This is a genomic window from Brevibacterium sp. OS20, from assembly GCF_056837565.1.
In genome coordinates, this window is record NZ_CM166367.1 from 3,961,867 (window position 1) to 4,018,458 (window position 56,592).

Genomic DNA, 56,592 nt, shown 5'->3' on the forward strand with positions numbered 1-56,592 from the left:
CGGGCCGGATGGTCAGGTCCGGGAACTCGACGATGTCAACATCGACGAAGAGATCCTCTGGGACGTTCCCGCGGCCCTCACCGAGGCGGCTCAAGGCAGTTCGAGTGCGACGGAGAAGGATGACCGCCCCTTCTATGCGTGGATCGCCGGAGAGGCCGGACCGGTCAAGCGTCTGCGCCGCTACCTCGTCCAGGAAGTCGGGGTCGACCGCAAGCAGATCGCGTTCATGGGCTACTGGCGTCAGGGCAAGGCCGAGGGCTGAGCCCTCAGACCCAGCTCGACCGAGCCTTCAGACTCTGCCTGACTGAACTCTCAGACCTTGCCGGGCTGAGCCGGCGACGGTCGCAGAGCTCCGATGATCTGCGGCCCGATCGCGGCAGCCGCCCCGGCCAGGCAGAGCACACCGCCCACTGCGGCCAGCGGAGGCGGGACCTCTCCGAGAACGATCCAGGCCATCACGACGACGATCGCGGGGACGAGGAGACTCGAAGAGCTGAGCAGACCTGCCGGCAGATGCTTGAGCGCATATCCCCAGAGGTTGAAGGCGATAGCGGTCGGTACGACTCCCAGGTAGATGATCTGCAGCGTCATCTCGATGGGTGCCGTGGCCACCTCGTCGATGAGGCCGGGGGCGAAGACGAGACTGACGAGTGCGCCGATGAGGATTCCCATCCAGGTCACGGTCACCGAGTCCTCTCCGGACAGGAAGTGCTTCTGCAGTAGCACGCAGGCGGCGTAGAGCACTGCGGCGACGAGACTGAGGACGAGACCGCCGACGGTGAAGAAGCCGGTGAAGCTGGCTGCCGTGATCAGCCCGATTCCGAGCAGAGAGACGATGATGCCGATGAGCAGGCGCTTCGGCAGCCCTTCTCCGAAGACGAGGCCGGCGAAGACGGCGATGATCAGCGGTGCGATATTGACGATCATCGAGGCGGTTCCGGCATCGATCGACCGTTCCGCAGCGTTGAGGACGACGACGTAGGCAGAGAACCAGGCGACTCCCCACAGGACGAGAATCAGCCAGACGACCTTGCCGGAGGGGAATCGGGGGCGGCGGAAGAGCATCCACGCGGAGAGCACCACAGCCGCGGACGCGCCGCGCAGCAGCGCCATCGGACCAGGTGAGAAGAATTCGCCGGCATCGCGGATGACGACGAATGATGACGCCCAGAACGTCATGGTGAGCAGGGCAGCGATCCAGGGCAGGACGCGGGGCGCTGTCATCTGGTGAGGATTCGGACTCGCGACTCGAGGACTGAGGGCTGATCTGTTCATAGGAACGATTATTCGTCGCATGATCGTGAAAGAAAAGCGCACACTATTGCACAACTGTCCGTGATGTGCGTACGGTTCGACTGTGTACAACGTTGCCCACCTGAAGTCATTCAAATCGGTCGCACTCACCGGGTCCGTCCGGTCCGCCGCACAGCATCTCAGTCTCTCTCCGTCTGCGGTCAGCCATCACCTCAAAATTCTCGAACAGGAGACCGGTCTGACTCTGTTTCAGCGACAGGGACGCGGCCTGTGCCTGACCGACACTGGTTCGGCGATCATGTCCGACGTCGACTCCGTGCTCGAGAGCTCGGGGCGATTGGGCCAGCGCATCTCGGACCTGCATGAGAATCGGATCGGACGCCTGTCGATCGGGTACTTCGGCACGGCCGGCACCCAGTGGATGCCCGAACTCGTCTCCTACCTCGAGAACCGCCATCCCGATGTCGCCGTGCAGCTCAACCTGGCAGAGGGCCCCTGGAACGAATTCCACTCCGATGTCCAGGTCGTGATTTCAGATTCCGAGGATCCCGTGTTCCCATCGCAAGTGGAGAGCCACTTCCTCACCGAGGATCCGTATGTGGTCGCAGTGCCCGACGATCACCCCCTGGCCTCGCGTCCGGAGGTCAGCCTCGACGAGCTGGAGAATCATCCTTGGATCGACAACGACACCGGCGACGGTCCGTGCCGGACGATCCTGTTCGACGCCTGCGCACGTGCAGGGGTGGCGGTGCACTTCAAGCACGAGGCTCACAGCTTCGCCACTGCCCTGCACATGGTCAGTCGGGGCTTGGGTCTGACGATTCTCCCGCGGCTCGGTGTCGAACCCCTGCCTCCCGGGGTGGCCATCATCCGGCTGACAGCGCCCGAACCGATCCGCTTCATCCACGCGATCAGCGATCCGGGCCACCCGCAGCAGGAACTCATCGAGGATGCGGTCACAGCCCTGCGCGAGCTCGCCACCGGCTGACGATGGAAAGACCGCCGGCCTCCTGCTTCGCGGGCGCGCCGCCACGGCGCATGCGTGCACTAGCGACAGCCCGACTGCGCTCAGATCTCGGCGAGCATCTTGCCCGGGTTGAGGATGCCCAGCGGGTCGAGCGCGTTCTTCACGGCCAGCTGGATCCGTCGTGATCCTTCGTCGAGTTCGTTCGGCAGCCAAGCGCGCTTGAGGAACCCGACCCCGTGTTCGCCGGTGATCGTGCCGCCGAGTTCGAGGCCGACGCGCATGATCTCAGCGAACACCCCTTCGGCCTTCGCCGTCTCGGCCGCATCGCCGGAGTCGAAGAACACCGATGGGTGCATATTTCCGTCGCCGGCGTGCGCGACGAGGGCGATCTCCAGTCCGGATGATGACCGCAGCTCGGCCAGACGGTCACAGAATTCGGGCACGGCGGTGCGCGGCAGGCATACATCGTCGAGCAGCTGACCGCCGCCGTGAGCGTTGGCGAATTTCTCGTAGGCCGGCTGGATCATCCGCCGTGCCGTGATGAGAGCCGCGGAATCGCTCGGGTCGTCGGAGTAAGCGACGTCAAGGGCACCGCAGCGCTGGGCCACCTCGGTGAAGGTCGACATCGCGGCCTCCGCATCGGTCGGGTTGTCATCGACCTGCATGATGAGCATCGACCCGGCATCGCCGTCGAGGCCGAAGTCGCCGTAGTCGTTGAGCATGCGCAGGCTGGCCCCGTCGAGGAATTCGAACAGGCTCGGCACTCCGCCGCCGGCCATGAAGTCGGCGACGGTCTGCAGTCCGCTGCGCTCATCCGGGAAAGTCGCGATCGCGGTGAACGGCTCGGGCAGGGCGGGCACGAGGCGCAGCGTCGCTTCGACGACGATGCCCAGGGTGCCTTCGGAGCCGATGAAGAGATGGCGCATATCGAGTCCGGCCACGCCCTTGGCCGTCTGCGGGCCGAGCGTGGTGATGGTCCCGTCGGCGAGTACGACTTTGAGTGAGCGCACGTAGTCCCTGGTCACACCGTACTTCACGCAGCAGAGTCCGCCGGCATTCGTTGCGATGTTCCCACCGATCGATGACAGTGCCACCGATCCGGGGTCCGGCGGGTAGGACAGTCCGAACGGGGCGAGGTGGTCCTTGAGGTCCTGGTTGATGATGCCCGGTTGAACGGTGACGAGACGTTCGGCCTCGTTGACGGCCACCACGTCCTTCATCTTCGACACGTTGAGCAGGATCGCTCCCGGTGAGGCGTTCGCGCCTCCCGAGATCCCGGATCTCGCCCCCTGCGGGACGACCGGCACCCGATGTGCGCTGGCGAAGGCCATGACCTCTTGGATGTCTTCCGCCGAGGCGGCCCTGACCAGGGCGATCGCCCCCTCGCGCGGGCAGAACAGGGCCTCATCGCTCGAGTGAGCGTCGATGACATCCGGGTCAGTCGTCAGCGCACCCGGACTCAGCTTCGCTGTGAGGTCGTCGAGCGCCACCGGGTCGAGGGCGGGGAAGTCGGGTGCGGTGGACGTCGGGGTCGTCAATTCTGCTCCTCGGATCGGTCGGGCGAAGGCGGACGGCGGGCCGTTACTTCATCACGTCCAGGTTATCGGGAGCGGGTGCGGCCCGGAGGATGAGGGTGACGATGCCGGCGGCGACCATGGCCGCGCCGACGACCCACATGCCGGCATTCTGGGTTCCGGTGAGATCGGCCAGCCAACCGGTGATGTAGGGGGCGAAGAAGCCCGCGGAGTTGCCGAGCGAGTTGATGAGCGCGAGTCCCGCGGCGGCACCGGCACCGGCGAGGAAGGTCTGCGGCAGCGGCCAGAAGGTCGGCAGGGCGGCGCAGATCGCCATGCAGGTGATCGTCACGGCGATCATCGTGGTGAACGGTGAGGACAGGTAGAGGGCGATGGGGATCGCCACACCGCCGATGAACAGCGGGATGGCCACGTGCCACACACGCTCACCCGTGCGATCGCCGTGCCGGGACCAGAAGTACATGGCCAGGGCACCGAAGACATAGGGGATGGCCGTGATGAGGCCGATCTCGACGATCGAGTACTCGACGCCGAAGGACTCCTGGAAGCCGGCGATGATCGTCGGGAGGAAGAAGCTCATGGCGTAGAGGCCGTAGACCATGCCGAAGTAGACGAATGACAGGGCCCAGACGCGGGGCTGGAGCAGCGACCGGCGGACCGGGTAGTGGAAGGTCTCTTCCTTGCTCTTCTCCTCGGCGTCCATCGTCGACTGCAGCCAGTTGCGCTCTTCGGCGCTCAGCCACTTCGCGTCCCGCGGGCGGTCGGTGAGGTAGAAGATGCACATGATGCCCAGGAGAACGGCGGGCACGCCTTCGATGATGAACATGAAGCGCCAGCCGGCGAAGTTTTCGAAGATCGAGTTGCCGCTGGAGATCAGCCACGACGACAGGGGCGAACCCACGACGCTGGAGAGCGGGATGGCGAGCATGAACAGAGCCGTGGCCCGCGCGCGCATCGAGGTCGGGAACCAGTACGTGAGGTAGAGGATGATGCCCGGGAAGAATCCCGCCTCGGCGACGCCGAGGAGGAACCGCAGCACGTAGAGCCAGCCGTGGTTGGGCACGAATGCCATGGCCGCGGCGACGACGCCCCAGCTGATGAGGATGCGGGCGAGCCAGATGCGGGCGCCGAACTTGTGCAGAGCGAGGTTCGAGGGCACTTCGAGGATGAGGTAGCCGAAGAAGAAGATGCCTGCGGCGAACCCGAACTGGGTCGCGTTCATCGCGAGGTCTTCGTTCATTCCGCCCGGTCCGGCGATGCCGATGTTCGTCCGATCGAGGTAGTTGATGAAGTACATCGCGATGACGAACGGGATGAGACGGATGAGGACCTTGCGCAGGGTCCTCTTCTCCAGTGCCGAATCGGCGGGGGTCTGTCCGCTGGTCGGCGGGCTCACCTCGGATGACATGGGATCTCCTTCGATCAAGTCGGGCCACGGTGGTGGCGCGGGGATGCGCCGCGAACATGGTCGTCGGCGCATGATGGCAACACATTACGACAGCGCGGGCGGCTGACCTAGCGTTCGCAGCAAAAGTACCGGATACCGGGACGGGGACTTCAATCGGCTCGTTCAAGCCGGCGCCCGGATATCGAACCGTGTACGGTTCGATATCCGCGCTGCGCCTTGATCGACGTTTCGGTTGCCCCACTCGCCGTCGGGCAACCGGTCGGTACGATGAAGTCACTGAGGCGCGGATACCATTGCGAGGAGGGCGACATGCAGCCGATGACGGGACTCGAAGCCGAGACTCTGCGCGACTACTTCGGCAAGTTCGCCCGCCTCGAAGCGGCCGACACCTCCCCGATCTACGCCGCATGGGCCGAGGGAGTGGCCGCGGATGACGAGATCCTCTCGCGCCTGCTGGAACTGCCCCGACCGAAGCGCCAAGCCAATCTGCTCTTCGGCGCAGCCCGCCACCTCGGCGCTGGCGAAGGCTCCTATGCTGACCTGCGTACATGGCTGCTCGAGCATTGGGCGAAGGTCCGCGAGCTCATGCTCGCCCGGTCAACCCAGACGAATGAGGCGGGTCGCTGCGCGACTCTCCTTCCAGCACTCGCACGGGTTCCAGGACCGCTTGCGCTCATCGAGGTAGGCGCCTCAGCGGGGCTCTGCCTCTACCCTGACCGGTACAGTTACCGATTCACCGTAAACGAGGCGGCCGGGTCGTCCGGTTCAGATTCCGAGAAGTCGACGACGCTCGACCCTGCGGACGGTCCGATCCCGGTCGTGCTCGAATGCGAACTGACGAACACTGCCGTGCCGAACCGTCTCCCCGAGGTCGCGTGGCGGGCCGGAATCGATCTCAATCCTCTCGATATCACCGATGCTGACCAGCGGGAATGGCTGACTTCGCTGATCTGGCCGGAGCATGAGTCGAGACGGGAGCGCCTCCTCGCCGCTGCCTCGGTCGCGGCCGCCGATCCCCCGCACCTCGTCCGCGGCGACCTGCTCGACACCGTCGAAACCCTGCTTGCCGAGGTGCCAGCCGGGACCCAACCGGTCGTCTTCCACAGTGCGGTGCTGGCCTATGTCGACGCCGAGGCGCGTGCCCGCTTCGCTTCGCTCATGCAATCGCGCGACGACGTCGTGTGGATCAGCAATGAGGGCGCCGGCGTTCTGCCTGACACTCGCGCTCAGCTCGAGACACTCGGGATCGAGCCCGATGGGCGATTCGTGCTCAGCGTCGACGGCCAAGCTGTCGCTCTGACCGGACCGCACGGGCAGAACTATGTCGGCATCGCGGTGATCCCCTGATGCGCCGACCCGCTCGGAATCGGGGCCGTGCTCAAGCAGTCGACGCCCCCAGGAGGCTCGTTCAAGGCAGAGCGCAGACGTCGACCCGTGCGCCTTTCGAGGACTGAGTTGCGCCTTGATCGAGGCTGGGTCGAAGAGCGAAGCCTTGAACGAAGCGTCGACAGCGAGGCAGCGAGGCAGCGAGGCAGCGAACAGCGGCGGACAGTGCCCACCGAGGGAGACGTCTAAGAGCTTGCTGACGTCCACCCGAGCTTCGGGCCGATCTCAGTGGCAAGTTGGTGGAGGATGTGCTTCCAGTCATCGAGTTCGAACTCGAACGGAAGTTCGAAGAGATAGTCATCCGAAGCCTGGAAAGCCGGGTTGGACAGCAGGTAGTCGACGATCTCCTCGGTCGAGCCGAGCAGGTCCGGTGCAATGATCGTGTTCTTCCCGTGGACCTGCTTCGTCCGCGGAGTCCGCTCCTCTGCGTACTTCCGGTACTTGGCCGCCTGTACCGGACTCGCGTTATCGGTTGGAACGATCACGCGTGCCAGGCTCACTCGTCCATTCTCACCAGAGAGCGATTCGCGGTAAGTCTCGATCTGGTTGACCTGGTTGAGAGAGAAGTCCTCGATGCCGTCCTCTGCCGAGGTGATGTTGCTCATCAGCCAATTCAATCCAGCCTCGCCCGACCAGGTGGCCGAGCGCAGCGATCCCCCTCCATACCAGAGGCGATCGCTCAGTCCGGGCGCATGCGGTTCCACCCGTTCGGAATCGATGTCCCCGCCGAAGCCTTTGTACTCGGGCTTCTCCCGTACCGGGCCTCCCGCGAGGAGATCACGCAGACGCTCGATGCGCGCGTAGCTGTAGTCTTCGCCGCGCCATCCCTCACCATGGACGATGTCATTGACCTCCTCGGCGAATGCGGGCGGATGCACGCTCAATCCAGCCAGAACCCGGCCTCCGGAGAGGACGTCGGCAACGGCGAGATCCTCGGCCAGTCGAAACGGATTCTCATGACCGACGGGAATCACCGCACTGCCCAGCCCGATCCGCTGCGTGTGCTGGGCCAAAGCAGCGAAGTACACTGCCGGCGACGGCAGACCGGACTGCATGTGCCGAGTTCGGACCCATCCGCTGTCGAGCCCGAGCTCCTCGGCGAAGCGGAACAGTTCGATACCCTCGGCCAGGCCGCGACCAGGATCATCGCGATCGAAGGGAACGAGGTGGATGAACCCGAGATGGCCGACTCGGTCATTTGTCGACGTGCTCACGGTGCCTCTCTTCTGATGCCTTGAAGGCATCGTCCGACGATGGTTGAATACTTGACTTCTATCAGCTCCGCCTGAGAACTCGAGCCAGGCTCGTCACACTCGGCCCTCGAGGTGATCGCGGGGCGTCGTTCAAGCCGCAGCGCGGATGTCGAACTGTGCACCTTTCGACAAGTGCGCGCCGCCTTGAACGACGGAGCTTGGTTTCGAAAAGCGAGGGCCGCTATGAACGATGCGGCCGTGGTCGCCCGATGACTCCCAGATCGCGAAATCACGCCCAACCGACGACGAGGCGGGCCGCCTCGGCGGGGATCGTCGGATCGACCCCGGTGAGTTCGGCGAAGCGGCGCAGACGATTGGCCACAGTATTGCGATGGCAGAACAGCTGCGCGGCAGACGCACCGATGCTCCCCGAAGCGAGATAGACCTGCACCGCCTCGATGAGGCGCTCCCGCTCAACCGGACCACAGGCGGCCAGCGCGGACTCGACATCGGCGAGGATCGGATTGCCGGCGGCATTGAGCGACCGTGCGGCCAACCGCGCCCACCCGCTGCGCCATGTCATCGCAGTCGTCTCATCAGCGGCGATGACATCGGCGAGGTCACGTGCGGTCAGCGCCGACCGCCGCAGGGTGCCGATCCCTTCGGCGCGGACATACCCCACCCTGGCCTCGGCGATCTTGCCGGCGAGCGCCCCCAACGAATGACCGGTTCCGCCCCCGAATGGAGTGGAAGCATGTCCCGCACCACCTGGAACCTGCGTGAACGCAATGAGAACCTCGCCGAGGTGGTGCGTGAACATGGTCCCGCCCGCGCGGGCATGATCGGAGATGATCACCCGCAGCGCCCGGACGTCGTCCCCGGTGGCGGCGATGACGAGCAGCGGAGAGTCCACATCGAGACCGAGCCCGGTCGCGATCCTCGACAGGCGCTCCGCGGTGGGATCGGGATCATCGAAGAGGCTTGCGATGAGGCCCGCATGCACCGAATCCTCTTCCGCGCGCATCCGGGTGCGCTCGGCGGTATAGGCCTGTTGGACCTGAGAGACGTATTCGTCGACGGTGGATAAGACGATGCCGGTGTGCCGGATGACGAGTTCCGCATCCTCCTGATTCGCCACACGGGTGAGCACCTCCCAGAGCACATTGAAATCGTGGCGGATCGCGGTCATCAGCGCCTCGAGCGGAATTCCAGCCCGTGCCCGGGAGACCCCGACCTCCGTCGATACCGCCACGGGGCCGTCGAACCCACCGGCGCGCAGCCCCTCGATGAGGGTGGAGAAGGAGAGCCGACCGGTCCGCCGCAGCTCCGAGACCGGAATCGGTGCGGGATCGTAGCCGGAGACCGTGACGACGCGGATCATGAACCGATCGGTCAGCTCGTCGAGATCGAGAGCGTCGAGGAGCTCGAGCCAGCGACGTTCGTCTCCGGGCTCCGGACGGTCCCGAAGCTGTCGTGTGCCCGCAATTCCAACCTGTTCATCCATCACACGCTCCAGAATATGTGCATCTGCACAAGCACTGCTCGCTTTTCGGCGACAAATGTGCCTGGATCAGGACATGTGGCACTCTGTAAGGTCGATACCTGCCGGTCGATCGCAACGATCGGCCGATGCACCACCCGCACCCGGACTCGGCCGACCAGGCCCAGGTCCCCGGACTCGACGGAGAGAATCCATGAGCGAGCAGAACACCACGGCGTCCGCCGAGCTCAATGCCACAACGGAACTGAGCATCAAGGACGCGAACAAGGTCGCCGCCGGCGCCCTGATCGGCACCGCCCTCGAGTGGTACGACTTCTTCCTCTTCTCGGCAGCGGCCGCCCTGGTCTTCAACGTCCAGTACTTCACCAGCGAGAACGCCACGGCCGCCGCCATGGCCTCCTTCGCCACCTTCGGTGTCGGGCTGGCCGCTCGTCCCATCGGCGGTCTGATCTTCGGCCGCATGGGCGACAGGATCGGGCGCCGCAAGGTCCTGCTCATCACGATCATCGGCATCGGCGTCGTCACCGGACTCATCGGCCTCCTGCCCACCTATGCTGCGATCGGCTTCGCCGCCCCCGCCCTGCTCGTGCTCCTGCGCATCCTCCAGGGTCTCTTCGTCGGCGGCGAATGGTCGGGCGCGATGACGCTCGTCGTCGAGAACGCCCCGCTCCACCTGCGTGCCCGTTATGCAGCGATCCCGCAGATCGGCTCCCCGATCGGCACGATCCTGTCCTCCGGCGGCTTCTTCATCATGACCCTGGTGTTCTCACAGGACAGCTTCGACTCGTTCGGCTGGAGGATCCCATTCCTCGTGGCCCTGCCGCTGCTCGTCGTCGCCGTCTACCTCCGCTCCCGCCTCGAAGAGTCCCCGGTCTTCCGTCAGCTCGAAGAGTCCGGCGAGGTCGAGAAGAGCCCCATCCGCACCACCTTCCGTGACTCGTGGAAGCAGATCATCATCGGCATGGCCGCGGCTCTGCTCGGCGTCGGCGGCTTCTACCTCGTCACCGCATTCTGCGTCTGGTACGGCGTCAACGTCCTCGGCTACGACGATTCGCTCCTCCTGCTCGGCAGCATGGTCGCCGCCGCCGTCGAGATCGGAGCCCTGATCTGGGGCGGTGCCCTGGGCACGAAGTTCGGAGCCTCGAAGGTCATCCTCTGGGGTGGTGTCGCCTCGGCGGTGGTCGCCGTTCCTGCATTCTTCATGTTCGAGTCCGGCAATCCGGTCCTCGTCGTCATCGCCATGACCCTGGCCGTGTCCACTCTGTCCCTGCCCTACGCGGCATCGGGCACCGTGCTCACCGGACTGTTCCCCGCCACCACTCGCTACACGGGTGTGGGCATGGCGCAGAACGCCGCAGGCATGCTCTCCGGGTTCATCCCGCTGCTGGCCACGAGCTTCGTCGCCTCCGCCGGAGACCACTGGTGGCCGGCCGCCGCAATGCTCGTCTTCCTCTCCCTGTTCACGGCGTTCGCCGGCTTTGTCGCTCCTCGGATGAGCGTCGACCTCCCCGGCTTCAAACACTGAGAACCGCACAGCGCTGAGAACCCAGCGCAGCACCGGGCCGGGAGCCCCGGACCTCACACCGTTCGATCGTCGAAAGGACACCCACACCATGTCGCGTTCCGCCGGCCACCTCATCGTCGACACTCTGGAGAGCGCGGGCATCGAGCGCGTCTACGCGGTCCCCGGTGAGTCCTACCTCGACGTCCTCGACGGACTGTATGACGCGAAGATCGAGACCGTCGTGTGCCGGCAGGAGGGCGGTGCGGGGTTCATGGCGCTGGCCGAATCCCGGCTGACCGGCCGTCCCGGAATCGCCATGGTCACCCGCGGTCCAGGGGCGGCGAATGCGATGATCGCTGTCCACACCGCCTGGCAGGACGCAACCGCGCTCGTCCTGTTCGTCGGCCTCGTCCCCCTCAACGATCGCTCCCGCGAATCCTTCCAGGAGTTCAGCCTGCCCGAGTGGTTCTCCTCGACGGCGAAGCGCGTGCTCACCATCGATGATGAGGACCGTGCCGGTGAGATCACCGCCGATGCCCTGCGCATCGCCGCATCCGGTCGCCCCGGGCCCGTCGTCGTCGGCCTGCCCGAGGATGTCCTCGTCCGTCTCACCGAGGCCCCCACTCCGACCCTCCCCGAGGTGGCCCCACCGACCCCTGCCCCAGCCGTCATCGATGGCGTGGCTTCGCGGATCGCGGCGGCCGAGCGTCCCGCATTCGTGCTCGGCGGGGATGGGTGGCACAACGGCTGCGGAGCCGAGCTGGCCGGTCTGGCCGCCTCGGCGGGGGTGCCGATCTTCTGCGATTGGCGCGCCTACGATGCGATTCCGCATTCCTCGCCGGCGTGGGCGGGTTGGCTCGGCTACGGTCGCGCCGATGCTGTGGCGGCCGGTTTCGCCGAGGCGGACCTCGTCATCTTCGTCGGCTGCACCCGCTCCGACGTCGCCAGCGACGGGTACACGATCGGTTTCGACGCCGAGACCGTTCTCGTCTCCCTCGATATGGAGGCCACCCAGCACGCAGGCCGCATCGATGAGCACATCATCGCCTCCCCGAACTCCTTCACGCAGGCCCTGACCACGACCAATACTGGTGATGCTCGAGATGCGCGCCAGCTGCGCGGTGACCGGACGGATGAGTGGATGCAGGGACGCGCGGACGCGCAGTCCCGGTTCGCCGCTCACCGCCCCGACGCCGAGGCGGCACCGCAGAACGCGGGCCGTGCCGGGGTCGATCTCGGGGTGGCGTTCGGGATTCTCGATGACCGCCTCGGCGGGGAGGCGATCCTCACCTACGGGGCGGGCAATGCCACGATCTGGGGGCACAGGTTCATCCGGCATGAGCTCCCGTCCAGCCTCGTCGGAGCCCGCAACGGGGCGATGGGTCTCGCCGTTCCCGCCGCGGTGGCGGCATCAATGGCGTACCCGGAGCGGCGTGCGGTCGCGGTCTGCGGCGATGGGGACTTCCTCATGAACGGCCAGGAGATCGCCACGGCCTTCGCCCACGGCGGATCACCGCTCATCATCGTCGTCGACAACGGCGTGTACGGCACGATCGTGTCTCACCAGGAGAATCACTATCCGGGACGACCCTCGGGCACGCGCATGGTCAATCCGAACTTCGCAGCGTGGATGTCGGCATTCGATCTCAACAGCTCCGGGGCCACCTCGGCGAGCAAAGCGTCCATGAACGGCGACGGGGCCTCCGCATCCGGGCCGACCGGGCACGGGGAGCGCGTCGAAACGACCGAGGAATTCGGGCCGGCGCTCGACAGAGCCCTTGCCCACGACGGGCCCGCGCTCATCCATGTGCTCATCGATCCCGCGACTATGCCGCCGACCGCCGACGAAACCGCCTGATCCATCCTGGTTGCCCACCCGGCACTACCGACCTGACACCGGCACCGCCGGCGCCGCACCCCTCCACCCCGCAGTCGCGAACCACCCGCCCGCGACACCTCTCGAAAGGACCCGCTATGACCGTTTCGCCCTCTCTGATCAGCGCTGATCGCGAGGCCGAGTTCCTCGCCGATTGGGCCGTGCATTCGCGTTTCGGTGCCGTCGAGGGCACGAACGGGGTCGACCGGCAGGCGGCGAGCGCCGCCGATGGTCAGCAGCGGAAATGGTTCGCCGAGCTGCTCATCAAGCACGGTTTCAGCGTCCACCGGGATGCGATCGGCAATCAGTTCGGGCTCCTCGAGCTCGTGCCCGGGGCCCCGTATGTGCTGACTGGTTCGCATATGGATTCGCAGCCGACGGCCGGCCGTTTCGACGGTGCCTACGGGGTGATGGCCTCGGCGCATGCATGTTTCGCGATCGCCGATGAGATGCGAGCAGACCCGTCGAAGGCGAAATTCAACCTCGCCGTGGTCAACTGGTTCAACGAAGAGGGCTCCCGGTTCAAGCCGTCGATGATGGGATCCAATGTCTTCACCGGCAAGGCCGAACTCGAAGCGGCCCTGACCACGCGTGATGCTGCTGGAATCTCCGTCGCCGAGGCGCTCGATGAGTTGGGAGAACGCGGAGACTTCACGGCACCGAAGATCGCCTCCTATGCGGAGATCCACGTCCAGCAGGGCCGCAGCATGGAAGAGGACGGAGTGACGATCGGGCTGGTCAATGCCACCTGGGCGGCGCACAAGTACGAGTTCAAGGTCACCGGCGCACAGGCGCACAGCGGGTCGACGCTCATGGCCGATCGGCAGGATGCCCTGCTCGGTGCGGCACGTCTGGTCGTGGCCGCACGGGAACTCGTCGACGACTTCGAGCCCGGTGCCCTGCACACCGCGTGCGGTCAGCTCACCGTCTACCCGAATTCTCCGGTCGTCGTCGCCAGCGAAGTCAGCCTGCTGCTCGATCTGCGCTCCCCCAGCGCCGAGGTGATCGCCGCCGCCCATGAGAAGCTCATGGCCACGATCGCGCAGGTCAGCGCCGATGATCGCGTGGAGATCGAGATCGTCGCCGAGCACAGCTGGGATCAGAACCCGTACTCCGAAGACGGGGTCGAACTGGCACGCACCGCTGCCGAGGACTTGGGACTCACCTCGGCGAAGGTGATGACCGTGGCCGGGCACGATTCCACGAACATGAAGGACGAAGTGCCCACCGTCATGCTCTTCATTCCCAGCGTCGACGGGGTCTCGCACAGTCTGGCCGAGTTCACGAAGGACGAGGACCTCGTCTCGGGTCTCCATCACCTCACCGAGGTGGTTCGCCGGCTCGCCGCCGGCGCGCTGGCAGAGTGACCGCGAAGGAGGTCAGTCCTCCCAGGGATTGAGCAACCTGACTCCCGTATTCGCGAAGTCAGCGACGTTCCTCGTCACCAGGGTCAGAGAGTGTGCGAGTGCGGTCCCTGCGATCAGGCTGTCCATGTCGGGCATCGCGTCAGGGACGTGCAATTGCGATGCCTGCACAGCCACTTCGGCATCGACGGCAAGAATTCTTCTGTCGAAGACCTCAGAAACCTGTTCGTCGAACCACTGCCGAAGGACGGATCCAGCGCGTGCGTCCCGCCGCTCTTTCCGTCGGACTCCGACGTCGAGTTCGAGGACCGTAATGGCGCTGATGGCCAGATCGTCGATCCTCTGTGCGGCGATCCAGGAGCCGACGGGAGTCCGGTTGCCGCGGCGAGCGTCACTGATGATGTTGGTGTCGAGCAGATATCTCACAGTTCGGGCACCCGCAGCGATCGCTGAGACCGATGCGGCAGATCGAGGTCCGAATCATCGTCGTGGATGACGAGGGCATCTCCGACGAGGTCCGATCTGCCGCTGAGTTGATCGTACTCATCGGCAGTCAGAAGAACGTGCGCGCGACGACCATGTTCGGTGATGGTGACCGGTCCGTGTCTGGCCGCACGTTTGGCCGCCGATACGTCCCGGTTGAATTCCCGACTCGACATCGTGGTCATCATCCACCTCCCGGAATGTCACTACTGTAGGTACATTCTATCTCGGGGTTGTGGACGAATCCATAGCCAGATGCCGAGTGGACAGGACTCTCGGACCCGCGGTCATCAGTCGATGGAGTCGACGTCTTGGTTCTCGTCGACGAGCTTCTTCGCCAGCGGCTCCCACTTGTCGTAAGCGTCGGGGTATCCGGAGTGCTGCACTTCCTGTGCGGCGTCACCGGGTTCGATGCTCTCCCAGTTGTCGATCTGGGTCAGCCCCGGATTGTCGGTTCCGGAGTCGACGCCGTAGAAGGCTTTCGATGCGTACACGGTGTCGGTGACTTCGTCGACCGATCCCCAGTTCATCGAGGGACGCTGCTGGAAGGCACCGGCGGAGTCGCGGTCGCCTCCTTCGAGGTCGTTGAGGCTCGATTCCTGCAGCGCGGTCATCACGGCGATCGTCTGAGCCTCCTTCGACAGGTCCGCGCCCTTGCCGACGCCGATGATGGTGCGCGCGTTGTCGATCTGCTCCTCGCTCAGCTCATCGGGGTCGTCGATCCCTCCGGTCGAGCCGGCGTCGGACTGGGTTGCTTCACCCTCCTGGCTGACGCCTCCGGAGATCGGGTCGGCCGAGGCCGAGGTCGCCGTTGCCAGGGAGACTCCCCCGGCGAGAATGGCTGCGGACAGTGCAGTCACCGCAAGTGTGCGCGCACGTTTCATCTGTTCTCACTTTCTCTTGATCGGGTGCTCGACCCGGTCGGCGATTCCTGGTGCGCGGCACACGTGGTGGGTTCTGCGGCATCTGCCCTGTGGTCGGCACAGGAACACCAATGCAGAAGGTGCCGTGGAATCGCCCCACACAACACTGACGGACCGATTGGCCCTGTTCAATGCAGAGAGACTTCGAGATGACTTATTCTCGCCGCAACGAATCGTCACGGATCCGTGTGCATGCGATCAGAGTTCGCTGAACGCCGCGCGGTCACCAGCAGTGCTCCCACCCGCCCGTGACCGGGGTCTCGATCCGCTCGTCCGGCGGTTCGCAGGCGCGAGCCAGGGAAATTTCAGGCGCCGGCGGCGATCGATGGGGGTCGATCCTCGGCGATCCTGCACTTCGAGGTCGGCCCTGTTCCTCCGAGGCGGCCCTCCTCGTCACATGCATCGTCGCCGCGTCCCATGGGAGGGGCGCGGCGACGATGTGCGCTCAGGTGCGCGGAGTACGGTCGGCGGATCGGAGCCGCCGGATCGGCATCGGATCAGTGCCGGATCACGGGCAGTTCAGATCAGAGGCCGTTCAGGCGGTAGGGGACGAAGCTGTCGTCCTGGTCGTACGGGTAGGAGACTTCGTGGGCGACCGAGCCGAGCGAGCCGTTCTCCTCGAGGGCGTGGTAGGCGGTTTTATCGTCGTTGGCCCAGCCGTTGAAGATCACGACGTGGCCGTTGGCGCCTTCGGTGCCGGGGCCGCCCTTCATCAGGACGTCGCCGGGCTTCAGTTCGCCCTTGTCGATCTTGTGGGAGACATCGGGCAGGGTCACGGTGTTGAGGCTGTCGTCGAGTCCCCAGGCCATCGAGACGAATCCCGAGCAGTCCATGCGGTACTGCTTGCCCTGTGGATCCGGATGGGTGGTGTCCCAGTTGTAGGGCACCCCCTGGTCGACCCAGGTCTGGGCGCGGCTGATGATCTCATCGCGACGATCATCGGCCTGGGTGGATGTCTTCTGGCCGGACTCCGACTGCGCGGTCGTGGCCTTGCCGGAATCTCCCTGTGCTGCGTAGCTGTGTGCCGGGGCAGCGTCGGCCTGAGCGGGTGCGGTGGCCATCATGGTGCCGCCTGCGAGGAGACCTGCGGTGAGGACGGTGGTGGTGAGTGTGCGTGAAACCTTCATCATCTCTCCTGATCGTTCTCGGGTGTGCATGTGTGATTTCGGAATGTGCGGTTTCGGGTGGTGCGACTTCAGGTCAGCGGAACGGGTCTCAGCTGATCGGGGCAACATCCTGATTGCCGTTGACGAGCTCGGTCGCCAAGGGATCCCACTTGTCGTACTCGGCGGGGAAGGCGGAGCCCTGCACTGCCTGAGCTGCGGCTCCCGGAACCATCGTCTCCCATCCTTCGATCTGGATGAGGCCGAGGTTCGAGCCCTCGGGGTTGACGCCGTAGAACGACTTCGAGGCGTAGACCGGGTCGGTCACCTGAGCCAGAGTGCCCCAGCCCATGGACGGACGCTGCTGGAACAGTCCGGCGGAGTCGCGGTCTCCGCCGTCGAGGTTGTAGAGGCTCGATTCCTGCAGGGCCGTCATCACGGCGATCTTCTGTGCCTGCGTCGACAGGTCCGCGCCCTTGCCGACGGCGATGATCGTGCGCGCATTGTCGATCTGCTCCTGGGTGAGCTGAGTGGCGTCCTGAGCGCTCGGAACCTTGCCGCCGTCGAGTGCTTTGCTCGTGAACGGAGCGGCCTCCTTTGAGACTGCAGCCGGCTCTGCGGACGCGGCGGTCGCCATGGAGACACCGCCGGCGATGACAGCCGCGGAAAGGGCTGTCACTGCAATTCTGCGTACGAGTTTCATCGGTTTCCTGTTCTTTTGAGGGGCAGTTGCCGTGAGCGAGAACTCGAGACCAGCTGAGTGGGGAAGCGATCGGAAACCAGCATCGATCACGCAAGCGATCCTGTCGTTTCGCTCACGTCCTCCAGACTGTCCGATCCGATGAGAGGCCTCAACAAACTCCGTTTCAACATCACGTCACAGGGTTCTCAACACGAGCTCAACACCACGTGAACCAGGTCACTCGGACCTGAAGGCCTGCAGCGTCCGATCTCGCCCGACGACGAAGGAGGCACCCACTGCGATGACACTCGCTGCCGCAATCATGGCGCCGGTGCCGAGCAGTCCGACGATGAGACCGATGAGCGGATTGACGATGACCTGAGGGGCCTGTTGGACGACGATGAGCAGACTCTGAAATCTCGATACCTTGGACGCAGGTGCCAGCAGCACATAGACCGGGAAGACATGCGCAGTGAAGACCACGCCCCCGGCCCCGACGAGGGCGGTCGCTGCGAGACCCACTCGCCAGTCGGCCGACACAGCCAGCACGATGAGCCCCAGGGCCACGACGCACGGACCGATGACCATCGGAGTCCACACCCGATTCGCAATGCCGCGCCATGCGAACACGGCGCTCGTCAGCAGGCCCCCGGCGATCCATCCGGATTCGATGAGCCCCGCCTCGGCGGCGGTCCAGCCGCGCTCGCGGGCGGCAAGGGGAATGCCGAGGAGTACCGACGGGATCACGGCTCCGGCCATGAGGGACACACCGGTCAGCAGCGCCGGCACTCCCGGCGTCGCCCGCGCCGCTCGCACCCCGTCGACGATTCCGCGCACGCTGACCGGGTCGGGCAGGTGATCCCCTCGCCGAGGCGGTCGGATCGCAAGCAGGGCGATGAGCATGATCAGGCATCCGAGCACATCGAGCAGTGCCACCCCGGACAGGCTGATGATCCCGATGAGGATTCCGCCCAGCGGCGGGGCGATGGTGCGCGCCAGCGGTCCGGCCATGCCCGATCGGGCCATGGCTGTGCCCAATGATCTCTCGGGGACGAAGAGCCGTGGGAAGACTCCGACGGCGGGCCGATAGAACGCTGCCGCCGACCCGATGAGCACGGCGGCCGCCAGGAGCACCGGCGGAGCCGCCGACCAGACGGCAACGGCGAGTGCGATCCCCGAGCCGATGAGCACGAAGGCGAGTGTGCACGCGAGCATCACCCGACGCGGCCCGAATCTGTCGGCGACCGCGCCGCCGAGCAGCCCGAGCAGCACCGCAGGCAGGACGGTGAGCGTGAATACCCAGGCGGCGAGATGAGGGCCGTGGCCGGAGGCCACCCATGTCAGAGCGAACGCGAGGATCCCGGTGCCGAGTTCGGTGACGACCGAGGTGAGCACCCAGGCGTTGAATCCCTTCGGCAGCGGGACCCGGTCCCCGCCTGAGACTCCCATATCGACGGGGCTCAGGCTCTGCGGGGCATGACGAGCGCCAGGAAGTCGGGTTGGCTGGGAGCACGCCAGATGAGGGGGTCGTCCTCGTTGCCCCAGTCGCAGATCAGTTCGTCGCCGATTCCCGCGTCGACGATGGACTTCATGGAGCCGGCGGAGAGTTCGAATCTCGACGCGTCCCTCGGCAGCCGCACTCCGGATTCAGGGGACCGGCCTGTGGCTTCGTCGACGAGCCGCAGGATCTCTTGGCGTGAGAACCGGCTTCTGCCTCTGCGGCGCGCGGCGGCCGCCTCCACGGTGCGACCGATGTCGGGGAACCGGCGGTCGGACTGCGACAGGATCGTCGACTCTCCGTCGGAGTGCTCGATCGACACGCGCACCTGTTCGGGGTGGTCGACGGATCCTCCGGTGACAGCGATCGTGAGGGTCACCTCGCAGCTCGTGGTCGGGAGCGAAAGCAGAGCCGAGGCGGTGACGACCGTCGACGCACCCACCGACCCCGCCGGACCGTCCGCTGGCGACCGGTCATCGATCTCGGCGGGGATGTGCGTGCGCGCCATCAGCACGTAGCCGTCGGTCACGGCCAAGGTGAGGGCCTCGGGTTTGATCTCCACACTCAGGTGGTCGAAGGGCGAATCGGCGGGGTCCGTCCCCTTCGGCTGCGCCAGCTGGCGCACCGCGGCGGCGAGCACGGCGGAGTCGACCCGAGCGCGGCTGAGCGTCGTCGTCTCGGTCCGGGATCGGAGCACCGATCTCAAGTCGTCGACCAGCGCCGCGGCGGACTCGGCTCGTCCGACGGCCTCGGCGAGCCAGTCGTCGAGGATGGCCTCGGCGATCGCCGGTTCGCTGTCGAGGATGGTTCCGATCGTGCTCAGCCGAAAACCCGCGTCACGCAGACGTCGGATCCAGATCGCACGCTGCTGCTGGTCGAGCCCGTAGTACCGATAGCCGGTCCGGTCCTCGACATGTGCGGGCGACAGAAGGCCGCTGCTGTCGTACCCCCGCAGGGCGCTGGCGCTGAGTCCGACGGCACGAGCGAAGTCACTGATCGTCTGCAGCGACCGGCTCGTCGACTGCGGCACTCGTGCGGTGTCGGGTTCGCGGGTGGGGTCCATGGACCCATCATCGACTTTCACCCTGGCTGAAGGTCAAGAGCGCGGGAGATAGTCGTTGCGCAGCCACGTCGGACCCACCGGACAGTTCCTCAGTCCAGGCCCCTGTCCCCTGTGTACGCTGATCCCATGTCCGTACCGCTGCCGCCAGATGCCGCAACCGCCGTCAGGTCCTACCTGCGTCTTGCCGATCGGATCCTGCCAGGCGGCATCATCGCCTGCGCCGTCACCGGATCGATCGCCCTCGGCGCCTATCGTCCGGGCCGCAGCGACATCGACCTCGTCGCGGTCATCGCCGATGAGTGGCTGGACCGTCCGGATCTCATTCGGCGGCTGCGGCTGCTCCACCTCTCGCAGGTGCCCCGCCTAGTAGTAGGGGCGGCGCGCGGGCGAGGTGTGAGTGCGTGCTGCAATACCGTCTTCATCGCCGAGTCCGAGGTCAGTCGACCCGTCACCGAGATCCGTCCAATCGCCTCCCATACGGGTGAGATCTTCGATTCGCACGGCGCGTTCGACGTCAATCCGGTGATCTGGAAAGAGCTCGTCGACGGCGGCATCACGGTGCGGGGACGACCGATCGCTGCATGGGATCTCGATGCGCAGACGGAGGCGCTTCGACCATGGGTCCGCACGAACCTGCGCGAGTACTGGACTCCGTTGGCCGCACAGCTGCGCGACCGACCGCGGAGAACTCCACGCACGCTGTTCCATCGTCTCCTCACGTCCCCGCGGGGACTGAGCGCCGGCACGGTTGCGTGGTGCGTGCTCGGTCCCGCGCGCATGCATCGCACGCTCGCGACCGGTGAGATCATCGGCAAGGAGGCAGCGGGTCGCCACGGATTGGACGCATTTCCTCAGCATGCCCCCATCACCGAGGTGGCCCTGGCCAAGGTGCGCGGCGCGCGGATCCCGTCCGCACCGTCACGTGCACAGTGGCGGGCATTGACCGCCTCGGCGATGGAGGACATCATCGAGGACGCACTGGCTCTGGGCAACCCACGGATAAACTGATACGGTTCTCGTACTATATTCGGAACGATCAGACTCTTCGGGGTGGGGAACTCATGGACATCACGGTATTCGGGGCAAGCGGCCCCACCGGTCTGCTCGTCTGCAAACAGGCCCTGGACGCGGGGCACTCGGTGAGGGCGGTGAGCCGTCGGGCCGATCGCCTTCCGCTGCCCAGGCATGACGATCTCGAGCAGGTGTTGGCCGATCCCGGCACAGGCGTCGGCGTCGATGAGGCGCTCGACGGCGCGCACGCTGCACTGTCGGCTTTGGGAGCCGCGTACACCCGCAAACCGATCGACATCTACTCGACCGGGACCTCGAACATCGTTTCGGGTCTGCGGGAGCGCGCGGCCGGCCGGCGCCTCGTCGTGGTGAGCTCGGGCCTGACCTATCCGCCGCCGCGCACCAACATCTTCGGCGACCTGATCCTCTTCCCCCTGCTCCGCAACATCATCGGCCGCACCCTCTACGCCGACATGCGGTCGATGGAGGAATTCCTCCGCACCTGCGATGACATCGCCTGGACGGTGATGCGACCGGGCAGACTCATCAACCGCGACCAGGTCTCACAGTATCGACTCACGCCCGACTACCTCGACGGCGGTTTCACGTCCCGTGCCGACCTCGCCGCAGCCATGATCGCCGAGCTCGAGGAACCGCAGCACATCCACCGGGCAATGGCACCGGCAACCGATCGACGCGCAAAGTGAACGCCGACACGACCAGGCCCCAGAGCCTCAAGGATGCGATTCGCGAATTCCGGATCGAACTCGTCATCCTCAACGACCGAGTCGCACGCTCGGTCGGACTGCAGCCACGTGACCTCGACATCCTCGACGTCATCGACCGCGAAGGACCATGCACACCCTCGCAGGTCGCCGGACGGATCGGCTGGAGCAGAGCGACGATGACCGGGGTGCTCTCCCGGCTCGAGAAGGACGGGTGGATCGAGCGCGACACCAACCCCTCCGACGGGCGCTCGATGACCATCCGCTCGACCACACGGTTCGCCGAGCTCAATGCGGCCTATGCGAAAGCCGATAATGTGGTCGACGAGGATGAGCCGAGTCCGGAGATCGTGAGGTTCATCGCCGAGGCGGCTGCGCGCCTGCGGGCGGTGAACCGCTCGGGCTGAGCGTCCGGTGCTCAGCCGAGGCGGTTCCCCTTCCCTTATTTCGCGGTGAAGTGGAGCCGTTTATTCACGAACTCACCCATCCCGATCGGACCCATCTCACGACCGAAACCAGACCGCTTCACACCACCGAACGGCAACTCAGCCGCCTCAGCAGCAATCGTGTTCACATGCGTCATCCCCACCTCAAGACGAGCAGCCACACGATCAGCACGCCCCTCATCAGCAGAGAACACAGACCCACCCAAACCAAGAGCACAATCATTGGCCAACTCGAGAGCCTCCTCATCGCTGGAGACCTTGAAGACTGTGGCCACGGGGCCGAAGAGCTCCTCACCATACGACTCGGAATCCCGGGGCACATCAACGAGCACCGTCGGCGCATAATACGCCGCCGGGCCTTCTCCCAGCTCACCGCCGATGAGCACCCGAGCACCTTCGGACACGGCTTTCTTCACCTGCGCATCAACGGTCTCCGCGGCGGCACGACTCGACAACGGCACATACTCACCCTCACCCAGATTCATCGGATCCCCCGGAGTAAGTCCGGTACCCAATCGCACGAGTTCGGCTACGAAGTCGTCATAGATGTCGTCCATGACGATCAGGCGCTTATTCGAGTTGCAGACTTGTCCGGCGTTATACGTCCGAAACTCCCACGCCTCACGCGCCACCGCCGCAACATCGTCGGCGTCGAGAACAACCATCGGGTCGATGCCGCCGAGTTCGAGCACGGCCTTCTTCAGGTTCTGACCCGCCTGGGCACCGATGATCGCACCCGCCCGCTCCGACCCGGTCAACGACACACCCTGAACCCGAGGGTCAGCAATGAGCGCAGCGATCTGGTCATGGTTGGCAAAAAGGTGGGAGTACCCGCCGGCAGGGACACCGGCGGCGTGGAAGATCTCCTCGATCAACAGTGCCGACCGTCCACAGATATCGGCATGTTTGAGCATGATCGTATTGCCCAACACCAGATTCGGGGCAGCGAACCGGGCGACCTGGTAGTAAGGGAAGTTCCACGGCATCACACCCAACAGAGCACCGACCGGCAGAGATTCGATCCGCGCGGTACCGGGGATGGTCGACGGGATCTGATAATCCGTGACCAGACTGGGGCCGTGGACGCCGTAGTAGTCGATGATGTCGGCAGCGAACTCGACCTCGTCAACAGACTCGGCATACGACTTGCCCATCTCCACCGAGATCGTTCTGGCGAGTTCGTCCTTGCGTTCATGGAAGATCTCCGCAGCCCGACGCACAACCGACGCCCGCTCCTGAATATCGGTGTCCTTCCACATCAGGTACGTGGAGTGGGCAGCAGTCACTGTGGACTCGATCTCGGCATTCGTTGCCTCGGAAAAGGTCTCGACGACCTCGCCAGTGGCGGGATTCTGAACACGATAGTTCGACATGGTTGCTCCTTCGCAGTCTCGGGTCGGAATCGCATCTGCGCGACCGGAGACGGTCAATGGTGAGAATTTCTGGTGGGCGGTCAGTGCTGCGACCAGGGCAGCGCGCCCGGATATGGGGATTGTGAGGCGATGAATGGCGTCGCTGCGGCCCCATCACCGCAGTCAGTTATCACCCATACCATCGACGGAAGCGCCCGAATCGGCGCGAACGATCATTCCGACTTGATCGTAATACAGGTCACGGAGTTTCGCCGAGGCGGCCGCCCACCGACCCGGCGAGCGGTTCGTCGTCGTGGCCGTCCGTCCGATAGTGCCACGAGGGTCCTCAGCGCACGACTTCGCGGTGTGTGGTGTCGAGTCGGCGCGTCCAGCCCCGGCCGTCGAGGTGTTCGAGCAGGGGGATGACGACGCGTCGGGTCGTCCCCAGCGCCTGCCTCGCCTGGCTTGTGGTGAAGGGCTGGTCGAGACCGGCGAGGATCCGCATCGCCTGCGCGGGGGTGCGCGGAGACACGATGATTCCGTCGCCGAGGCGCAGGATCCGTCCCGCCTTCGCGGCGACCGCGAGCTCCCGCGCTCCGAGGCCGAGTTCTCGCAGGTCATCGGCTTCCGGTGCCGCGAACGGGTCGGCTGCGAGCAAGCGTTCGATCTCGGCGATACCGGCTTCGGCGGCACCGAGTCCCGCGGCATGCCCGGGCGGGCAGACCATTCCGTCGACGGCTTCGAGCCCGGCGCGGGAGATGATCTGGTTGAGCAGTGCGCGAATCGCGCCGCCGGAGCCTTCGGGCAGAGGCAGAGCCGGTTGGATTTTCGCCTTCGCCGGGGAGTCGCGTTTCGATTCGGCGCCGCGTCTGCGACCTGAGTCCGGAGTTCGCTGAAGTGCCTCTGCGACGGCTTTGACGGGCACTCCCGCGGCCATCGGCGTGGCGGCGAGTTCGCCTCGGACCAGGGATTTTGTCGCCTCGACCCAGGAGGTCAGCGTCGGCGAGTGGACGAGCCACTCACCCACTTCCTCAACATCGGCAGGCAAGGATTCGTCGACGGGAACCTGCAGACCGAACCGGGTAAGGAAGGTGCGTTCGACGGCTCCGCGGCGGGCCACCTCGGCGAGGATATCGCCTTTCACAGGATGCTCGGCAAGCTCATGAGCTCGCCTGGCGCCGTCGCCTCGTCGGGACAGTTCGGGCGGGTCGACGTCGAGCACGAGGAGGCCGGCGAAGACGTTGCGGCTTCCTGGCGCGCGGAGCACAATCCGGTCGCTGACCTGCAGGGGAAGCGGTCGGTCGAGGGTGAGCCGGGCGTGGTCGGCATCGAATGCCCGCAATCGTGCGGGCACGGCGGCGGTGCCGATATGGGCCATGAGTTCGTGGATGCCGGAGTCGAGGGTCTCGCCCATGGTGCGGCGCACGTCGATCGTGTCGACGATCGGCCAGGCCCCACTCGTGAGCAGTGCGTCGCCGCGGTGGAGGTCGTCGGCGGGGACGTCGCGCAGGTTGACGGCCACGCGGGCCTGCGGGACCACCTCGGTAGTGGTGGAATTACGGGACTGCAGACCCCGCACACCCACGATCCGGTCGATGGTCTCTCCGCGCAGCTCGACTGTATCGCCCGTGGTCAGTGTGCCTGCCGTGAGGGTCCCGGTGACGACGGTGCCGGCTCCCTTGATGGTGAAGGCCCGGTCGACCCACAAACGCACCCTCCCCGAGGTGGTCGGAGGCTCGGCCGTGGTCGTGACCTCGTCGAGGACGCTGATGAGTTCGGGCAGGCCCTGCCCGGTCGTGGCTGACACCGTGACGATCGGCGCTGCTTCGAGTGGTGTTCCACGCAGCTGCGCTCTGACCTGAGCCTTTGTGGTCTCGACGGAGTAGGGGGCGAGGTCGGCCCGGGTGATGACGACGAGGCCGTGGGTGATGCCGAGCGCATTGATCGCGTCGCGATGGTCAGTCGATTGGGCTTGCCAGCCCTTGTCTGCGGCGATGACGAAGCAGGCGATGGGGGCGGGGCCGAGCCCGGCAAGCATGTTCGCGAGGAACTTTTCGTGCCCCGGAACGTCGACGAAGGCGAGTTCGCGTCCCGAGGGCAGGGTCGTCCAGGCGAAACCGAGGTCGATGGTCAGCCCGCGCTTCTTCTCTTCGGCCCACCGATCGGGTTCCATTCCGGTCAGGGCATTGACCAGCGTCGACTTCCCATGGTCGACGTGTCCGGCGGTGGCGATGACGAAAGTGTCAGGCATTGTCAGCACGGACTCGCTTGATGGCGGCAGCGATGCGGTTGTCTTCGCTTTCGGGTACGCAGCGCAGGTCGACCAAGCATCGTCCCTGGTGGACTCGGGCGACGATCGCAGGATCGCTGCGGCGCAGCGGCTCGGCGAAGGCTTCGGGCAGTTCGACGGCCCAGCCGGACAGGGGCACTCCGGGGGCTCCCCCGCCGCCGACTCGTCCGTCGTGGTCGACGATCGTGGCACCGACCGCCTCGGCGAGGGTTTCGGTGCGTTTCCGCAGGTGAACTGTGTCGATGTGGAGGGCGTCGTGGATCGGGTTCGCCGTGTGCGTGATCGTGGCTTCCAGCGCCGCGAGGGTGAGTTTGTCGGTGCGCATCGCTCTGGCCAGAGGGTGTTTGGCCAGTGTCTGCACTGCTTCGGTGCGGCCGAGGATGAGTCCGGCCTGCGGTCCGCCCAAGAGCTTGTCGCCGGAGACGATGACGAGGTCGGCGCCGGCGCGCAGGGCGGTGTCGATATCGGGTTCGTCGGGCAATGCCGGGTCGGGAGTGAAGAGCCCGGACCCGAGGTCGACGATGAGCGGCAGGTTGTGCTCATCGGCGAGTCCGCGCAGTTCAGCCACGTCGACGGAGGAGGTGAATCCTTCGACGCGGAAGTTGCTCGTGTGCACCTTGAGCAGGCAGGACGTGTCGTCGCTGATGGCCTCGGCGTAGTCGGCCACGTGGGTGCGGTTCGTCGTGCCGACCTCGCGCAGGCTGGAGCCGGTCGTCGTCATGAGGTCGGTGAGGCGGAACCCGGCACCGATTTCGATGAGTTCGCCGCGGCTGATGATGATCTCGCCGGAACCTGTGCCGCGGCCGCGCACCGCAGTGACGGCCAGCAGCAGGGCGGCCGCACCGTTGTTGACCACGAGAGCATCCTCGGCAGCCGGGCTCGCCTGCAGTAGGGCGGCCTTCGCTCCGGTGCCCCGCTTGCTGCGTTTGCCGGTGCCGAGGTCCATCTCGACGTCGACATATCCGGCCGCCTCGGTGATCGCCTGGGTTGCCGCAGGTGAGAGCGGTGCCCGGCCGAGGTTCGTGTGGACGAGGATGCCGGTGGCATTGAGCACTGGGGTCAAGGAGGAAGCCGAACGGGAGGTGAGCTTGGAGGTGATGGCGGGGGCCACCTCGGCGACGGGGATCTCGCCGGCTCGGGCGGCGTTCTGCACCTCGGAGATGATGGCCTTGATGGTCGCCTGGTTGAGGCGCTCACCTGCTGCGATGACCTCGGGAAGGGCGAGGAGATGATCCGTGCGCGGAATGGATCGACGCGGGTCGGACTCGACCATCTGACCTCCTCCTCTGCGCGGGGTCATGGCGGCGCCGCTTGGTCGGCGGAACCGCGAAACGGTTGGCGGAGGCGGACGGGAATCGAACCCGCCAGACCGAGATACTCGGTCTCACTGGTTTTGAAGACCAGGGCGCCCACCAGGACACGGACGCCTCCATAAGGAATCCTATCGCGGGTGTGAGCGAGGTGAAGCGAAGGGCCGATGCGGCCGGGGCGGCGCTCGATTGACCAAACGAACCAGTATCGAGCGCGCCGGTACCGATCTTCCGACCGAGTTCACTCACCATTCGCTCAGGCTTCTCCGAGCGCGGCTTAAGGTGACAAGGTTCCCAGCCATCACCGCTCGAAGGTCGTCATGCCCTCTTCGCTTCATCCTGCCTGGTCACACCGCCGATCCCATCCCACCGGAGAGCGACTATTCATCCCCGCCATCCTCGCCACACTGGCGGTCCTCGCTGCCCATGTCGCACCCATCGGAACGCTCCCCGGTCTTCCCGGTCCCGCCTCGACACCGGCCCATGCTGCAGCACCAAGCGAGGACGACCTCGGCAAGGACGGGTCGGCACTGCGCGACGTCGAAACCAAACGCGTGGCTCCGGGACTCGACCTGACGAACTTCTCCCGTCTCGAGGACGGAGGGTGGAACAACGGCAATGTGCTCACCGCGGACCTCACCACGGACTCCCTGTCGATGGACGTCCGCGACACGGGAAAGGTCGCCGGCGCCGGTACCACCAGCGAGATCATGGCGGGCGGACCCGAGGGGAAGAAGGCCGTGGCCGCCGTCAACGGCACGTTCTTCGACATCAACCAGTCGTGGGCACCGATCTACACCTCGGTGTCTCGGGAGGGAATGCGCATCGGCTCGAAGGAGGCCAAACCGGCGCTCACGCTCGAGGACAAGAAGGCAGCCGTGTCGATGCTCTCCGCGGCGGGAACGCTGACCCATGACGGGCAGGAGACGGAACTCGGCGGATTGAACAACCCGGAGCTGAGCCCCGACACCATCGGTGTGTACAACGAGGCGTGGGGAGACCATACGCTCGACCGTCCGGTCGGCGGCCCCGATGACATAGCCGCCGAGGTCGCCCGCGTCACTGTCGTCGACGGAAAGGTCACCGAAACCTCGGGCATGGTGGACGAAGCGGGCGACCCGGAAATCCCGGCAGAAGGACAGGTCCTGCTCGGCCGCGATGCCGGGGCGAAGACGCTGTCGGAACTCGAAGTCGGCGACGACGTCGATGTCGAGATCGGACCGAGCGAGGATGTCGACATGGGGATCGCGGGCAGCCACCAGATCCTGGCCGACGGCTCGGTTCCCGACCTCCCCGCCGGCGACCTCGAAGACACCGAACACCCGCGCACCGCGGTGGGCATCAGCAAGGACGGTTCGGAGCTGTTCGTCACCACCATCGACGGACGCAGCGAGTCCTCGGGAGGCATGAGTCTCGAGGACATGGGCGAGTTCTTCTCTGACATCGGCGCCTACAACGCGGTCAACCTCGACGGCGGCGGGTCGACGACGATGCTCGCCCGCACAGCCGGCGCAGATGCTCCGGCACTGCAGAACGACCCGTCCGACGGTAAGCAGCGCACCGTCGCCAATGCCCTCGTCTTCTACTCAGATGCCCCCGCGGAGCAGCTGGCCGATGCGCAGATCGAACCCGAACTCGACGGACAGACCACCGTGCTCAAGGGGCTGAGCCGATCGATGAGGGGCACCGGGCTCGGTGAGAATCTCGAACCGATCGCCTCCTCCGGAAAGTTCTCCGCCGACGGCGGAGTGAAGCTCGCCGACTCCGATGAGTCGAACGCCCGCGTGACCGGTGAGACCACCGGCAAGGGTCGCGTGAGCTATGCCGTCGACGGGCACACCGCGCGACAGGACCTCGATGTGCTCGGCGAACCGGTCGGACTCTGGCCGAGCGCGCGGAGCATCAACCTCGAGGACGCCCAGGACTCGCAGACGGTGTCCCTGACCGGCTTCGACTCCGAGGGCAGGCGTTCTCTCATCGAAACCGGCGACATCGACGTCGACGCCGACGAAGGGCTGAGGGTCGACACCGACAGCCTCGGCGAACTCGTCGTCTCCGCCGATTCGTCGACGGCTGGGAAAGGCAAGGACTCCCGCGACGACGAACCGACGTCCGGGAACGTGAAGCTCACCGTCGGAGACGTGACAACGACGATCCCGGTGACCGTCGGCACCGAAACGACCGAGGTCCTCGACTTCTCCGACACCTCGGCGTTCACCGACGGCCACGATCGGGCCACCGGCTCATTCACCGCAGGTGAGCCCAGCCCTGATGGCAAGCCGAGCATCGATCTCACGTATGACTTCTCCACCTCCTCGGCGACGCGCGGCTACTACCTCATCCCGAAGGAGCCGGTGAAGCTGGAAGGCAACACGGTGGCGTTCGAGATGATGGTCCGCGGCGACGGCACCGGGGCCTGGCCGAGGCTGCAGGTGAGCACTCCCGACGGCACAGTGACGAACATCGACGGCGACCACATCACCTTCGACGGGTGGCAGAAGGTCCGCTTCACCGTCCCCGAGGGGCTCTCCCAACCGCTCACCCTCGAACGGATCCGGATGATGGAGACCCGGTCTGCCGAAAAGTACAAGGGGGACATTTCGATCTCCGACCTCCAGGCGATCTCCACGCCTGAGACCGACGATCCGGCCACCTCGGCGCGGCATGATCCGGCGCTGTTGACAACCGGGACCGTCGCTGACCGTCCGCAGAACATCGCCGTGATGAGCGACGCCCAGTTCGTCGCCACCGACCCGGATTCCGAAGCTGTCAAGGGTGCCAGGCGGACGCTGAAGGAGATCCGCGAGGCGAAGCCGGATCTGCTCGTCATCAACGGCGACCTCGTCGACGAGGCCTCTCCGGAGGACTTCGAACTGGCGAAGACGATCATCGACGAGGAGTGGGATGAGTCAATCCCCTACATCTACGTGCCCGGCAACCACGAGATCATGGGCGGGGAGATCGACAACTTCGAGGCCGCCTTCGGTTCCCCGACCGGCGAACGCACAGTGGGGCGGACGAAGATCGTGACCCTGAATTCCTCGGACGGAACGTTGAACGGCAGCGATGATTCGCAGTTGAACATGCTCGAAGACGCCCTCGACGAGGTGGCCGAACGTGACGAGCTCACCGGCATCACCGTGTTCTTCCACCATCCCCCGCAGGATCCGCTGCCGTCGAAGACGAGCCAGCTCGGGGACCGACGGGAGGCCGAGGAACTCGAGAAGAAGCTCGGAGAGTTCCGCAAGGACAGCGGGAAGTCCGCGGCCGTGATCAACGGCCATGTAGGAGCATTCCACGGGTCCGCGGTCGAGGGCGTGAGCTACCTCATCAACGGAAACTCCGGGAAGGATCCGGCCGGCACTCCGGCGACCGGCGGATTCACCGGATGGACGATGCTCGGCGTCGATCCCGGCGTCGGCGACGTCGGTGACGATCCGACCACAGCCGATCGGGTCGGCTGGCTGGCCGCGGAGACGAAGCCGCGCGTCGATTCGATCTCACTCGAGGCACCCGGCTCCCTGGCCCTGGGTCAATCCGCGGACGTCGCTGCGTCCTTCACTCAGGGTGAGCGCACCGTTCCCGTCGGGTGGCCGGCGACGGCTCAGTGGGGTGGTGACGGGGTCGTGGTCGATTCCGGCGCCGAGGTGGCCATGCAGCAGGCGACGGGCGCGAAGGTCAGTGCCCAGTCAGTGAAATCCGGGGCCCCCGAGGCGGCCTCCGACGTCGTCCGCGTCAACCCGGCGACGGGTCAGATCACCGCGGAGAACCCGGGAACCGCGGTCCTCGAGGTCACCGTCAACGGCAAGACCGCGAAGGCCACCGTCGAGGTCGCGGGGGAAGAACCGCCTCCGGGTCCCGGCGATGACGACGGATCTGAGGACAGCGGAGCATCGGCCGACAGTGCGGGAGCTGAGGACGGCTCCGACGCTTCCTCCACGGGAGGCGAGGACCGCTCATCGGAGGGGTCGGACGATGACGGTGCCTCGACCAAGGCCTCGGCCGGTGCCGATGAGGATTCCTCGGCGGGAAGCGGTTCGGACGGAGCCTCGTCGAATGCCTCTTCGAGTGCCTCGGGCGGCAGCGAGGCGAGCGGCTCGTCGGACAGCGAATCGGACGGCACTTCGTCGACCGCCTCGTCGAGAAGCGATGCGAACGCGGACGGGTCGTCTGACGGGAACGGCGATCTGCCGCGCACGGGCGGGCCGGTTCTGCTCACCGCACTGCTCGGCGCGTTGCTGGTCATCGGCGGAATCATCGCCGTCCGCGCGGCCCGCGCGCGGCGGGCCGGCCGCCCGGCGGGGAGGCAGTGACCCGGGCGAACGACCGGCCGTGCGCCCGTACGGAGGTGCACGGCCGCCTCGGCGACGGAATGGAATCGGGCGTCCGTCGACGCCCTTGACCGCCGGTGTTAGTCTCGCAGTATGACTGCGATTCAGGACCGTCTGACCTCGTTCGCCCACGGTGGAGGATGCGCCTGCAAGATCCCTCCCGGCGAGCTCGAGGACGCGGTGCGCGGCCTGGTCGGTCGGCCCGGCCCGGATGTCCTCGTCGGCCTCGATGACGGCGATGATGCCTCGGCGGTGCGAGTCCGCGATGACCTCGCGGTGCTCTCGACCGCGGATTTCTTCACCCCGGTCGTCGATGACGCCTACGACTGGGGACGGATCGCGGCGGCCAATGCGCTCTCGGACATCTACGCGATGGGCGGGGCCCCGGTCACGGCGATCAACCTCGTCGGGTGGCCGCGGGAGAAGCTGCCGATGGAGCTGCTCACCGAGGTCCTGCGCGGCGGGCTCGACGTCGCAGCGCAGGCGAACTGCCCCGTGGCCGGCGGCCATTCGATCGACGACCCCGAACCGAAGTACGGCATGGCCGTGACCGGTGTGGCCCACCCGGATGAACTCATGCGCAACGATTCCGCCGAGGCGGGGCTGCCCCTGACATTGACCAAGCCGATCGGCGTGGGGATCCTCAACAACCGGCACAAGCAGACCGGCGAGGTCTCCGAGGAGGCCATCGCCACGATGACTGCACTCAATGCCGAAGCGTCGCGGGCGGCCGTGGCTGCAGGCATACGAGCGGCCACGGATATCACCGGGTTCGGTCTGCTCGGGCACCTGTTCAAGATGGCCCGTGCCTCAGGAGTCGGAGCGGTCATCGATTCGGCTGCGGTGCCCCGCCTCGGCGGTGTCGATGAGTCGATCGCTGACGGGTATGTGTCCGGCGGGACCAGGCGAAACCTCGACTGGGTACGACCTCATCTGACCGCGGATGATTCCGTGACCGAGGACGACCTGCTGCTTCTGGCCGATGCGCAGACCTCCGGCGGGCTGCTCGTCGTCGGCGAACTGCCTGGTCACCCCGTCATCGGTGAGATCGTCACCGGTTCAGGCGTGCACGTGAGGTGAGGGGCACTATCGGCGCGGGGTGACGTCCTCGTCGCGGAACTGGCGGAAGCTGGACGTGAAGAACCAGAAGAAGGCACCGGTGAAGAGACCGGCCAGGAGTGTCTGCCACCAGTTGAATGACTCGTTGCCCCAGCCGAGCAGGTGCATGCCGAAGTAGACCAGTGGGAAGAGCAGTGCTACGAGCACACCGAGCTTGATGCTCTGGCGGTCCTGAAGCAACTTTTTCATAGGTCTCTCACGCTACCCGACGCACTTCATTTCGCAAGTCTATTTGCTGAATATGCTGTCTCGTGAGGCACTTTTCGGCATCAATCGGCGTTCACAGGGGAAGTTCGCGCGACGATTTCGAGCATCCTTCATCGGTCGTCGCACACCACCCCGTTACACCGAGGTGTTTTCGCACTGAAGGCGAGGGGGTTCCGCCGGAACTGTATGAAGAGCCACTCGCGAGTGAGTGTTGGCACTGCCGGCGCCCAGCAACACGAACAGTGAGGGGTGCTCACGGTGGGGGCGCTCGCGCTTAGCGGTGATGTCCCGCCCGCGCGCCTACCGCCCGGTGGTGATGGAGTCGTCGGTGATGCCGCGAGCCCGACGCTCTTCGAGGCGAGCGCGCTGCGGTTCGACCACGTGACGCGGGTCCTTCGTCGATTCGATGCCGGCTTCCAGCACACCGAAACGCGTGTACGCCGAGGCGGCCGCCAAGGCCGCACCGGAGACGACGGACAGCCCCCGCAGCACAGCACGCGTCTTCCAACTCCGCTTTGCGACTCCAGCAGAGCCTGCACTTCCGACAGCCTCAGCAACTGCGCCAGCCACACCTGAAGCACTCGCTGAGCCGCCAGAGCTACGCCCACCCAGCTTCTTCGCGAACACGCGCGCCCCCACCTCGACGACGGCGGCTCCGACGGCTCCGGCGATGAGCAGCCTCTCGGCCCGATGCAGCTTGTGTCCCGGTTCGCCGTCGTCCAACGGATCGACCTCGGCCGGGTGCATGCGCTTCCTCATCGCCGACATCGCATAAGCCTCTCCGGCGGTCCCGGCGAGCGCGAGCAGTCGGGCCGGGCCGGTCTCGGCCACCGGTGCCAATGCCATCGCGGCACCTCCGGCGGCCATCGATGCCGAGGACACGAACACGTACGGCAGACCGTTGCGACCGGCGGCGTTCCAAGTCGGAACGGCCGTCGCCCCGAGAAGCACAGCGGTATATGCGGCCAGCGGAGTAGCAAAGAAGGCGGACTCGACGGCCGCCGGCGTCTCCATCGCATGGAGCACCTTGCGCAGCGGGCCCAGAGGCAGCAGCTTCTCACCGGTGATCCGGTCGAGTTCGATCGCAAAGGTCACTCCCGATCCGACGCCGAAGCCGGAGAGGATCCAAGTGCCCAAGCTCATCGGCGATGAGACTTTGACGACGCGCATCATATTGAGGAACCGCTCGGGCCTGCCGAGGTCAGCCACGAGAGCGGCACCGCCGATGCCGGTCGCGGCGATCGCAGTCATCCGGGAGGCGATGCGCAGACCGGGCCGATCGGTCAACTGCGCGCCGAAGCCCAACAGAGACGAACCGCCCGCCAGACCGCCGAGGAACAGGTAGGCCCCGATCTCATCGCCCCACGGTGGAGCCTTGACGATCGGTCGACCGTAATAGGACGTGAACTCGACATCCTCGACCATCGGCATCTCACGGTTGCCGTCAGCACCACGGTTCTTCCACCCGCCGCCACGGCCGTTGCCGCCGCGACCGCCCCGTCGACCACCGGAACCGTCAGGTCCGCCGGGACCTCCGCGGCCGCCTCGGCGACGTTTTCTGCGTCCGCCTTCCGGCTCGGGTGGGCGGTAGGAATCGTATTCTGAAGTGCTCATGAACGGCGGCTCCCGAGGAACGCGAGACCGGCCGCGGCGACCATGCCCAGCGCCGCGATCCCGGCGTTGGCGTACATCTTCGGCAGATCCTTCGTCGCGACCCGCGGGTCCGGCGGCAGGCCGTAGACCTCGGGTTCGTCGAGGAGGAGGAACACCGATCCGGTGCCGCCCACCCCGTCGTTCGGGTTCGCCCCGTAGAGGCGAGCCTCGGTCAGGCCCTTCGCGTGGAGTTCGGCCACACGGTCGTGCGCCTGGTCGACCATGTCCTCACGGTCGCCGAACTTGATCGACTGCGTCGGGCAGGTCTGCGCGCAGGCTGGTTCCTGACCCTCGACGAGGCGGTCGTAGCAGAGGGTGCACTTGTTCGCGGTGCCCGCGTTCGGCACATCCATGTCCGCGGCCTTGCGATCATCCCGGTCGGTGGGGGTATTGATCGTGCCGTCGTCGCGGCGTTCGATGACGCCGAAGGGGCAGCCGGCCACGCAGGTTCCGCAGCCGTTGCAGACATCGTTCTGGACGACGACGGTGTCGAATTCGGTGCGGAAGAGCGCACCGGTCGGGCACACGTCGAGGCAGCCTGCGTGCGTGCAGTGTTTGCACACGTCGGAGGACATCAGCCAGCGGAAGTCCGCGGTGTCCGGGGGCGTCGTGTCGACGTTCGACAGGTCGGTCGGCTCCAGGGCACCCGGTGCCAGCAGATCGACGCCCAGCTCAGGCGTCGTCGGCAGACCGGCGGAGGTTCGGCCCTCGGCCGCCGCACCCAAGGCCCCGTCCAGCGGCTGCGCGGCGGCAGACTCATCGGTGCGCGGGCGGATCGTGGGCATGCCGAGATTGACGAGCTTGCGCCCGGATTCCCGCGCCTTCTCGATGCGTTCGGAATCCTGTTCGATGAACGCGACGTGCCGCCACGTGTTCGCCCCGAGGCTGCCCGTGTTGTCATACGAGGAACCGAGCAGTTCGAAGGTGCCGTCCTGAGGGTTGCGGTTCCACTCCTTGCACGCGACTTCGCAGGCCTTGCAGCCGATGCAGATCGAGGTGTCGGTGAAGAATCCCTTGCGGCTGTGCGCGGAATCGTGCCAGTGCCCGTCCGCCAACGTGCCGTCATCGATCGTCGGTGTCGACATCAGTCGTCCTCCTCCTCGTTCTCCTGCCGGTCCCGAGCGGCGCTGGCGCGAGCTTCCGCTTCGGCCACCTCGGTTTCGGCGATCGCACTGCCGTCGGCGTGCCGGCCGTGGTCGGGGTCGCCGTCGCTGGGGTCCCCGTCGTCGGCGCGGTTCGACACCGCCGTCTCGTCGGGTTCGGCCGGTTCGGTCGCCTCGGTGGGTTCGATGGTGATCCTACCGCTGCGATCATCGGCACTGTCGACCGTCGCCGAGGCGGTCGTGCCGTCCCCGCCGGAGGCTCCGTCCCGTCCCCCGTCCAGGGTCTTGCCCGGGGTGACGCCGACGGCCGAGTCGCCGCCTCGGTGAGCGTGCCCACCGGCGCTGCGACCCTGTCCGGCGTGATGGGAGGACTCGACATCCTCGGCGGGAACGGTGACCTGCTGGTTGCCGGATTCGGGGCTGAGTCCCGCCTCGCGTTGGTACTTCTCGACGAAGTCGACGAGTTCGGGTCCGCGGGGACGGCGGCCGGGCATGATCGTTCCGGCCACGTACTTGCTGTTCTGGATGTAGACGTTGGGGTCCATCGTCACTCCGAGCAGGTCGTTGGCGGAATCGCCTTCGACGACGGCACCCTGACCTCCCACGCCCCAGTGATAGGGCAGGCCGATCTGGTGGACGGTCTTCCCGCCGATGGTCAGCGGGGTCATCCGCTTCGTCACGAGGACGCGGGCCTCGATCGCCGCCCGCGGGGAGACCAAGGTCGCCCACCCGTAGGGCTCGAGCCCCACCTCGGCGGCGAGTTCGGGTGAGATCTCGCAGAACATCTCCGGCTGCAGCTCCGACAGGTACGGCAGCCACCGGGACATGCCTCCGGCGGTGTGGTGCTCTGTGAGTCGGTAGGTCGTGAACACATAGGGGAAGACCTCGGATCCGGGCACCCCGGCACCGGGAGCCGACAGGTTGTCCTCACGGCGCATGACCATCCGGGTCGGGCTGTTCTGCTGGGAATACAGCGGGTTCGCGACCGTCGATTCCTGCGGTTCGTAGTGGGTGGGAATCGGCCCGTCGATCATGCCGCTGGGTGCGAACAGCCATCCCTTGCCGTCGGCCTGCATGATGAACGGATCGTCACCGTCGAGGTTCGCGGGTCCGCCATAGGCGGCATCCGATCGGGCGGCGGGTGCGCGGTCGATCGGGAAGTCGGGTACGTCCTTGCCGGTCCACTTCCCGGTCTCGTCGTCCCACCACACGAACTTCTTCCGTTCCGACCAGGGAGTTCCGTCGGGTGCGGCCGAGGCACGGTTATACAGGATCCGGCGGTTCGCCGGCCATGCCCACGCCCATTCGGCGGCGGTTTCGTCCTGCTCATCCCGCGGTTTGCGGCGGGCGGCCATGTTCTGGCCTCCCGCGTAGACGCCGGCGTAGATCCAGCAGCCTCCGGCGGTGGTCCCGTCGTCGGTCATCTGGTTGAAGTTGTCCAAGGGCTCGCCGTCGCGGTCGCCGCCGATGAAGTAGCCGTTGATCTCCTTGACGACCGCCTCGGCGTCGACTTCACCCTCCTCGTCGACCGGGTAGTCCCAGGTCATGTCGAGCAGCGGCCGATCGCGGGGGTCGTCGGAATCCTTCAGCTTCTCGCGCACGGCTTGGCCGAGTTCGTAGAAGAAGTCGAGTTCGCTCTGTGCGTCCCCGGGCGGGTTGACGGCCTTGTGGCGCCACTGCACAAGACGCTGGGTCTGCGTGAAGGTGCCGGCCTTCTCCGTGTGGTTGGCTGCGGGCAGGAAGAACATCTCGGTGTCGATGTCCTCGGTCTTCAGCTCCCCGGTCTCGATCTCGGGGCCGTCCTTCCACCAGGTGGCGGATTCGATGAGGCTGAAGTCGCGGACGACCATCCACTTCAGGTGACTCATGGCCATGCGCTGCATGCGCCCGTTGGCCGAGCCCACTGCCGGGTTCTGCCCGAGCAGGAAGTACCCGTCGACACCGTCGTTGAGCATGCGCACCGCGGTCTGGTAGGTGCCGTGGGCGCCGTTGATGCGCGGCAGATAGTCAAAGGCGAAGTCGTTGTCCTGCGTGGCCGCGTCGCCCCACCAGGCCTTGAGCAGGCTGGTGGCGTAGGCACGGCCGTTGGCCCAGTAGCCCTTGTGGGTCTCCGGGGTGCCGACGGCGGCGACGTAGTCGTCGAAGGTGTCGTGGACTCCGGCACTGGGCATCGGCAGGTAGCCGGGCAGCAGGTTGAACAGGGTCGGGATATCAGTCGATCCCTGGATCGTCGCGTGCCCGCGCAGCGCCATGATTCCGCCGCCCGGTCGGCCCATGTTGCCCAGCAGCAGCTGGAGGATCGAGGCGGTGCGGATGAATTGCGCGCCGAGGCTGTGCTGGGTCCACCCGACCGCGTAGGCGAAGCACGTGGTCCGTTCCCGGCCCGAGTTCTCGGTCACCGATTCGTAGAGGTAGTCGAAGTCTGCGGGTTTGATTCCGCAGTTCTCCTCGACCATCTCAGGCGTGTAGCGCGAGTAGTGGTGCCGGAGAATCTGGAAGACCGATTTCGGGTCCTTCAGGCTCGGGTCCTTGAGCGGTGCACCGTGCTCATCCGTCTGGTACGACCACGTCGAATTCTCGTAGGAGTTCGTGTCCGGGTCGAACCCGGAGAACAGTCCGTCGAGATCCTCGGTGTCGACATAGTCGTCGCTGATGAGGTTCGCGGCGTTGGTGTAGGCGCGCACGTACTCGTCGAAGTAACGGCCCTCGGTGAGCACACGGTTGATGAGCGCACCGAGCAGCACGATGTCGGAGCCGGCCCGAATGGGCACGTGCTTATCGGCGATCGCGGTGGTGCGCGTGAAACGAGGATCGACGTGGATGATGCGGGCACCCCGGGCCTTAGCCTCACTCACCCACTGGAAGCCCACCGGGTGGCACTCGGCCATATTGGAACCCTGGATGATGATGCAGTCCGCATTCGCCATATCCTGGACGGGTTGTGTGGCGCCGCCGCGCCCGAACGAAGTTCCCAAACTGGGAACGGTGGCGGAGTGTCAAATACGCGCCTGGTTCTCGATCTGTATCGCCCCGGCCGCGGTGTAGAGCTTCTTGGCGAGGTAGTTCTCCTCGTTGTCGATGGTCGCCCCGCCGAGGCTGGCGATGCCCATCGTCCGCCGCAACGGGTGGCCTTTGTCGTCGAAGTCCTCCCAGTGGTTGCGGCGGGCCTCGATGAATCGGTCGGCGATCATGTCGATCGCGGTCGGCAGGTCGATCTTCGTCCAGTCCTTGGCCTTCGGGGCCCGGTAGAGGACGTCGGTGACACGACCGGGAGCGTTGACGAGCTGTTCGCTGGCTGCGCCCTTCGGGCACAGGCGGCCGCGAGAGATCGGTGAGTCCGGGTCGCCTTCGATCTGCACGACCTTGTCATCCTTGACGAAGATCTTCTGCCCACAGCCGACGGCGCAATAGGGGCACACGGATTGGACGACCTTGTCGGCCGTGACCGTGCGTGGAGTGGTGTCCCGAGTCTGCTGGGACACGACGGATTCGCCGCGTCCCGTCTTATCCGACGTGCGCAGCTGCCGGAGTACCGGCCACTCGAGGAAGCTGAACCGAGCCATGGCACCACCTTAGCCCCTCACGGGGCGGAAATGCACCAGGTGAGGCCGGGTTTTCGACCCCATCTCAGGGGGTTGGGAATCGCCCGGTTCGCCTCGGTGCCGGGTTCCGGGTTCCGGGTCTCTGGGTTGGCCGAGTTCAGATCCGGCGGGCCAGGAGGATCGCGTCCTCGAGTTCGGCGGGTTCGCCCGACGGGGAGGTCACTTCTCGGGTGCGGGTGCCGGCGAGTTCGATCTCCCAGCGGTGCGGGCTGGCGCCGATGAGGAGGGCGAAGTCTCCGTTCGGGCTGACCAGTTCATGGTGGTGGTCCATGCCGTGCTCGAACTTCTCGCTGTGTTCGGCGGCCCACGGCGGCATCGTCGCATGGGAGACGAGCAGGAGGGCCCCGCCCGGTGCCACGTGCGCGGCGACGCGGGTGAGGAGCTCTTCCCGGGTGTCGGGCAACCGGGTGTGGAGGAAAGATCCGGTGACGAGGTCAAAGCCGCCTCGGCGATCGGGGTCGTCCGGTTCCCAGGTGGAGACGTCGGCGACGGCGAATTCGGCGGAGATTCCGCGGGATTCGGCGGCCCGGCGGGCTCGGTCGATGGCCGTGGTCGACAGGTCGATGCCGGTGGCGTCCCAGCCGTTCTCGGCCATCCAGACGACGTCGGCGCCTTCTCCGCAGCCGACGTCGAGGACGCGGCCGGGGGTCATATCGGAGACGACGGCGACGAGGGATTCGTTCGGATTTCCGGACCAGATGGCGTCGTCAGCCCCGGCGTAGCGCTCTTCCCAGGCGGCCACGGAATCGGGTACGCCGGTATTGCCTGCGCCGGTTCTGTCTGAGTGGGTGTGGTCGTTGTGGCTGCTGGTCGCTGTCACTTGTCGACGCCCGGGTCGGCAGGGATCGAATCGGGGGCGGCACCGTCCGCGCTGTCGGTCTCTGCGGCAGCGGCGGCTTCCTGCTTGGCCAGTTCGGCACGGACCTCGTCCATGTCGAGTCCCTTGACGGCGGTGATGACCTGTTCGAGCTGCGGGGCGGCGAGCGCGCCGGGCTGGGCGAAGACGACGATGCCCTGGCGGAAGGCGACGAGGGTCGGGATCGAGGAGATCGCGAAGAGTCCGGCCAGCTGCTGCTGGGCTTCGGTGTCGATCTTGCCGAAGACGATGTCGGGGTTGGCCTCTGCGGCCTGTTCGAAGACCGGGGCGAACTGCTTGCAGGGGCCGCACCAATCGGCCCAGAAGTCGAGGAGGATGATCTCGTTGTCGTTGATGGTCGACTCGAAGTTGTCTTGCGTGATTTCGATCGTAGACATGCCGCCCAGTCTAGGAGCCGCGGATGAATATCGCCTGGACGGAGGTCACACGACGGGGCCGATGTCCGGAACGACGGGGCGGCTGAAACGGAGCTGACAACCGCCACGGCGGGGATCAACTCGGCGGGTGCCCGATGTTCACCTGCCGAGGTCGGCGATCGGTTCGTCGTCGATGATGGCGGTGAACACGGCGTCCGCCTCGGCGGATTTGACTACCCGGTTTGGGTCTTCCGGTGCGGGTGTCCACGGCATGATCTCGAAGGTGATGTCGTCCTCGGGCACGGAAGCCACCGTCGTGGCCAGGGAGGCCAGCGAACGCATCGAGTCGAGTTCGTCGTCGACACCGATCGTCGAGGTCACAGCGTCGAGGAATCCGTACAGGCGGTCGGGCCGGGTGAGGACCTGGCCGCTCTTGGCGCGGTCGATGATGGCCTCCATGACCATCTGCTGGTTGCCCATCCGTGAGATGTCGCTGCCATCGCCCACGGCGTGCCGTGTCCGGGCCAGGGCGAGGGCGTCGTCTCCGCCGATCGTCTGGTGGCCGGCGGGCAGGTCGAGGTTCGCCTTCGGGTCGTTGAGAGGTTCGTCGAGGTCGACGTTGATCCCATCGAGCGCGTCGACGATCGCTGAGAATCCGTCGAAGTCGACGTTGATGAAGTGGTCGACGCGCACCCCGGTGAGTTCCTCCGCCGCTGATACGGAGCAGGCCGGACCCGCATTGAGGGCCGAGTTGATCATCCCGTGCGTGGCCGCCGACGCGCCGTGGCCGGTATCGTCGCAGGCGGGAATGTCCATGATCGTGTCACGTGGGATCTGCACGGCGTCGATGCGGCCGCCGTCGGCGTCGACGTGAGCGAGGATCATCGCATCGCTGCGGGCACCCTCGGCACTGCCGAATCCTTGCCCCGAGGCGGTCCCGGAGTTCGCGCCTTCACCTGTGCCCGAGTCATCGGAGGCGTCCTTCGCCGAGGCGAGATCGCGAGTGTCGGATCCGATGATGAGGACGTTCGTCTCATCCGTGAGCTTCTCGGGAACGTCACCGCCGTGGGCGCGCAGCGGGGACGAGGAGATATTCGCGCCGAGGTTGTGCACCGCCACCGCGATCGTCACGGGGGCACCGATGATGAGGACCGCAGCCACGGCGACGAAGGTGCGCCGGCGCCGGTACTTCGCGGCGAGGCGTCGCTGTCGGCGGGGTCCTGGCGGCGGTGACGATTCTACGTTGTCCACGGTTCGGGTGCTCCTGCGTCCGGGGTCACGGCGGATTGCATACAAAACGGAATGTATACAATCCTAGATGCCTGCGCGGTCGAGTGCACATCGCTGTGTTCCATCTCTCGACTGAAATCATTCGGCCGAAATCACCCGCAGAGCGATCACTCTGTTAAGCTGGAATCGTTCTCGCACAGAAATGTGCGGAGCAGATGGTGTCTGAAGAGCAGGTAGATTCGCTCGTCACCATGTGTTTGCCCATCGGCGCGTGTCTGCCTTCCGCGCCCCTCATGATTTTTCCCAGTTCAGTCGTCTGACGACTTCCGTCCAGCACCTTCGAGTGCATGATCGAAACCGAGTATCCCCACGATTTCGTCTGAGACAGAGACCTCACATCAGAAAACTCATCCTCACCAGCGATTCCGAGTCCTCGGTTCACCCACATATTTTCGTTGGATCTGCGTCTGAAGATCCAGTCCAGCCAGCGGGAAAGCCGGATCCAGCAATGGGTTCGACCATCACGATCGCAGCAGCGGTCATCAGTTAAAAAATAAGGATACAAAGATTATGGCAACAGGTACCGTGAAATGGTTCAACGCGGAAAAGGGTTTCGGATTCATCCAGCCTGACGACGGTTCGGCTGACGTGTTCACTCACTTCTCCGCGATCGAAGCCTCCGGCTACCGCGAGCTCACCGAGGGTCAGAACGTCGAGTTCGATTCTGAGATGGGCTCCAAGGGCCTGCAGGCGACTCGCGTCCGCGGCCTCTGAGACTCTTTGAGAGTCTCACCTAGAGACTTCTGAGATTCACCGGCGACCCTGCGTTCACCCATTTGGTGTGAACGCAGGGTCGCTGTCATCCCCTCCCCAATTGCTACCTGACGGGGGCCTAGATACCTCGCGCCAGGTTGTTGGGCCGCCGTCACCGGCGTTGACAGGTACCCTTGCTCTATTTAGAGTCAGTGCCAACGACCGTGAACCCTGACGTTGGAGGAGCGATGAAGCACTCGCGACTCACCAGCTGGATCGTCGCATTCATCCTGCTCGCCGCTGCCTGCTTTCTGAGCTCGCAGACGGCCCCGTTCCATGACTTCGCCGCGTTTCTGTGGCTCTTGGCCCTCGTTCTGCTGATCACCGCCACGACACTCGCGGTCATCCGTGATCGCCGGCGACGCCGATCTGGCTGAACACTCCGGCAGCTCCACGCACATCGGCCCGCCCGGTTATCCTGAACTCATGCCGCCCTGCGACACTCCTCGTCTGCGCCTGCGGGAGATGACCGACGACGATCTCGACGATATGGCCGCCCTCCTCAGTGATCCGCAGGTGATGGAGTATTACCCTCACCCCAAAGACCGCACCGAGGCGGCTGCGTGGATCCGGTGGAACCGACGCAATTACGCAGAGCACGGGTTCGGGCTGTGGATCGTGGAGACGCACAAAGGTGAGTTCCTCGGCGACTGCGGCCTGACTTGGCAGACCGTCAACGGCGCACCTCACCTTGAGGTCGGTTTTCATGTGAAGCCGTCCGACCAAGATAATGGGTTCGCCACCGAGGCGGCTCTGGCCTGCGTCGATCACGCTCGGGAGCTCGAGGTGGCTGCAATACTGACCGCCATCATCCACCGAGACAATCGACCGTCGCAACGAGTGGCAGAGAAGCTCGGTATGCAGCGCAACTCCGAACTCCGACACAAGTCCCCGGACCACGAGGTGTTCTCCCTGGACCTGTGATCGCCTCAATTACTACCCGACGGCGGCCCAGATACCTCGCGCCAGGTTGCTGGGCCGCCCTCAGGTAGTAGTTAGTGGTTGTTGAGGAGGGCGAGGAAGTCCTCGACTCCGCTGAGCTCGATGTCGTTCCGCCGTCTGGTTTCCCACGCCGAGCGGGTCAGGCGCCAGCGTTGGATGCGTCCCGGCTCGCCTCGGCGGATGTCCCAATCGACCCCGTTGCGCTCGTACCCCAAGGCTTCGGACACCTTGTTCGATCCGATGTTGTCGACGAACGCATCGGAACCGGCCTCACTCGCCCCGAGCCCCGCGAACGCAAGATGGAGCAGAGCACTGCGCATCTCGGTGCCGAGGCCGCGACCGCGCACATCCGTCGACAGCCAGGAGAATGAGGCGAACGTCCCGCAGGAGTCGAATTTCTCCGCAATGAGGTCCTGCATCCCCACGGCCTCACCGTCGACGAGGACGGCGAAGGCCAACCGGAAATCAGAGGGAGAGAACCGCCCCCGACCACGCCATACGCTCTGGAGCCACCTGCTCACCCGCACGTCCGGGTCGGATTCATAGAACGACATCGGATCGTCGTAGGGGGCGGGTTCCGCGAAGACCTTGCCGTCCCGCACAAGAGGGGTGAGCGCCGCGAGCATCTCATCGGCGGCACCGACGAGCTCGAGTCGGGGAGTCTTCACCCGGATCTGCAATGGCGGGTAGCCGATCATGCAACCAACCTAGGCCAGCCAACCCGAATCCACAATGGTTCGACGACTCCGGGTAGCGTGGGGTTCGACTCCAGGATGCCGATGACAGGTGGTGGCCCATGACCGAACCCGATCGCCCGACCCCGACGACCGTCGTCTTCGACCTCGGCAATGTGCTCATCGGCTGGGACCAGACAGGGCCTCTGGCCGATCGCATGAGCGCCGATGAATGGCATTCCTTCGCCGAGGCGGCCGACTTCCCCTCGCTCAATACTGCAGCTGACTCCGGCGTTTCGATCACCGATATCGTCGCCCGAGCCGCCGAGGCGGACCCCCGCCACGGTGAGATCGTCGCTGGCTACTACGAGAACTTCGACAAATCCCTGACCGGTCCGATCGACGGCATGGCCGAGATCGTCGCAGATCTCAAGGCCGCCGGCGTCCGCCTGCTCGGGCTGTCGAACTGGTCGGCTGAGACCATCCACCATGCCCCTGTCGTCGCCCCGGCGATCAGCGAACTCGAAGACATCGTCGTCTCCGGTCGAGTCGGTCTGGTCAAACCCGATCCGGCGATCTTCGAACTGACCCGGGACCGATTCGACCTCGACCCTGCCCGGACGGTCTTCGTCGATGATCTGCCCGCCAATGTGAAGGCAGCCGAACGACTAGGCTTCGTCGGTCATGTGTTCTCAGGAGCCGCCTCGCTGCGCGAGGAACTGTCCGAGCTCGGTCTGTTTAAGTCTTACTAAGACATTGCGTCCGGTTACTTGTTGGACTTTCAGTCCGACTGAGGTGACAGTCTTGGATCCGAACCTTCACTTGAGTCTCTGCGAAGGTCGAAGGTCTTCCAGCGTCCGAAGTCGTTCTAGCGCACCGTCTATTTTGGTTGCGGCCTCGTGAACCACCGCCTCAACCAACGCCAGGCATCCCACTTGGCTATCAAAAAATGAAACGTCGACGGCGGCCTGCAGTACGACGTCGGAAATACCAGCGACCGGCGACAACCATTGGTCAGTGATCAACGCGACCGAAGCAGAGTTTCTCTTTGCGGCCTCAGAAACCTGGAAAAGATGCTCCTGATATCGCCTGACGTCAAGAACAAGCAAAACGTCTTGCCGCCGCAGATCGGTGACAACATGAAGGTCACGTCCCATCGGATCTTCCAAGAACAAGACGTTCGGCCTCACCTTCGATAGCTGCAGCTGAGCTACGCGGCCAACCAGCCCGCTGTAGTGTCCCCCAACAACCACCACGCGATTCGATACCTTTGTCAGCATCTTCACCAAGCGGTCGATTTCCGAACGTGGATTCTGCTGAAAAGTTCTAGTGATGAGATCCGCCCGGTCCGTCCCGCTCGAGGAGAACTCGTCTGAAAAATCTCGCCCAGCCGTCTCTGCCTCAGCCCGTATAAGCGGACTCGCCGATCTCGTCGTCAATTCGGTCCGCAGACGATCCTGCATTTCGACGAAGCTGTTGAATCCGAGCTGCGTACAGAAACGCACGACCGAAGCAGAACTCGAACTAGCCAAGGCCGCTAGTGACGATGTTGTCCCCAAACCAGCACTCGGATAGTCGGCCAGCAGAGCACGAGCAATCCGGCGACTGGCGGGACTGAGCGAATCAATCGACGAATTGACCGTCTCCGCGACTGTTTCCATCGTATGACTCCCGAGAATGAAGCGTACATTTCAAATGTGATCCACATTGCAGTTATGAAACAAATATGCCAAGCTGATCTCGCTCAGCACAAATGAAAGGAACATCACATGACTGAAACCATCCTCCGATCGTTTGGCCAGAGTACCGAGCCGCTTCTCATCGTTCATGGCGGTGCCGGACATCGATCGACTCCCCTTACCTCGGATGGTACAGCCAGCGCGCATGCAGCGTTGGAGAAAATTCTCGAAGCAGGCTACTCAGTACTCAGCGCGGGCGGCTCTGCAGTCGACGCAGTCGTTGCCGCGGTCCGCGAACTCGAGGATGCCCCCGATTTCAATGCGGGCCACGGGGCCGCACTCACTGCGTCAGGAACCGTTGAACTCGACGCTTCGATCATGGCTGGTGACGGCCGCTCGGGGGCCGTCACCGGTGTATCTACCGCTCGCAACCCCATTTCGGTTGCTCGCGCGGTTATGGACAAAACCGACCACCTGTTATTCGCGACACCGACTCACGAACAGCTGAGTAAGTGGGACGTCGAAACAGTCGATCCCGAATACTTCATCACGGAGAAAAGGCGAGAGGAGCTCGCCGCCTTTCAGAAGCAGCCTGACGCCTTGCTCCAGCACGGCACAGTCGGTGCCGTCGCTCGCGATGCAGACGGGAATCTGGCAGCAGCAACTTCCACCGGTGGAATCGTCAATCAGGAGCCAGGCAGGGTAGGCGACACACCGCTGGTAGGTGCCGGGACATTCGCTGACGACGGAACAGTGGCTGTCTCTTGCACCGGCACGGGAGAAGTATTCATGACTGAAGTCGCAGCTCACAGCGTGCACGATCGAGTTTCTCTCGGAGGAGCCTCTCCAAATGAGGCGGCAGTCGCAGTCCTCGACCGAATCGCAATTCGCGGCGGGATGGGAGGAATGATCGTCATTCCGACGTCTGGTACGGGGCTCGCGGCGTACAACAGCGGCGATATGTTCTACGGGTCATTCGATTCCACAGGTACATACACGCACGTGTGAACGTCCAGCCCGGGGAAACCGGTAGCTGGAGTTGACGATTACTTGATTAGGAGAGATATGTCAGTTCAAGCACCCACTGACGAGGACAGGCAAAGTCGCTTGTCCCGAGGAGTGATGAAACTCCTCGAAGCAGTAGACCGTGCAGGCAACAAACTGCCTCACCCATTCTGGATCTTTGTGGGCCTTGCCGTCATCGTCGCCCTGCTCAGCGCACTGTTCGCTCGCTTGGATCTTTCTTCAGTCAATCCCACCGACGGCAAAACAGTGGCCGTCAAGAGTTTGCTCACGTCCGAAGGCATTCAGATGATGCTCGACGGTGCGATCGAGAACTTCGTGAACTTTCCCCCGCTGGGGTTGATTGTCGTGGTCGCACTTGGAGTGTCTATTGCAGACGCAACAGGATTATTACCTTCCCTGATGAGGGGGATGCTTTCCAAGGTCAATCCTCGCTACGTGACCTTCATGATCGCGATTACCGCAATGGCCGCCCAAATTGCTGGCGACGCCGCCTTTGCAGTGATGATTCCGTTGGCGATGATCGCCTACCGCGCGGTCGGGCGCAGTCCGATCATCGGGGCTGTCGTGGCATATGTTGCTGTGGGTGGAGCAAGCAGCGTTGGACTGATTCCCACCGGAACCGACGCGGTATTTGCCGGTCTGACGACCGCCGCTGCCCACACGATCGACCCGAGCTATAACGTCAACCCGCTATCTAACTACTATTTCTCGGCTTCATCGTCCATTGTGCTGGCTCTCTCCATCACTTTGGTTGTTGAACTGGTTGTGGCCAAACGAGTCGCGTCCCTTGAGGCGGCAGAACCTTCAATAGACGCTGATCCGTTACCGGACATGAAGCTCAAGCTTTCTGAGCAACGTGGCATGATCGGCGCAGGAATCGCCACTGTTCTCTTCTTCGGCCTCCTTGTCCTGGCAACAGTACCGGCGAGTTCGCCCCTCCGCGGAGAGGGTGGGAGTGTTGTCGATTCACCTCTGATGAACAATATCGCCGTCATCATGATGTTGTTCTTCAGTACTGTGGGAATCGTCTACGGTGTCATCGTCGGCTCAATCAAGAAGTTCAGCGACATCCCCGAACTCATGGCTCCTGGCGTCGCTGCTCTCGTTCCAGTCGTGGTTCTCTTCTTCGCCGCTTCACAATTCTTGGCCTACTTCAAATGGACAAATATGGGGCAAGTCATTGCGATTGAGGGGGCAGGGCTCCTCGATCGCATAGGTGCAGCTCCAATCGTCATTTTTGTTGTCGCCGTGCTGTTTATCAGCTGCCTCAATCTGGTGCTCACCTCGGGTTCGGCAATGTACGCATTCGTAGCACCGGTCCTGGTACCAATGCTCATGCTCCTCGACATTGCGCCAGAGACCACTCAGGCGATGTTCCGCATCGCCGATGCGCCGACAAACAGCTTGACCCCGATGAGCCCATACTTCGTTCTTGCCCTCGGATTCATCCGGCAACATCGACCCACGGCTGGTGTCGGCACGTTGATGTCGCTGGTTCTTCCGATCGCCTTGGTCAATCTCGTCGTCTGGCTGGTCCTCTTCATATTGTGGTACCTCGTGGGTCTGCCTCTGGGGCCAGGAGTAGCCGCTCGGTAGCGTCGTGATTGGTGCCGCGTTGGTCTTCTCGCCACCAACCGCGCACCGTTTTGATCCGGCAGGTGCCAATCCAATCCTTGTGCACTTCCCGTCCGTCTCTGCACGTCTCTTCCGCCACCTGCAGTTGTCGCAACGTTTCGCACAACTGAGAAATTCGTACCGTTCGAGGCGTCATCCCCGCTGATACTGTGAGAAATGTCCGCGCCTGGAGAGTCCACCCGCCGCCTGAACAGGAGACACGATGACGACACCTTCATTCCTCGACTCCATCGATTCCCAGCTCGACTGGCAGCGCGAGGTCTACAAAGAACTTCACCGCAATCCTGAGGTCAGCCTCGACGAGCACAAGACCGCCGATCGCATCGCGGCCGAACTCGAGGGACTCGGCCTCGAGGTCACCCGGATCTCCGCCACCGGCCTGGTCGCCGTCATCGACAACGGCACCGGACCGACCGTTCTCGCACGAGCCGATATCGATGCTCTCCCCGTCACCGAGGACACCGGCCTCGACTTCGCGTCCGAGGTCGACGGTGTCATGCACGCCTGCGGTCACGATATGCATGCCGCCGCTCTGCTCGGCGCGGTCCGGCTGCTCAAAGAGAACCAAGATGCCTGGTCAGGCACGTATATCGCACTCTTCCAACCGGCAGAGGAAAACGCGGCGGGAGCGAAGGCGATGATCGACGACGGGCTGACGGACAAGGTTCCGACCCCCGATGTGGCCCTGGCCCAGCACGTCATGCCGCTGCCGGCCGGCAAGATCTTCACCGCTGCCGGACCGGTGATGTCGGCCGGGGATTCGGTGAAGATCACAGTCTTCGGCCGCGGTGCCCACGGGTCCGTGCCGCACCTGTCCGTCGACCCCGTGGTCCTCGCGGCCTCCATCGTTCTGCGCCTGCAGACCATCGTGTCCCGGGAGACCGAACCGGGTGAGTTCGCCGTCGTCACGGTCGGTGCGTCGAACGCCGGATCGAAGTCGAACATCATCCCCGACCGGGCCGAGCTGCTGCTCAACGTCCGCACCTACGACACCGCGGTGCGCAAGCGGGTGATCGCATCGATCGAGCGGATCGTCCGCGGCGAATGCGAGGCCGCCGGAACCCCGAAGGAACCGACGTTCAAGTATTTCGACCAGTTCCCGCTGACGGACAACAGTGAAGCCGTCAATGACACCATCACCGAGGCGCTCACCGAGTTCTTCGGCACCGAGGCGGTGCTCGAGGCGACCCCCGCGACCGCGTCGGAGGACTTCAGCGAACTGCCGAATGCCTTCGGCATTCCCTACGCCTACTGGTTCGTCGGATCATTCGATGCCGAGAAGTACCAGGCCGCCGAGGAGGCCGGAACCGTGCTCACGGATGTTCCGGCCAATCATTCGCCGTTCTTCGCCCCCGAACTCGAGCCGACTCTCGAGATCGCGACGAAGGCGCAGGTCGTCGGCGCTTTGTCCTACCTCGGCGGCTGAGCCCTAACTACTTCGACCACCGATCCCGAGCAGTCTCCGCGCGGCCTGTGATCGGTCGCGCGGAGACAGCAGGCTCCCTCGTCGGGTGAGTCACTCGTCGATCGTGCGCACGACGTGTGCCGGTGAGCCGACGACGACGGCGCGAGGCGGAACGTCTCTGGTCACCACAGACGCCGCGGCGACGACGGCGTCATCACCGATGGTGATGCCTGGCAGGACGGTCACGTTCGACCCGATCCAGACATTGCGTCCGATGACGGTCGGAGCCGGGTGCATGTCCGCACGACGGTCCGGCTCCATCCCATGGTTGAGGGTGGCGAGAACGGTGTTGTGCCCGATGAGCGTGTCATCGCCGATCGTGATCCCGCCCTGGTCCTGAAAGCTGCACCCGGAGTTGATGAAGATCCGCTGCCCCAAGGTGATGTTCTTCCCGAAGTCCGTGTGGAACGGGGGAAACAAGGTCACGGTCGGGTCGATCGGGCGTCCCGTCAGCTCGGCCAACAGCGCGCGGACCTCATCGGGTTCATGGTAGCTGCCGTTGATTACCGCCGTGATGCGCAGGGCTTCCTGACTGGTGCGGTGCATGGCCTCATGCAGAGGCGAGCCGCCCGTGATCGTCTCTCCGGCATTGAGGGCTTTCAGCAGATCTGCTGTATCCACGGTGTCACCTTTCCTGTACTGACAGATGAAGAGATCAGGGCCGCAGCAGGACCTTGACGGCTTCGCGGCTGTCCATGGCCGAATAGGCGGCCGCGGCGTCGTCGAGGCTCATCGTCTGGTCGAAGACCTTACCCGGGTCGATCTCTCGGTTCCAGATGAGTTCGATGAGGTGCGGTAGGAAGCGACGAACCGGTGCGGGCCCGCCGTGCAGATGGACGAGACCGAAGAACAGTTCTCCTCCGGGCAGTTCGACATCGTGTGAGACACCGACATAGCCGACATGACCGCCGGGTCGGGTCGACCGGATCGCCTGCATCATCGATTCCTGTGAGCCGACCGCCTCGATGGCGCTGTGGACGCCGAGGCCGTCGGTGAGCTCTCTGATCTTCGCCACTCCCGCGTCGCCGCGTTCTTCGACGATGTGGGTGGCGCCGAATTCACGGGCGAGGTTCTGCCTGTCGACGTGACGGCTCATGGCGATGATCGTCTCCGCTCCCATCTGCTTGGCGGCAAGGACTCCCATCAGTCCGACAGCGCCGTCGCCGATGACGGCGACCGACTTACCGGGACCCACCTCGGCGGCATCTGCAGCGAACCACCCGGTGCCGAGCACATCGGATGCGGCCAGCAGCGACGGGATGAGATCGTCATCAGGCTGTCCCGGCGTGGCGACCAGGGTGCCGTCGGCATGGGGAATGCGAGCGAATTCGGCCTGGGTACCGATCCCGCCGTCGACGAAGATTCCGTTGACGCAGCGGGACTGGTAGCCGGCGGTGCAGATCGGGCAGGTGTTATCGGAGATGACGAATGATCCGACGACGAAGTCACCGGGTTTGACGGTGCGCACCTCGTCGCCGACTTCCTCGACGATGCCGACGTATTCGTGGCCCATGAGCTGCTGATCCGGTGCGTCGGCACCACGGTAGGGCCACAGGTCGGATCCGCAGACGCACGCGGCCACGATCCGGATGACGGCATCAGTGGGTGCCTCGATGGTCGGATCGGGTCGTTCTTCGACCCGGACGTCGCCGGGCCCGTGCATCATCACTCCGCGCATTGTTCTCTCCTTGAGAAGTTCGGTTGTTCGCTGCTGTTCGGTTCTGGTCGTGGGGCTCAGCCTCGCGGACGATGCAGGTCCGTCTCGTCCACGTGCTCGAGCCAGGTGGTCGTCTGAGCGGGGTCCTCGGCGTTCTCGAGCATGGCGATGTGTTCCATGAATGTCTCGGGGGCGGCTCCGTGCCAGTGTTCCTCGCCTGCCGGGCAGTAGACGGTCTGCCCCGGGCGGGCCTCGATCACGTCACCGTCGCGTGTGCCGAACAGAGCGGTTCCGCTGGTCACGTGCAGAGTCTGACCCTTGGCGTGCGAATGCCATGCGGTGTGTGCGCCGGGGGCGAATCGGACCCGTGCGACGACCATGGTCTGGCCGTCCTCCTGCGGGTAGGCGATGGGGTCGACCCACACATCGCCGCTGAATTGCTCGGGCGGGTTCTTCGCTGTCGGGGTCGTTGGGAGAATGCGGTGGCTCATGATCGGTGTCCTCTGTTCTCAGGAAGTTGGTTCTCGGGTGGTCGTTCGGTCTCGGTCGTCGGCACCGCCCACGAGGCGAGCAGACGCAGCTTCTGCTCCGATTCCGAGCCAGGTTCTGCTGTGTAGATGAGGAGGGCGAGGCCGTCTTCGGCGGTGATCCGCAGCTCCTCGAAGGCGAGGACGAGCTCGCCCACGACCGGATGGTTGAACCGCTTCATCCCCGTCCCGTGCGTGCGGACATCATGTTGGGCCCACAGGGTTCGGAACGTCTCGCACTGAGTCGACAGTTCCCCGACGAGGTCTTGGATTCCGCGATTATGCGGATCCCTTCCTGCCGCGCTGCGGATGATCGCCACGCACATCTGCGCGAAGAGTTCCCAGTCCGGATAGAAGTCCTTCGATGCGGGATCGAGGAACTGGAATCGCGCCAGGTTCGGTGTCCGTCCGCCATCCCCGATGACCGGCGAGTAGAAAGCTCGGCCGAGTTCGTTGACGGCGACCATGTCCTGCATATCGTTGCGGACGAAGGCGATCGATTCCTTGATCGAATCGAGCATCCAGAACAGCGTCTCGTGCGGTGGACGTTGGGCGGTCACGGGACGTCGTCTGCGACCCGAGGTCGGAATGCCGTCGGCGGCACGGGCGAGATCAACGAGGTGGCCCCGCTCGGTGTCGTTGAGCAGCAGAGCCTCGGCGAGCGCTTCGAGGACAGCCGCGGAAGCCCCTCCGATCGCGCCCCGTTCGAGTTTTGAGTAGTACTCGACGCTCAGTCCGGCCAGGGCCGCGACCTCGCTGCGGCGCAGGCCCGGCACTCGCCTCGTGCCTTGGGTGGGAAGGCCGACTCGATCAGGGGTGATCTTCGCCCGCCGTGACATGAGGAATTCGCGTACTTCGGCCCGGTTGTCCATATTCTCCAGGCTAGACGCGTTCTCATCTGAGAGGGATACCCTGTCAGGGCACCTCTGCGCATCACTCTCGCAGCACCGAGCGTGTCTACGGCTATGGGTGGGGCATTCGGTCGCGATCGTAGGTGATCGTCGTGTACCCGTGTGGAACCGGTGTGCCGTCCTCGTCGACTCCGACGAATACGATCTTCTCGATGCTGAGGATCGTCTTCCGGGTGATCATATTGCGCACCCTCGCCTTCATCGTCAGCGACGTACGCCCGAACTGGGTAGCGATGAGCCCCATCTCGATGAGATCACCTTCCCTCGCCGAAGCCTGGAAGTCGATCTCCGAGATCAGCTTCGTCACAACTCGATGGTTGCCGAGCTGGATGATCGCGTAAATCGCGGCCTCCTCGTCGATCCACCTCAGCAGGCTGCCGCCGAAGAGGGAGCCGTTGGCGTTGAGGTCCTCGGGCCGCACCCATTTGCGGGTATAGAAGTTCATCCCCTCCACATCGTGGCGGGCGGAGCTCTCTGTGGGCTGTGCCGTCGCTGTCATGCGATCAGAGTAGCGAGGAGTTGTTTCGCCCTCGTTTCGATCACGTCACCGCTGTGCGACGTCGTCTTTCAATTGTCGAAGTCATCCTTCGCGTTCGAAATCATCCTTCATGGTCGTGAGCGTCCGCCGAATGTTCAATCGCTGGAAGTCCGCGAAGCTCCGCCCACGTGTGACGATGTGGTCGAAGACCCATGCCAGCCAGTCGGGCCAACCGCGACGATCGTCTGTCCACGACTCCGTCACTCGAGTCGCCCCGCCGAGGTCCTCGAACTCGTATGCCCAGCTCGCGTTCGCTCCTTCGATGCTGGGAGTTCGGGGCCCGATCCGGCGCACGGTGAAGGCGAACCGTTTGCCGGGCACAGATTCGGTGACGACGCATTCGGTCACCCACGTCGCCGGCCCGCGACGGTTCGTACCTTCGAAGACGTCGCCTGTCTGCAGCGGACCTGCAGTCGTGCGCGTGCTTGCGCCCGTGTTCTCCGGACTCCATCGGGCCATCTGGGTCGGATCGGCGATCTGCGCCCAGAGTGCGGCGGCGTCGGCCTTGATCACCATGCTGTCGCTGACCTGCATCGTTCGCGTCATCGTCGTCCCTTCTCATTGTGGTCGTGCACGCACCAGGAGCCGGCCGAGCACGTGGCCCCATTCAAACACGGGTCCTGAGCTAGCCTGGGCACATGGCCGACTCCGCGACGAACGACGAGATCATCGCCTTCCGCCTCCGCGCTCATCATCTCGATGAGCGACTCAGCCGCAACTCACTCACTGAGGCCGCGGGAGCCTGCGGCATCCAGAACAGCCCACCGGGATCCGCGCTGACCTCACTCCATGTGCGGGTCGAGGACATGAGTGCGACGGCGTTTGCTTCGGCTGTCGAAGAGGAGAAGTCGCTGCTGCAGAGCTGGTGCATGCGAGGGGCGCCCCATTTCTTTCCCGCTGCGGATCTCCCGGTCTTCACCACCGGGGTCGAACCGACGAGTGAGAAGGCGATGCGCCATTTCGTCCTCGGAGTCGAACAGTCGGTCGATTCGCTCGGGATCTCGCTGAGCCAGATCCTCGATCGGGTCGAGCAGGAGATCGCCGGGGTGCTCAGAGGGCGGAGGATGACGATCACCGAACTCGGCGAGGAACTCGCCGAGGTGCTCGCAACCTCCCTGACGACGAAACAGCGAAGCACCTGGGAATCTCAGGGCCCGTATGCGAAGGGCCAGAGCCTCGGTGCCGGCGTGATCCATTTCTGCATTCGGCTGCTCACTCTGCGGCAGATCCTCTGCTTCGCCCCGCGCGAGGGAAACACGGCTCCGTTCGTTCTGCTCGACGAATGGGTCGATCCGCGTTCGATGCCCTCGACCGCACCCACCGAGAGTGAACGCGACCGGGCCAGATCCGAACTGCTGCGCCGCTATCTGCACTGCTATGGACCGTCGACACGCGCCGACTTCGCCGCGTGGATCGGAATCCGGTCCACGGAGGCGACACCTTGGTGGGACCTGATCGCTGGGGAGATCACCGAAATCGATCGCGGGCGACGGACCTGGATGCTCGCCGAGGATGTCGATCAGCTGCATCGCGCGCAGCTTCCGCACGGCGTGCGTCTGCTTCCCCCACACGATCCCTATACGCAGATGCGGGATCGGGAGACGATCGCGTCCAAGGAGTTCCATCGGGAGATCTGGAAGACCGTGGGCGATCCAGGAGCGCTGCTGGTCGATGGCAGGATCGCGGGGACCTGGAGGGCGCGGAAGCGGAATCGACGACTGAGCATGACGATCGCAACCTTCGGCACCGTCCCGAAGTCGGTGAAGAGCGCACTGACCGCTGAGGCAGAGGCGATCGGCGCACTGCGCGAGGCAGACGCCGTCGACATCGAATTCGCGTCAGACTGAGATCATCCGGCGAGTTCGCTGATCAGCACGCGAGCGAGGGCTCCGAGTCGGAATCGCTCGGGAATCACGGTTCTGATGCCCTGTTCATGCAGCGGTGCCGCGGTGACGTCGCCGACTGCTGCCGCCACCACCGATTCGTTGAACGCCTCGATCACGGCCGACAGCAGTCCCTGTTCCTCGGCCGCGGTGAGAAATGCTGCCGCCCCGGGTGCTGAGGTGAAGGCCACGGCATCGCACCTGCGCTCCGCGACGATTCGGACCGCGTCGACCACGGCCGCCGGGTCGGGGGCCGGGCCCCACCGGTAGATGACGAGAGAACGGACATCGGCGCCTGCTGCGGCGAAGGCCTCATCAAGTCCGTCGGCTCCTGCACCGTGATGCTGTACGGCAATGCGCTGACCGTCCACGCCCTCGCCGAGGAGGACCTGCTGGATCTCTGCGCTCGTCTCGGATTCGGCGACCCAGTGAGCCCTCAGTCCGGCCGCTTGAATCGCTCCGCGTGCCTTGGGGCCGCGAACGTATATCCGTGCTCCGGCGAGCATCGAGTGCCACTCCTCGTGCAGACCCGCGGCTTCAGCCACGTCACCCCAGCCGGTGAATCCGACGCCGGTCGTGACCACGACGATGTCCGGCCGGGCCTCGATGAGTTCACGGGTGCGTGTGACGAGTTCAGGGTCATCGATGTGAGGAATGACGGAAAGGGTCGGGGCGTGCACGATCTTGGCACCGTGACGCTCGAGGGCGGAGGCGAGCTGTTCCGCGCGCCGCTGAGCTGTGAGCACGATGCGACGTCCGACCAGCTCGTCGCCGATGTCAGTTTGGGGCTGGTTCATGCTCATATCCTGGTCGCGCAGTCTCACCGGGGCAACTTCCGGCCTTCGAGAGCAGCCTGGTGGGCGAGCATCTCATCCTTGAGCCCCTGGACGACGGCGGCGATCGCCGGTCGCCGCATCGAATCGGGTCTGAGCACCATCCAGTAGGGCAGTCGCTCGGCCACCGAATCGGGGAAGAGTCGCACGAGGTCGGGGTGGCGGTCGGCCATGAAACACGGGAGGAAGCCGATTCCGGCTCCCGTACGAGTCGCTTCGACGTGAACGAAAACGTTTGTCGAGGTCAGTGCATCCTTCATCTCGGGAAACAGCCGCCTCGGCGCATCGAGGTCGTCGACCTGGAGCATGGAATCGACGAAATAGACGAGCCGGTGGTCGCTGATTTCCTCCACCGAGGCGGGGGTGCCGTTGGCCGCGAGATAGTCACGCGAGGCGTAGAGACCGAGTTCGTAGTCACCGAGCTCGATCGCCTCTGCTCGGTGCACGCGCGGTTCGCCGACGACGACCTCGATATCGAGACCGGACCGCTGCTGCAGGGCCTGCCTGGTGACGGTGACGATCTCGACGCTCAGCCCGGGATGCCGACGTCGCAGCTTCGCGACCGCCGGGGAGGCGACATAGGCGCTGAACCCATCCGTCGCGGTCATCCGCACCACTCCGGACACCGTCTCCGGGCCCTGGCCGGGACTCTCGAGT

General features: G+C 64.9%; 50 protein-coding genes, 1 tRNA gene and 1 pseudogene (2 of these 52 cut by a window edge). 19 read left to right on the forward strand and 33 right to left on the reverse strand.

Going from position 1 to position 56,592, the window contains the following annotated elements; all coding sequences use genetic code 11:
• Positions 1-262: the end of a siderophore-interacting protein gene (locus ACVZTU_RS17665; RefSeq protein WP_482400995.1), read on the forward strand. Its footprint begins 752 nt before the window's first position; 262 of the gene's 1,014 nt are visible here — the last part of the coding sequence; the start codon falls outside the window, past its left edge; it ends in the stop codon at positions 260-262.
• A gap of 50 nt (positions 263-312) precedes the next feature.
• Here ACVZTU_RS17665 and ACVZTU_RS17670 read toward each other — a convergent pair whose 3' ends face one another.
• Complete coding sequence (locus ACVZTU_RS17670) at positions 313-1,224, reverse strand: DMT family transporter (protein WP_139909416.1); 912 nt, start codon at positions 1,222-1,224, stop codon at positions 313-315.
• A gap of 133 nt (positions 1,225-1,357) precedes the next feature.
• On the opposite strand from ACVZTU_RS17670, the gene ACVZTU_RS17675 reads away from it, so the two are divergent.
• Positions 1,358-2,242 (forward strand): LysR family transcriptional regulator, encoded by an 885-nt coding sequence (locus ACVZTU_RS17675; RefSeq protein ID WP_139467538.1) that lies wholly within the window; start codon positions 1,358-1,360, stop codon positions 2,240-2,242.
• Positions 2,243-2,322: 80 nt separating this feature from the next.
• Here the strand turns inward: ACVZTU_RS17675 and ACVZTU_RS17680 are convergent, their stop codons facing one another.
• Positions 2,323-3,759, reverse strand: coding sequence for an FAD-binding oxidoreductase (locus ACVZTU_RS17680; RefSeq protein ID WP_248283861.1), 1,437 nt, complete (start codon positions 3,757-3,759; stop codon positions 2,323-2,325).
• A gap of 43 nt (positions 3,760-3,802) precedes the next feature.
• Entirely contained in the window at positions 3,803-5,164 is a 1,362-nt protein-coding gene (locus ACVZTU_RS17685; RefSeq protein ID WP_139467539.1) for an MFS transporter, read from the reverse strand.
• A gap of 309 nt (positions 5,165-5,473) precedes the next feature.
• On the opposite strand from ACVZTU_RS17685, the gene ACVZTU_RS17690 reads away from it, so the two are divergent.
• Positions 5,474-6,511, forward strand: a complete 1,038-nt coding sequence (locus tag ACVZTU_RS17690; RefSeq protein ID WP_482400996.1) for a DUF2332 domain-containing protein — start codon at positions 5,474-5,476, stop codon at positions 6,509-6,511.
• A 224-nt stretch (positions 6,512-6,735) separates the two neighbouring features.
• On the opposite strand, the gene ACVZTU_RS17695 is transcribed toward ACVZTU_RS17690, so the two are convergent.
• On the reverse strand, positions 6,736-7,764 hold the full coding sequence (locus ACVZTU_RS17695) for an LLM class flavin-dependent oxidoreductase (protein WP_482400997.1): 1,029 nt from the start codon (positions 7,762-7,764) through the stop codon (positions 6,736-6,738).
• A 268-nt stretch (positions 7,765-8,032) separates the two neighbouring features.
• On the reverse strand, positions 8,033-9,247 hold the full coding sequence (locus ACVZTU_RS17700; protein ID WP_482400998.1) for a PucR family transcriptional regulator: 1,215 nt from the start codon (positions 9,245-9,247) through the stop codon (positions 8,033-8,035).
• A 190-nt stretch (positions 9,248-9,437) separates the two neighbouring features.
• Between ACVZTU_RS17700 and ACVZTU_RS17705 the strand changes: the two genes are divergently transcribed.
• The 3 genes from ACVZTU_RS17705 (at position 9,438) to ACVZTU_RS17715 (ending at position 13,991) form a co-directional block, all read left to right on the forward strand.
• Positions 9,438-10,769, forward strand: a complete 1,332-nt coding sequence (locus ACVZTU_RS17705) for an MFS transporter (RefSeq protein ID WP_139467543.1) — start codon at positions 9,438-9,440, stop codon at positions 10,767-10,769.
• A gap of 88 nt (positions 10,770-10,857) precedes the next feature.
• Positions 10,858-12,606: a thiamine pyrophosphate-dependent enzyme gene (locus tag ACVZTU_RS17710; RefSeq protein WP_139467544.1), complete on the forward strand. Its 1,749-nt coding sequence runs from the start codon at positions 10,858-10,860 to the stop codon at positions 12,604-12,606.
• Positions 12,607-12,722: 116 nt separating this feature from the next.
• Positions 12,723-13,991 (forward strand): M20 family metallo-hydrolase, encoded by a 1,269-nt coding sequence (locus tag ACVZTU_RS17715; RefSeq protein WP_482400999.1) that lies wholly within the window; start codon positions 12,723-12,725, stop codon positions 13,989-13,991.
• Positions 13,992-14,003: 12 nt separating this feature from the next.
• Here ACVZTU_RS17715 and ACVZTU_RS17720 read toward each other — a convergent pair whose 3' ends face one another.
• The 7 genes from ACVZTU_RS17720 to ACVZTU_RS17750 all read right to left on the reverse strand — a co-directional run bounded on the left by ACVZTU_RS17720 (position 14,004) and on the right by ACVZTU_RS17750 (position 19,740).
• Positions 14,004-14,414: a type II toxin-antitoxin system VapC family toxin gene (locus tag ACVZTU_RS17720; protein ID WP_139467546.1), complete on the reverse strand. Its 411-nt coding sequence runs from the start codon at positions 14,412-14,414 to the stop codon at positions 14,004-14,006.
• Complete coding sequence (locus ACVZTU_RS17725; RefSeq protein WP_172173324.1) at positions 14,411-14,656, reverse strand: type II toxin-antitoxin system prevent-host-death family antitoxin; 246 nt, start codon at positions 14,654-14,656, stop codon at positions 14,411-14,413. Before ACVZTU_RS17725 ends, ACVZTU_RS17720 begins: the two co-directional genes overlap by 4 nt.
• Positions 14,657-14,761: 105 nt before the next feature.
• A complete protein-coding gene (locus ACVZTU_RS17730) occupies positions 14,762-15,355 on the reverse strand; it encodes a hypothetical protein (protein ID WP_482401000.1) in 594 nt (197 codons plus the stop codon).
• A 563-nt stretch (positions 15,356-15,918) separates the two neighbouring features.
• Positions 15,919-16,521, reverse strand: a complete 603-nt coding sequence (locus tag ACVZTU_RS17735) for an NlpC/P60 family protein (RefSeq protein WP_482401001.1) — start codon at positions 16,519-16,521, stop codon at positions 15,919-15,921.
• 88 nt (positions 16,522-16,609) lie between these two features.
• Entirely contained in the window at positions 16,610-17,200 is a 591-nt protein-coding gene (locus ACVZTU_RS17740; RefSeq protein WP_446656560.1) for a hypothetical protein, read from the reverse strand.
• Positions 17,201-17,416: 216 nt separating this feature from the next.
• Positions 17,417-18,628 (reverse strand): MFS transporter, encoded by a 1,212-nt coding sequence (locus tag ACVZTU_RS17745; RefSeq protein WP_482401002.1) that lies wholly within the window; start codon positions 18,626-18,628, stop codon positions 17,417-17,419.
• Positions 18,629-18,639: 11 nt separating this feature from the next.
• On the reverse strand, positions 18,640-19,740 hold the full coding sequence (locus ACVZTU_RS17750; RefSeq protein WP_482401003.1) for a MerR family transcriptional regulator: 1,101 nt from the start codon (positions 19,738-19,740) through the stop codon (positions 18,640-18,642).
• Between the two features lie 126 nt (positions 19,741-19,866).
• Between ACVZTU_RS17750 and ACVZTU_RS17755 the strand changes: the two genes are divergently transcribed.
• From ACVZTU_RS17755 to ACVZTU_RS17765, 3 genes are read left to right on the forward strand one after another with little or no spacing between them, the layout of a single operon-like run.
• Entirely contained in the window at positions 19,867-20,748 is an 882-nt protein-coding gene (locus ACVZTU_RS17755) for a hypothetical protein (RefSeq protein WP_482401004.1), read from the forward strand.
• A gap of 53 nt (positions 20,749-20,801) precedes the next feature.
• On the forward strand, positions 20,802-21,458 hold the full coding sequence (locus ACVZTU_RS17760) for an NAD(P)-dependent oxidoreductase (RefSeq protein WP_482401005.1): 657 nt from the start codon (positions 20,802-20,804) through the stop codon (positions 21,456-21,458).
• Positions 21,455-21,883, forward strand: a complete 429-nt coding sequence (locus ACVZTU_RS17765) for a MarR family winged helix-turn-helix transcriptional regulator (protein ID WP_376904429.1) — start codon at positions 21,455-21,457, stop codon at positions 21,881-21,883. Before ACVZTU_RS17760 ends, ACVZTU_RS17765 begins: the two co-directional genes overlap by 4 nt.
• Positions 21,884-21,918: 35 nt before the next feature.
• On the opposite strand, the gene ACVZTU_RS17770 is transcribed toward ACVZTU_RS17765, so the two are convergent.
• The 4 genes from ACVZTU_RS17770 to ACVZTU_RS17785 all read right to left on the reverse strand — a co-directional run bounded on the left by ACVZTU_RS17770 (position 21,919) and on the right by ACVZTU_RS17785 (position 26,995).
• The gene (locus ACVZTU_RS17770; protein ID WP_482401006.1) at positions 21,919-23,295 is read right to left on the reverse strand and encodes an NAD-dependent succinate-semialdehyde dehydrogenase; all 1,377 of its coding nucleotides are present in this window, start codon (positions 23,293-23,295) and stop codon (positions 21,919-21,921) included.
• A 325-nt stretch (positions 23,296-23,620) separates the two neighbouring features.
• The gene (gene selB / locus ACVZTU_RS17775; protein ID WP_482401007.1) at positions 23,621-25,525 is read right to left on the reverse strand and encodes a selenocysteine-specific translation elongation factor; all 1,905 of its coding nucleotides are present in this window, start codon (positions 25,523-25,525) and stop codon (positions 23,621-23,623) included.
• Positions 25,518-26,837, reverse strand: a complete 1,320-nt coding sequence (selA, locus tag ACVZTU_RS17780) for an L-seryl-tRNA(Sec) selenium transferase (RefSeq protein ID WP_482401008.1) — start codon at positions 26,835-26,837, stop codon at positions 25,518-25,520. Before selA ends, selB begins: the two co-directional genes overlap by 8 nt.
• Positions 26,838-26,900: 63 nt before the next feature.
• Positions 26,901-26,995: transfer RNA gene (locus tag ACVZTU_RS17785), tRNA-Sec, on the reverse strand.
• A 199-nt stretch (positions 26,996-27,194) separates the two neighbouring features.
• Here ACVZTU_RS17785 and ACVZTU_RS17790 point away from each other — a divergent pair.
• Both ACVZTU_RS17790 and selD read left to right on the forward strand, forming a co-directional pair.
• Positions 27,195-31,187 (forward strand): phosphodiester glycosidase family protein, encoded by a 3,993-nt coding sequence (locus ACVZTU_RS17790; RefSeq protein WP_482401009.1) that lies wholly within the window; start codon positions 27,195-27,197, stop codon positions 31,185-31,187.
• A 111-nt stretch (positions 31,188-31,298) separates the two neighbouring features.
• Entirely contained in the window at positions 31,299-32,285 is a 987-nt protein-coding gene (gene selD, locus ACVZTU_RS17795) for a selenide, water dikinase SelD (protein WP_482401010.1), read from the forward strand.
• A gap of 6 nt (positions 32,286-32,291) precedes the next feature.
• Here selD and ACVZTU_RS17800 read toward each other — a convergent pair whose 3' ends face one another.
• From ACVZTU_RS17800 to ACVZTU_RS17830, 7 genes and pseudogenes are all read right to left on the reverse strand, one after another.
• On the reverse strand, positions 32,292-32,513 hold the full coding sequence (locus ACVZTU_RS17800; protein ID WP_482401011.1) for a hypothetical protein: 222 nt from the start codon (positions 32,511-32,513) through the stop codon (positions 32,292-32,294).
• Between the two features lie 318 nt (positions 32,514-32,831).
• Entirely contained in the window at positions 32,832-34,145 is a 1,314-nt protein-coding gene (gene nrfD, locus ACVZTU_RS17805) for an NrfD/PsrC family molybdoenzyme membrane anchor subunit (protein WP_139467562.1), read from the reverse strand.
• Complete coding sequence (locus tag ACVZTU_RS17810) at positions 34,142-35,269, reverse strand: 4Fe-4S dicluster domain-containing protein (protein ID WP_139467563.1); 1,128 nt, start codon at positions 35,267-35,269, stop codon at positions 34,142-34,144. The genes nrfD and ACVZTU_RS17810 overlap by 4 nt, the downstream gene beginning before the upstream one ends.
• Positions 35,270-35,688: 419 nt before the next feature.
• A pseudogene (gene fdnG / locus ACVZTU_RS17815) lies at positions 35,689-38,850 on the reverse strand (formate dehydrogenase-N subunit alpha); the annotation flags it as partial.
• A 136-nt stretch (positions 38,851-38,986) separates the two neighbouring features.
• Entirely contained in the window at positions 38,987-39,709 is a 723-nt protein-coding gene (locus ACVZTU_RS17820; protein WP_139467565.1) for a class I SAM-dependent methyltransferase, read from the reverse strand.
• Positions 39,706-40,143 carry a thioredoxin gene (gene trxA, locus ACVZTU_RS17825; protein WP_139467566.1) on the reverse strand — a complete coding sequence of 146 codons (438 nt, stop codon included), beginning with the start codon at positions 40,141-40,143 and terminating at the stop codon, positions 39,706-39,708. The genes ACVZTU_RS17820 and trxA overlap by 4 nt, the downstream gene beginning before the upstream one ends.
• Before the next feature lie 138 nt (positions 40,144-40,281).
• On the reverse strand, positions 40,282-41,373 hold the full coding sequence (locus tag ACVZTU_RS17830) for an LCP family protein (RefSeq protein WP_139467567.1): 1,092 nt from the start codon (positions 41,371-41,373) through the stop codon (positions 40,282-40,284).
• A gap of 549 nt (positions 41,374-41,922) precedes the next feature.
• On the opposite strand from ACVZTU_RS17830, the gene ACVZTU_RS17835 reads away from it, so the two are divergent.
• The 3 genes from ACVZTU_RS17835 to ACVZTU_RS17845 all read left to right on the forward strand — a co-directional run bounded on the left by ACVZTU_RS17835 (position 41,923) and on the right by ACVZTU_RS17845 (position 43,089).
• The gene (locus ACVZTU_RS17835) at positions 41,923-42,126 is read left to right on the forward strand and encodes a cold-shock protein (RefSeq protein ID WP_062240453.1); all 204 of its coding nucleotides are present in this window, start codon (positions 41,923-41,925) and stop codon (positions 42,124-42,126) included.
• Positions 42,127-42,353: 227 nt separating this feature from the next.
• Positions 42,354-42,542: a hypothetical protein gene (locus ACVZTU_RS17840; protein ID WP_139467568.1), complete on the forward strand. Its 189-nt coding sequence runs from the start codon at positions 42,354-42,356 to the stop codon at positions 42,540-42,542.
• Positions 42,543-42,591: 49 nt separating this feature from the next.
• The gene (locus ACVZTU_RS17845) at positions 42,592-43,089 is read left to right on the forward strand and encodes a GNAT family N-acetyltransferase (protein ID WP_139467569.1); all 498 of its coding nucleotides are present in this window, start codon (positions 42,592-42,594) and stop codon (positions 43,087-43,089) included.
• Between the two features lie 71 nt (positions 43,090-43,160).
• Here ACVZTU_RS17845 and ACVZTU_RS17850 read toward each other — a convergent pair whose 3' ends face one another.
• Entirely contained in the window at positions 43,161-43,805 is a 645-nt protein-coding gene (locus ACVZTU_RS17850) for a GNAT family N-acetyltransferase (protein WP_139467570.1), read from the reverse strand.
• A gap of 98 nt (positions 43,806-43,903) precedes the next feature.
• Here ACVZTU_RS17850 and ACVZTU_RS17855 point away from each other — a divergent pair, with 98 nt between their 5' ends.
• Positions 43,904-44,533, forward strand: a complete 630-nt coding sequence (locus ACVZTU_RS17855; protein ID WP_139467571.1) for an HAD family hydrolase — start codon at positions 43,904-43,906, stop codon at positions 44,531-44,533.
• A 66-nt stretch (positions 44,534-44,599) separates the two neighbouring features.
• Here ACVZTU_RS17855 and ACVZTU_RS17860 read toward each other — a convergent pair whose 3' ends face one another.
• Positions 44,600-45,442 carry a MurR/RpiR family transcriptional regulator gene (locus tag ACVZTU_RS17860; RefSeq protein WP_482401012.1) on the reverse strand — a complete coding sequence of 281 codons (843 nt, stop codon included), beginning with the start codon at positions 45,440-45,442 and terminating at the stop codon, positions 44,600-44,602.
• Between the two features lie 108 nt (positions 45,443-45,550).
• Here ACVZTU_RS17860 and ACVZTU_RS17865 point away from each other — a divergent pair, with 108 nt between their 5' ends.
• The 3 genes from ACVZTU_RS17865 to ACVZTU_RS17875 all read left to right on the forward strand — a co-directional run bounded on the left by ACVZTU_RS17865 (position 45,551) and on the right by ACVZTU_RS17875 (position 49,547).
• Complete coding sequence (locus ACVZTU_RS17865) at positions 45,551-46,468, forward strand: isoaspartyl peptidase/L-asparaginase family protein (RefSeq protein WP_139467573.1); 918 nt, start codon at positions 45,551-45,553, stop codon at positions 46,466-46,468.
• 114 nt (positions 46,469-46,582) lie between these two features.
• Positions 46,583-48,082: an AbgT family transporter gene (locus ACVZTU_RS17870; protein ID WP_229664222.1), complete on the forward strand. Its 1,500-nt coding sequence runs from the start codon at positions 46,583-46,585 to the stop codon at positions 48,080-48,082.
• Positions 48,083-48,323: 241 nt separating this feature from the next.
• Positions 48,324-49,547 carry an amidohydrolase gene (locus ACVZTU_RS17875; RefSeq protein WP_482401013.1) on the forward strand — a complete coding sequence of 408 codons (1,224 nt, stop codon included), beginning with the start codon at positions 48,324-48,326 and terminating at the stop codon, positions 49,545-49,547.
• A gap of 90 nt (positions 49,548-49,637) precedes the next feature.
• Here ACVZTU_RS17875 and ACVZTU_RS17880 read toward each other — a convergent pair whose 3' ends face one another.
• The 6 genes from ACVZTU_RS17880 to ACVZTU_RS17905 form a co-directional block, all read right to left on the reverse strand.
• On the reverse strand, positions 49,638-50,207 hold the full coding sequence (locus ACVZTU_RS17880; protein ID WP_482401014.1) for a DapH/DapD/GlmU-related protein: 570 nt from the start codon (positions 50,205-50,207) through the stop codon (positions 49,638-49,640).
• Positions 50,208-50,241: 34 nt separating this feature from the next.
• Entirely contained in the window at positions 50,242-51,264 is a 1,023-nt protein-coding gene (locus ACVZTU_RS17885; protein ID WP_482401015.1) for a zinc-dependent alcohol dehydrogenase family protein, read from the reverse strand.
• A 56-nt stretch (positions 51,265-51,320) separates the two neighbouring features.
• Positions 51,321-51,734 (reverse strand): (R)-mandelonitrile lyase, encoded by a 414-nt coding sequence (locus ACVZTU_RS17890; RefSeq protein ID WP_482401016.1) that lies wholly within the window; start codon positions 51,732-51,734, stop codon positions 51,321-51,323.
• Positions 51,731-52,642, reverse strand: coding sequence for a helix-turn-helix domain-containing protein (locus ACVZTU_RS17895; protein ID WP_482401017.1), 912 nt, complete (start codon positions 52,640-52,642; stop codon positions 51,731-51,733). Before ACVZTU_RS17895 ends, ACVZTU_RS17890 begins: the two co-directional genes overlap by 4 nt.
• A 91-nt stretch (positions 52,643-52,733) precedes the next feature.
• A complete protein-coding gene (locus ACVZTU_RS17900; protein ID WP_139909931.1) occupies positions 52,734-53,126 on the reverse strand; it encodes an acyl-CoA thioesterase in 393 nt (130 codons plus the stop codon).
• A gap of 135 nt (positions 53,127-53,261) precedes the next feature.
• Complete coding sequence (locus tag ACVZTU_RS17905) at positions 53,262-53,765, reverse strand: SRPBCC family protein (protein WP_139467579.1); 504 nt, start codon at positions 53,763-53,765, stop codon at positions 53,262-53,264.
• A 92-nt stretch (positions 53,766-53,857) separates the two neighbouring features.
• Between ACVZTU_RS17905 and ACVZTU_RS17910 the strand changes: the two genes are divergently transcribed.
• Positions 53,858-55,066: a winged helix DNA-binding domain-containing protein gene (locus tag ACVZTU_RS17910; RefSeq protein ID WP_139467580.1), complete on the forward strand. Its 1,209-nt coding sequence runs from the start codon at positions 53,858-53,860 to the stop codon at positions 55,064-55,066.
• A gap of 2 nt (positions 55,067-55,068) precedes the next feature.
• Here ACVZTU_RS17910 and ACVZTU_RS17915 read toward each other — a convergent pair whose 3' ends face one another.
• Both ACVZTU_RS17915 and ACVZTU_RS17920 read right to left on the reverse strand, forming a co-directional pair.
• Positions 55,069-55,899 carry a uroporphyrinogen-III synthase gene (locus ACVZTU_RS17915; RefSeq protein ID WP_139467581.1) on the reverse strand — a complete coding sequence of 277 codons (831 nt, stop codon included), beginning with the start codon at positions 55,897-55,899 and terminating at the stop codon, positions 55,069-55,071.
• A gap of 23 nt (positions 55,900-55,922) precedes the next feature.
• Positions 55,923-56,592: the 3' portion of a LysR family transcriptional regulator gene (locus ACVZTU_RS17920; RefSeq protein WP_139467582.1), read on the reverse strand. It continues 236 nt past the right edge of the window; only the last 670 of its 906 coding nucleotides appear in the window; the start codon falls outside the window, past its right edge; the stop codon is at positions 55,923-55,925.

What these genes read in the sequence shown, in the direction of transcription:
- ACVZTU_RS17915 (WP_139467581.1), bottom strand. Translation starts at nt 55,899, where the DNA reads ATGAACCAGCCCCAAACTGACATCGGCGACGAGCTGGTCGGACGTCGC.
- selD (WP_482401010.1), top strand. Translation starts at nt 31,299, where the DNA reads ATGACTGCGATTCAGGACCGTCTGACCTCGTTCGCCCACGGTGGAGGA.
- selB (WP_482401007.1), bottom strand. Translation starts at nt 25,525, where the DNA reads ATGCCTGACACTTTCGTCATCGCCACCGCCGGACACGTCGACCATGGG.
- ACVZTU_RS17840 (WP_139467568.1), top strand. Translation starts at nt 42,354, where the DNA reads ATGAAGCACTCGCGACTCACCAGCTGGATCGTCGCATTCATCCTGCTC.
- ACVZTU_RS17905 (WP_139467579.1), bottom strand. Translation starts at nt 53,765, where the DNA reads ATGACGCGAACGATGCAGGTCAGCGACAGCATGGTGATCAAGGCCGAC.
- ACVZTU_RS17900 (WP_139909931.1), bottom strand. Translation starts at nt 53,126, where the DNA reads ATGAACTTCTATACCCGCAAATGGGTGCGGCCCGAGGACCTCAACGCC.
- ACVZTU_RS17710 (WP_139467544.1), top strand. Translation starts at nt 10,858, where the DNA reads ATGTCGCGTTCCGCCGGCCACCTCATCGTCGACACTCTGGAGAGCGCG.
- ACVZTU_RS17855 (WP_139467571.1), top strand. Translation starts at nt 43,904, where the DNA reads ATGACCGAACCCGATCGCCCGACCCCGACGACCGTCGTCTTCGACCTC.
- ACVZTU_RS17745 (WP_482401002.1), bottom strand. Translation starts at nt 18,628, where the DNA reads ATGGGAGTCTCAGGCGGGGACCGGGTCCCGCTGCCGAAGGGATTCAAC.
- ACVZTU_RS17755 (WP_482401004.1), top strand. Translation starts at nt 19,867, where the DNA reads ATGTCCGTACCGCTGCCGCCAGATGCCGCAACCGCCGTCAGGTCCTAC.
- ACVZTU_RS17835 (WP_062240453.1), top strand. Translation starts at nt 41,923, where the DNA reads ATGGCAACAGGTACCGTGAAATGGTTCAACGCGGAAAAGGGTTTCGGA.
- ACVZTU_RS17885 (WP_482401015.1), bottom strand. Translation starts at nt 51,264, where the DNA reads ATGCGCGGAGTGATGATGCACGGGCCCGGCGACGTCCGGGTCGAAGAA.
- ACVZTU_RS17910 (WP_139467580.1), top strand. Translation starts at nt 53,858, where the DNA reads ATGGCCGACTCCGCGACGAACGACGAGATCATCGCCTTCCGCCTCCGC.
- ACVZTU_RS17685 (WP_139467539.1), bottom strand. Translation starts at nt 5,164, where the DNA reads ATGTCATCCGAGGTGAGCCCGCCGACCAGCGGACAGACCCCCGCCGAT.
- ACVZTU_RS17810 (WP_139467563.1), bottom strand. Translation starts at nt 35,269, where the DNA reads ATGTCGACACCGACGATCGATGACGGCACGTTGGCGGACGGGCACTGG.
- ACVZTU_RS17760 (WP_482401005.1), top strand. Translation starts at nt 20,802, where the DNA reads ATGGACATCACGGTATTCGGGGCAAGCGGCCCCACCGGTCTGCTCGTC.
- ACVZTU_RS17670 (WP_139909416.1), bottom strand. Translation starts at nt 1,224, where the DNA reads ATGACAGCGCCCCGCGTCCTGCCCTGGATCGCTGCCCTGCTCACCATG.
- trxA (WP_139467566.1), bottom strand. Translation starts at nt 40,143, where the DNA reads ATGTCTACGATCGAAATCACGCAAGACAACTTCGAGTCGACCATCAAC.
- ACVZTU_RS17690 (WP_482400996.1), top strand. Translation starts at nt 5,474, where the DNA reads ATGCAGCCGATGACGGGACTCGAAGCCGAGACTCTGCGCGACTACTTC.
- ACVZTU_RS17705 (WP_139467543.1), top strand. Translation starts at nt 9,438, where the DNA reads ATGAGCGAGCAGAACACCACGGCGTCCGCCGAGCTCAATGCCACAACG.
- ACVZTU_RS17735 (WP_482401001.1), bottom strand. Translation starts at nt 16,521, where the DNA reads ATGAAGGTTTCACGCACACTCACCACCACCGTCCTCACCGCAGGTCTC.
- ACVZTU_RS17770 (WP_482401006.1), bottom strand. Translation starts at nt 23,295, where the DNA reads ATGTCGAACTATCGTGTTCAGAATCCCGCCACTGGCGAGGTCGTCGAG.
- selA (WP_482401008.1), bottom strand. Translation starts at nt 26,837, where the DNA reads ATGGTCGAGTCCGACCCGCGTCGATCCATTCCGCGCACGGATCATCTC.
- ACVZTU_RS17800 (WP_482401011.1), bottom strand. Translation starts at nt 32,513, where the DNA reads ATGAAAAAGTTGCTTCAGGACCGCCAGAGCATCAAGCTCGGTGTGCTC.
- nrfD (WP_139467562.1), bottom strand. Translation starts at nt 34,145, where the DNA reads ATGAGCACTTCAGAATACGATTCCTACCGCCCACCCGAGCCGGAAGGC.
- ACVZTU_RS17875 (WP_482401013.1), top strand. Translation starts at nt 48,324, where the DNA reads ATGACGACACCTTCATTCCTCGACTCCATCGATTCCCAGCTCGACTGG.
- ACVZTU_RS17845 (WP_139467569.1), top strand. Translation starts at nt 42,592, where the DNA reads ATGCCGCCCTGCGACACTCCTCGTCTGCGCCTGCGGGAGATGACCGAC.
- ACVZTU_RS17890 (WP_482401016.1), bottom strand. Translation starts at nt 51,734, where the DNA reads ATGAGCCACCGCATTCTCCCAACGACCCCGACAGCGAAGAACCCGCCC.
- ACVZTU_RS17740 (WP_446656560.1), bottom strand. Translation starts at nt 17,200, where the DNA reads ATGAAACTCGTACGCAGAATTGCAGTGACAGCCCTTTCCGCGGCTGTC.
- ACVZTU_RS17790 (WP_482401009.1), top strand. Translation starts at nt 27,195, where the DNA reads ATGCCCTCTTCGCTTCATCCTGCCTGGTCACACCGCCGATCCCATCCC.
- ACVZTU_RS17730 (WP_482401000.1), bottom strand. Translation starts at nt 15,355, where the DNA reads ATGAAACGTGCGCGCACACTTGCGGTGACTGCACTGTCCGCAGCCATT.
- ACVZTU_RS17870 (WP_229664222.1), top strand. Translation starts at nt 46,583, where the DNA reads ATGAAACTCCTCGAAGCAGTAGACCGTGCAGGCAACAAACTGCCTCAC.
- ACVZTU_RS17865 (WP_139467573.1), top strand. Translation starts at nt 45,551, where the DNA reads ATGACTGAAACCATCCTCCGATCGTTTGGCCAGAGTACCGAGCCGCTT.
- ACVZTU_RS17715 (WP_482400999.1), top strand. Translation starts at nt 12,723, where the DNA reads ATGACCGTTTCGCCCTCTCTGATCAGCGCTGATCGCGAGGCCGAGTTC.
- ACVZTU_RS17750 (WP_482401003.1), bottom strand. Translation starts at nt 19,740, where the DNA reads ATGGACCCCACCCGCGAACCCGACACCGCACGAGTGCCGCAGTCGACG.
- ACVZTU_RS17895 (WP_482401017.1), bottom strand. Translation starts at nt 52,642, where the DNA reads ATGGACAACCGGGCCGAAGTACGCGAATTCCTCATGTCACGGCGGGCG.
- ACVZTU_RS17850 (WP_139467570.1), bottom strand. Translation starts at nt 43,805, where the DNA reads ATGATCGGCTACCCGCCATTGCAGATCCGGGTGAAGACTCCCCGACTC.
- ACVZTU_RS17700 (WP_482400998.1), bottom strand. Translation starts at nt 9,247, where the DNA reads ATGGATGAACAGGTTGGAATTGCGGGCACACGACAGCTTCGGGACCGT.
- ACVZTU_RS17725 (WP_172173324.1), bottom strand. Translation starts at nt 14,656, where the DNA reads ATGACCACGATGTCGAGTCGGGAATTCAACCGGGACGTATCGGCGGCC.
- ACVZTU_RS17860 (WP_482401012.1), bottom strand. Translation starts at nt 45,442, where the DNA reads ATGGAAACAGTCGCGGAGACGGTCAATTCGTCGATTGATTCGCTCAGT.